Source organism: Geomonas ferrireducens, from assembly GCF_004917065.1.
Taxonomy (GTDB): Bacteria; Desulfobacterota; Desulfuromonadia; order Geobacterales; family Geobacteraceae; genus Geomonas; species Geomonas ferrireducens.
Window position 1 is genome coordinate 570,281 of sequence record NZ_SSYA01000002.1, and the last position, 57,671, is coordinate 627,951.

Annotated in this window: 35 protein-coding genes (2 of these 35 running past the window's edge); 21 read left to right on the top strand and 14 right to left on the bottom strand. The window is 62.2% G+C overall.

Annotation, left to right across the window (positions count from 1 at the left end; all coding sequences use genetic code 11):
• The 7 genes from E8L22_RS11360 to E8L22_RS11390 form a co-directional block, all read right to left on the bottom strand.
• On the bottom strand, positions 1–994 hold the 5' portion of the coding sequence (locus E8L22_RS11360) for a 3-oxoacyl-ACP synthase III (protein ID WP_136525290.1). Its footprint begins 50 nt before the window's first position; only the first 994 of its 1,044 coding nucleotides appear in the window; it begins with the start codon at positions 992–994; its stop codon lies beyond the left edge, outside the window.
• Positions 995–1,177: 183 nt separating this feature from the next.
• Positions 1,178–8,359: a beta-ketoacyl synthase N-terminal-like domain-containing protein gene (locus tag E8L22_RS11365; protein WP_136525291.1), complete on the bottom strand. Its 7,182-nt coding sequence runs from the start codon at positions 8,357–8,359 to the stop codon at positions 1,178–1,180.
• Between the two features lie 2 nt (positions 8,360–8,361).
• The gene (locus E8L22_RS11370) at positions 8,362–15,750 is read right to left on the bottom strand and encodes a type I polyketide synthase (protein ID WP_136525292.1); all 7,389 of its coding nucleotides are present in this window, start codon (positions 15,748–15,750) and stop codon (positions 8,362–8,364) included.
• Positions 15,747–17,360, bottom strand: a complete 1,614-nt coding sequence (locus tag E8L22_RS11375) for a PfaD family polyunsaturated fatty acid/polyketide biosynthesis protein (RefSeq protein ID WP_136525293.1) — start codon at positions 17,358–17,360, stop codon at positions 15,747–15,749. The genes E8L22_RS11370 and E8L22_RS11375 overlap by 4 nt, the downstream gene beginning before the upstream one ends.
• 211 nt (positions 17,361–17,571) lie before the next feature.
• Positions 17,572–18,243 carry an arylesterase gene (locus tag E8L22_RS11380; RefSeq protein WP_136525294.1) on the bottom strand — a complete coding sequence of 224 codons (672 nt, stop codon included), beginning with the start codon at positions 18,241–18,243 and terminating at the stop codon, positions 17,572–17,574.
• Positions 18,244–18,321: 78 nt separating this feature from the next.
• Positions 18,322–20,820 carry an ABC transporter permease gene (locus tag E8L22_RS11385; RefSeq protein WP_136525295.1) on the bottom strand — a complete coding sequence of 833 codons (2,499 nt, stop codon included), beginning with the start codon at positions 20,818–20,820 and terminating at the stop codon, positions 18,322–18,324.
• On the bottom strand, positions 20,813–21,493 hold the full coding sequence (locus E8L22_RS11390) for an ABC transporter ATP-binding protein (RefSeq protein WP_136525296.1): 681 nt from the start codon (positions 21,491–21,493) through the stop codon (positions 20,813–20,815). Before E8L22_RS11390 ends, E8L22_RS11385 begins: the two co-directional genes overlap by 8 nt.
• 111 nt (positions 21,494–21,604) lie before the next feature.
• Here E8L22_RS11390 and E8L22_RS11395 point away from each other — a divergent pair, with 111 nt between their 5' ends.
• Positions 21,605–21,865, top strand: coding sequence for a hypothetical protein (locus tag E8L22_RS11395; protein ID WP_136525297.1), 261 nt, complete (start codon positions 21,605–21,607; stop codon positions 21,863–21,865).
• A gap of 44 nt (positions 21,866–21,909) precedes the next feature.
• Here E8L22_RS11395 and E8L22_RS11400 read toward each other — a convergent pair whose 3' ends face one another.
• Both E8L22_RS11400 and E8L22_RS11405 read right to left on the bottom strand, forming a co-directional pair.
• Positions 21,910–22,083 (bottom strand): rubredoxin, encoded by a 174-nt coding sequence (locus E8L22_RS11400; protein WP_129125503.1) that lies wholly within the window; start codon positions 22,081–22,083, stop codon positions 21,910–21,912.
• 25 nt (positions 22,084–22,108) lie between these two features.
• The gene (locus E8L22_RS11405; protein ID WP_136525298.1) at positions 22,109–22,591 is read right to left on the bottom strand and encodes a universal stress protein; all 483 of its coding nucleotides are present in this window, start codon (positions 22,589–22,591) and stop codon (positions 22,109–22,111) included.
• 178 nt (positions 22,592–22,769) lie between these two features.
• Between E8L22_RS11405 and E8L22_RS11410 the strand changes: the two genes are divergently transcribed.
• From E8L22_RS11410 to E8L22_RS11455, 10 genes are all read left to right on the top strand, one after another.
• The gene (locus E8L22_RS11410; RefSeq protein WP_136525299.1) at positions 22,770–23,399 is read left to right on the top strand and encodes a DUF4136 domain-containing protein; all 630 of its coding nucleotides are present in this window, start codon (positions 22,770–22,772) and stop codon (positions 23,397–23,399) included.
• 21 nt (positions 23,400–23,420) lie between these two features.
• Positions 23,421–23,972 (top strand): DNA-3-methyladenine glycosylase, encoded by a 552-nt coding sequence (locus tag E8L22_RS11415; RefSeq protein ID WP_136525300.1) that lies wholly within the window; start codon positions 23,421–23,423, stop codon positions 23,970–23,972.
• A 197-nt stretch (positions 23,973–24,169) separates the two neighbouring features.
• A complete protein-coding gene (locus tag E8L22_RS11420) occupies positions 24,170–25,318 on the top strand; it encodes a sensor histidine kinase (protein ID WP_136525301.1) in 1,149 nt (382 codons plus the stop codon).
• A gap of 12 nt (positions 25,319–25,330) precedes the next feature.
• Positions 25,331–25,819 (top strand): response regulator, encoded by a 489-nt coding sequence (locus E8L22_RS11425; protein ID WP_136525302.1) that lies wholly within the window; start codon positions 25,331–25,333, stop codon positions 25,817–25,819.
• Between the two features lie 66 nt (positions 25,820–25,885).
• Positions 25,886–27,925, top strand: a complete 2,040-nt coding sequence (locus E8L22_RS11430; RefSeq protein ID WP_136525303.1) for a pilus assembly protein PilZ — start codon at positions 25,886–25,888, stop codon at positions 27,923–27,925.
• Positions 27,926–27,939: 14 nt separating this feature from the next.
• Positions 27,940–30,180, top strand: coding sequence for an ATP-binding protein (locus E8L22_RS11435; RefSeq protein ID WP_136525304.1), 2,241 nt, complete (start codon positions 27,940–27,942; stop codon positions 30,178–30,180).
• A 170-nt stretch (positions 30,181–30,350) separates the two neighbouring features.
• Complete coding sequence (locus tag E8L22_RS11440; protein ID WP_136525305.1) at positions 30,351–30,749, top strand: response regulator; 399 nt, start codon at positions 30,351–30,353, stop codon at positions 30,747–30,749.
• A complete protein-coding gene (locus E8L22_RS11445) occupies positions 30,746–32,329 on the top strand; it encodes a sensor histidine kinase (protein ID WP_136525306.1) in 1,584 nt (527 codons plus the stop codon). The genes E8L22_RS11440 and E8L22_RS11445 overlap by 4 nt, the downstream gene beginning before the upstream one ends.
• A 17-nt stretch (positions 32,330–32,346) precedes the next feature.
• Positions 32,347–35,859, top strand: coding sequence for a PAS domain S-box protein (locus E8L22_RS11450; protein ID WP_136525307.1), 3,513 nt, complete (start codon positions 32,347–32,349; stop codon positions 35,857–35,859).
• 3 nt (positions 35,860–35,862) lie between these two features.
• Positions 35,863–37,569, top strand: a complete 1,707-nt coding sequence (locus E8L22_RS11455) for a putative bifunctional diguanylate cyclase/phosphodiesterase (protein WP_136525308.1) — start codon at positions 35,863–35,865, stop codon at positions 37,567–37,569.
• Positions 37,570–37,589: 20 nt separating this feature from the next.
• Here E8L22_RS11455 and E8L22_RS11460 read toward each other — a convergent pair whose 3' ends face one another.
• Complete coding sequence (locus E8L22_RS11460) at positions 37,590–37,892, bottom strand: hypothetical protein (RefSeq protein ID WP_136525309.1); 303 nt, start codon at positions 37,890–37,892, stop codon at positions 37,590–37,592.
• Between the two features lie 315 nt (positions 37,893–38,207).
• Between E8L22_RS11460 and E8L22_RS11465 the strand changes: the two genes are divergently transcribed.
• The 5 genes from E8L22_RS11465 (at position 38,208) to E8L22_RS11485 (ending at position 46,570) form a co-directional block, all read left to right on the top strand.
• On the top strand, positions 38,208–40,016 hold the full coding sequence (locus E8L22_RS11465) for an AMP-dependent synthetase/ligase (RefSeq protein WP_136525310.1): 1,809 nt from the start codon (positions 38,208–38,210) through the stop codon (positions 40,014–40,016).
• 23 nt (positions 40,017–40,039) lie between these two features.
• Positions 40,040–42,388 (top strand): 3-hydroxyacyl-CoA dehydrogenase/enoyl-CoA hydratase family protein, encoded by a 2,349-nt coding sequence (locus tag E8L22_RS11470; protein ID WP_136525311.1) that lies wholly within the window; start codon positions 40,040–40,042, stop codon positions 42,386–42,388.
• A gap of 39 nt (positions 42,389–42,427) precedes the next feature.
• Complete coding sequence (locus E8L22_RS11475) at positions 42,428–43,600, top strand: thiolase family protein (protein WP_136525312.1); 1,173 nt, start codon at positions 42,428–42,430, stop codon at positions 43,598–43,600.
• 37 nt (positions 43,601–43,637) lie between these two features.
• The gene (locus E8L22_RS11480; RefSeq protein WP_136525313.1) at positions 43,638–45,416 is read left to right on the top strand and encodes an acyl-CoA dehydrogenase family protein; all 1,779 of its coding nucleotides are present in this window, start codon (positions 43,638–43,640) and stop codon (positions 45,414–45,416) included.
• 236 nt (positions 45,417–45,652) lie between these two features.
• Entirely contained in the window at positions 45,653–46,570 is a 918-nt protein-coding gene (locus E8L22_RS11485; RefSeq protein WP_136525314.1) for a sensor histidine kinase, read from the top strand.
• A gap of 13 nt (positions 46,571–46,583) precedes the next feature.
• Here the strand turns inward: E8L22_RS11485 and E8L22_RS11490 are convergent, their stop codons facing one another.
• Both E8L22_RS11490 and E8L22_RS11495 read right to left on the bottom strand, forming a co-directional pair.
• Positions 46,584–47,288, bottom strand: coding sequence for a GntR family transcriptional regulator (locus E8L22_RS11490; protein WP_136525315.1), 705 nt, complete (start codon positions 47,286–47,288; stop codon positions 46,584–46,586).
• A 312-nt stretch (positions 47,289–47,600) separates the two neighbouring features.
• Positions 47,601–49,940 carry a PAS domain-containing protein gene (locus E8L22_RS11495; protein ID WP_136525316.1) on the bottom strand — a complete coding sequence of 780 codons (2,340 nt, stop codon included), beginning with the start codon at positions 49,938–49,940 and terminating at the stop codon, positions 47,601–47,603.
• A gap of 349 nt (positions 49,941–50,289) precedes the next feature.
• Here E8L22_RS11495 and E8L22_RS11500 point away from each other — a divergent pair, with 349 nt between their 5' ends.
• The 3 genes from E8L22_RS11500 to E8L22_RS11510 all read left to right on the top strand — a co-directional run bounded on the left by E8L22_RS11500 (position 50,290) and on the right by E8L22_RS11510 (position 52,483).
• Positions 50,290–50,472 (top strand): hypothetical protein, encoded by a 183-nt coding sequence (locus E8L22_RS11500; RefSeq protein ID WP_136525317.1) that lies wholly within the window; start codon positions 50,290–50,292, stop codon positions 50,470–50,472.
• Positions 50,473–50,484: 12 nt separating this feature from the next.
• Positions 50,485–51,297 (top strand): bifunctional DNA-formamidopyrimidine glycosylase/DNA-(apurinic or apyrimidinic site) lyase, encoded by an 813-nt coding sequence (gene mutM / locus E8L22_RS11505; RefSeq protein WP_136525318.1) that lies wholly within the window; start codon positions 50,485–50,487, stop codon positions 51,295–51,297.
• Between the two features lie 121 nt (positions 51,298–51,418).
• Complete coding sequence (locus tag E8L22_RS11510; protein WP_136525319.1) at positions 51,419–52,483, top strand: NADH:flavin oxidoreductase/NADH oxidase; 1,065 nt, start codon at positions 51,419–51,421, stop codon at positions 52,481–52,483.
• 76 nt (positions 52,484–52,559) lie between these two features.
• Here E8L22_RS11510 and E8L22_RS11515 read toward each other — a convergent pair whose 3' ends face one another.
• A complete protein-coding gene (locus E8L22_RS11515; protein ID WP_136525320.1) occupies positions 52,560–52,883 on the bottom strand; it encodes a hypothetical protein in 324 nt (107 codons plus the stop codon).
• Positions 52,884–53,107: 224 nt separating this feature from the next.
• Here E8L22_RS11515 and E8L22_RS11520 point away from each other — a divergent pair, with 224 nt between their 5' ends.
• Positions 53,108–53,782, top strand: coding sequence for a Bax inhibitor-1/YccA family protein (locus tag E8L22_RS11520; protein WP_136525321.1), 675 nt, complete (start codon positions 53,108–53,110; stop codon positions 53,780–53,782).
• Positions 53,783–53,869: 87 nt separating this feature from the next.
• Here the strand turns inward: E8L22_RS11520 and E8L22_RS11525 are convergent, their stop codons facing one another.
• Positions 53,870–54,694: a CvfB family protein gene (locus E8L22_RS11525; RefSeq protein ID WP_136525322.1), complete on the bottom strand. Its 825-nt coding sequence runs from the start codon at positions 54,692–54,694 to the stop codon at positions 53,870–53,872.
• Between the two features lie 278 nt (positions 54,695–54,972).
• On the opposite strand from E8L22_RS11525, the gene E8L22_RS11530 reads away from it, so the two are divergent.
• A protein-coding gene (locus tag E8L22_RS11530) for a PAS domain S-box protein (RefSeq protein ID WP_246044680.1) crosses the window boundary here: on the top strand, positions 54,973–57,671 show its 5' portion. The gene runs 1,072 nt beyond the window's last position; 2,699 of the gene's 3,771 nt are visible here — the first part of the coding sequence; it begins with the start codon at positions 54,973–54,975; the stop codon falls past the right edge of the window.

A 57,671-nucleotide genomic window follows, 5' to 3' on the forward strand; every position in this document is an offset into this window, starting at 1 on the left:
GAAGGGCGACCCGGTCACCGGCGGAGAGGACGTCGCGCTCGTCGGCCAGTGCCGCGGTGAGCGGCAGGGAGACAGTCCCCATGTTGCCGAGGAATTCGTAAGTGGTGAAGTCCTTGTGCAGCGGGATGCCGAGCGTTTTGAGGATGGCGCTTTGGTGCGCGCTCCCGACCTGGTGGCAGACAACACGGTCGACGTCGCTCTCGCGCCAACCCACCTCGGGGAGGAATTCTTCCCAGGTGCGGCGCCCGAGGTCGACGCCGTAGTTCATCACGCTTACCGCGTCGGTGCTCATGGACTGCTCGTAGCCACCCTTGCCGTCCGGTGTGACGCCCCAGAGACAGAGCGCGTGGTGTTCCGGTGCGGCATGGGTGATGCCGCCGCGCAGCCTCCTGCGGCCGGATTTGGAGAAGGAGCCGTCGGTGAGAAGCACCGCCACCGCGCCGGAGCCGCCGGTGAGGGTCGCAAGAGAGCTCGCGAAGTTCTCCATGCTGCGATCCTCGAGCATCTTCTTGATCATAATGTCGTTGATGTCGCGCGCGCTCTCGCAGGAGACCACGAGGCCCGCCCTGATCTGGCCGAGTTCGATGCGGTTCGCCACCTCGAGGATGCCGTTCAAGACGCCAAGGCAGGCGTTGGAGAGGTCGAAGACCGCGGCGTTTCCGGACACGCCCAGCCCTGCCGCGACGCGGCATGCCGTGGCCGGTTCGAAGCGCTCGCGGCAGACCCCGGTGTAGAGAAGGGCGCCTAGGTCGCCGGCGGAGATGCCGGCAGCGGAGAGGGCCTTCTTGCCTGCAGCGATGGCCCCCTTGGAGAGCTGGAAGCCCGGCTCCCACCAGCGGCGTTCACGGATACCGGTCAGCGCCTGGAGTTGTCCGGGGGAGAAGTGCAGCGTCTTGTAGAGCGGCTCGAGGCGCGCTTCAAGTTCGTCGGAAGTGACTACAACCGGGGCGAGCTCATAGCCGAAAGATTCGATGTATACCTTGGAATACTTCATCTATCACCTTAAGTTGGGATGCTTGTAAATCTTTAAAAGCGGAACACGGAGGACACCGAGGTCCACAGAGGGCACGGAGGAAATCTGCACACTCATCATCTGGAAAACCTTCGCCCTGTACGTCCCCTCCCCTGGAGGGGGAGGAGCGATTCAAAACGTCTAACGTTGAACGTTGAACGGCAGTTAAGCCGTGACCTGGACGGTGAAATCTTCCATCTGGTAGATGGCGCGGCCGTCCACGTAGAGATAACCGGCGGCAGTCAGGATGCGCCTTTCTTCGTCGACTGCGGTGATCCAGGCCAGGACGGTGACTTCCTTGTCGGTCGGCACCACCTGACCGCGGTAGAGCCAGCGGTGTTTGTGCCCGAGTGCTACGGCGGCGAGGGTGTCCCCCTGGTGCCATCCCCAGCGCTGCACGGCGGCGAACTTAACCAGCTGCAGGAACGACTCGAGCCCGAGCGACCCAGGCGTGACCGGGTCCTCGTAGAAGTGCGCCTTGAAGTACCAGTCCTCGGCGACGACCCTCTTGGTCCCCTTCAGGTAGCCAAGCCCGGCAGGGCCGCCGTCGGTGACGTACAGTTCGATCCGGTCGATCATGCGGAGCGACTTCTCCGGGAAGGGGTGGGACTCGGGATAGGGGAGCGAACGCCCGCGCGACACCTCGGCCGCCGTGGGCTGGTACGGTGCGGCTTCGCGTATCCCGACCTGGTTCGCCAGCGCCTCCTTGGCGAAGAACCCGAACATGGTCTCCCCCTCGTAGATGACGCCCTGACGGTCCGATACCGAGAAGTCGAACTCCTGGATGATCATGCCGCCCGAGGTGGCCGCCTTGGTAAGCTTCGCGGTGGCGGTTAGCGTGCCGCTTTGCGGGGTGACCGGGCGGTGCTGCACCGCCGTACCGCCAAGGTTGCGAAAGGAGATGTCGGTCGGGCTCACGAGCGCGGAGCCAACGTAGGCGGCGAGCCAGCCGCAGGGCTGCAGAGCGGCTTCGAGCAGCACGCAGAAGGGCATGCGCGGCTGGCGGTCGGCCGCGAAGTACCACTCGTCCACAGGGATGTCGTACTGTGCCTCGGCCATGGCGCCCGGTGCCATCACCCACGGTTCTCCCGCAACGGCGGTGACCCGGTCCATGAACTGGAAGGGAGGACCTGGCAGACGGGCGATCTTTCTCTCGCTGTCGAACACCTTGTAGCGGTCGCCGAACCCTTCGGACGGCTTGCCGTTACTGTAGGCGAGGATCTGCTCTTTTGTGTAAATTGCGGGTCTGCGGTCGTAGTCCGCCGCCGGTGCTGCCGCGTGGAGCGCTGCGGCGGGAGTTCCCCCTTGCCAGAGACGCTGCAGCGTCTGCTGATCGGTGCCGGTGAGGCGGGCCGACATGTTGGTGATCTCCACAATCGGCTTGCCGTCGGCGTACATGAGCGCGTCGACGATAGCGTAGGGCTCGGGGCGGTACCCAAGTTCGCGCACCGTCACCTCGTAGGTGACCACCTTGGTCGTTTCGAGTACCTGACCGCGGCAGCAGAGCTGGCTTGCCACGCCGGGAACCGGCTGCCATGCCGCGCCATCGGCCTCGGCGACCCACCCCAGGCGGAGCAGGAAGATGCGCAGCGTATGCATGCAGCACTCGTACATGAGCGTGCCGGGCATGACGCGGTCGTCGACGAAGTGGCAGGTGATGAACCAGTCGTCCGGGTGGATGTCCGCCTCGGCCCTGATGAAGCCGAGCCCGCAGCGTCCGCCGTCCGGGGAAAGCTCGGTGACGCGGTGCACGAGTTCCATGCGTCCCCCGGGGATGGTGAGCGGGCGCTTGATCGGCAGACCGGCGAAGAGCGGCCCGAAGCAGCCGGCAAGGTCGCCGCGCCTGAGGGCGTCCAAGTGCGCCGCGCTGAAGGAAGAGGGCTGCATCGGCAAGAGGTAACGCCAATCAGCGGGGAGCTTCCCGGTGCGGGGGCGCAGGTCGACCGCACCGCGCACGATCCCTTTGCCGGCGTCGAGCTCCTCCTGGGTGAAGAACCCGGCGCAGCCGTTGCGCATGGAGAGAAGCGGCTCCCCGTTCACCGTTGCCTCGAAGTGGAAACGGAACAGGTAGGTTTCCCCCTGCCTGAAGAAACGCTCGATGTGGATGTCGTAGTTGATGGTCTCGCCTGGCACCGGAAGTTCGCGGTGGAAGGTCACCACGGCGTCGAGGAGCCGGTAGACGGCGAGCCCCTTGGTGATGAAGTCAATGCCGAGGTAGCCGGAAAGGAACAGGTCCGCCTGGCCCGCTTCGACGGCGATGCAGGTCGGGATGCGGCCGCCGTCCAGGTACCAGGCGCCGGGGTGCACGTCGTGCTGGGTGACCACCCGGCCGTGCGTCATCGATTTCGGCTCGCCCTCGAGGGCGACGATGCGGTGCACGAGCTGCAGCGGCACGTCCGGCAGTCTTACCCTGGTCGGATAGCTGTCGATCTCGGCGAACTCGGGGCCGAGCATCTTGGCGGCGGAACCTACCGCGAACTCCAGGCACGCCTCGTAGTCGTATAGGGCCGGGAGTGCACCAGGGTAGGGAGCCGGTGCGGTGAGAGGGGAGGTGGACGGCTGAGCCGCTAGGCCCGGCGTCAACGAACCCGGCGCGGCTGCGAATGTCGCAGCATCTACCGGAATCCCGGCAGCGAGCATTTGCTGCTGGAGCGAGAACTGCATCGCTAGGGTCTGCGCGATGGAGCGGTTGAGATCGTCGGCGATACGCAGGTAGGCCTCGTGGGCCTGGCGGCCCGCGTCCTGCGCCTGGGCGAACTGGCGCAGCAGCGGTTCGGTAACCTGCACGACTTCGGGTTGAAGGGCCGCCGCGGCGGGCCTTGGTTGAGCTTCCGGCTGCCTCATCTGCGACTCCGTTACCGGTGCCTGTGCCGCATATGAAGCGATCGGCGCAGCAGGTATAGGTTGTGTAAGCGCCTGTGGCTTAGAAGGAATTTGCCGGGTAAGTATCGGCGCATCTGTGTGTTGCTTTATCTGTGACGCCGTACCGTAAGCGTGAACCGCAGCCGGCTCTTTTGCGGCGGACGCGGCGCTTGAACCAAGCGGGGCGCTGGACGGCGCGGCGGCAGGCGCCGGCTCCGGCTGTGCCGGTTGCGGCTGCACGGGTCGAGCAGGTTGCGGAGCAGTCGGTGCGAACGGGGTTCCGCCGGTGGTGAAGCGGAGCCCTTTTTTCGCCGCGGACGGCAGGACGGTCGCAGTTGCGGTCGCGGCGAAGAGCGGTTCCAGGTCAACCGGGACCCTCTCGGCGGTTAGCTGCGCCAGTAGCCTCAAGAGTCCCGAGTTGGCGTCGGTGCCGGGCTGGCAGACGGAGCGGGCCACGTGGGGGCGGTTCCCGAGGATGCGCCCGATCATGCGGCTGCACGAAGCGCCCGGCCCCATCTCGATGAAATAACGCACCCCTTCGGCATAGGCCGCTTCGATCACCTTAGGGTAGTCGATCCCCTCGACCGCCTGGGCCAGGATGGACTCCGCGGCGCTGCGGCGGTTCACCTGGTAGGCGCTGCCGGCTGCGCCGCTGTAGAAGGTGACCCCGGCGGGCGGGTTGGTGTTGAATACGTGCAGGTCGCGGTAGGCGTTGCCGACCTCGCGCGCCACCTCGCAGTGCACCGTGGTAACCCCCTGCAGCGCGAAGAAACGGCAGCCCAGCATGGCGACCAGGTGCTTCACCCACTTGACGTCCCCGCCGATGACGCACTCGTCCGGCGTGTTCACGATGAGGAGGTAGACGCGGGAGGTTTTCTTCAGCGCGCGGCGCACCTCGCGCTCCGGCGCGTCGACGACGCCGATGCACCAGTTGATCTCCTTCCCCTCGGGCTCGCCCCACGCCATGCGCGCGGCGCGGCATTCTCCGGCGAGGTCGCGGGTGAAGAGGGTGGAGGCCTTCATGCGGGTGAGCATGAGGTCGCGCTCGGTCCAGGTCCGGGTGCCGAAGAGGCCGGCCGATTCGCCGAGGCTGTAGCTGATCACCGCGTTCGGCTTGATCCCGAAGCGCTGCACCACGTCGGTTACGGCGCATCCCGTCGCCACCTGGCCGAAGATGACCGCGAGGTGGTTTTCATTGACGCTCTCGAGCGAAGCGCCGTTCCAGAAATGCTCTGGCTGGAACTGGTCGCGCAGGTAGAGGTTCTCCGCGTCCTGGCGCCGGTAGACCTCAGGCCAGCGCGCCGAGAGCTCCATCCCCATGCCGACGAAATGGTTCCCGGAACCGGGATAGACGAAGCCGATTTTCGACGCGGCGCCCATCGGGTCCGCGCTGAAGAAGAGCCGGTCACGCAGCGACGGGTGCAGCACCGCGTCGGCGTAGGCGGCGTCTTCACCAAGCATCCGCTCCCCCTGCAGGCAAAGCGATGCCAGCTCGGAGGCGCTCCGAGCCACGAGCGCCACGGCAAGGCGCATCTCGGCGCGGTCCTTGGCGTCAGAGCAGGTCTTCCGGGAGAGGGCGGCGAGGTCAGGGGCGGGCTTTGCTTCCACCGCTTCCCGCAACTGCTGCAGCCTTTCGGAGAGTTCCTGACGATCGGAACCGGTGAGGCAGAAGAGGAACTCGTCCCAAGCGCCAAGCGGCGCAACGCGCTCCTGTGCGGCGCGTTCCGGTACCTTCTCGTAACCCTTCAGCACCACGTGACTTACGCTGCCGTCTACCCCGAAGACGCTGACGCCTGCGTGGCGTGGGCCTTCACTGCGGTTTCTGAGCCAGTAGCGCGACCCGGCGGGGAGGAAGAGGGCGCCGGAGCCGGAGAGGGCGCCCAGTGGGCGTTCGCCCGTGCGGGCACCGGGGATGATCTCCTGGTAGAGGGCGAGGCAGCCGCGCACGAGCGAGGCGAGGCCGGAGGCGGCGCCGGTGTGGCCGATGTCCCCCTTTACGCTCGCGACGGCGAGACGGCGCGGCTTGGCCAAGGCGCCGGGCTCGTCGAAGAACGCGCTCAGGGCGGCTGCTTCCATGCGGTCTTCACCGGCGTAGCCGCTGCCGTGGGCCTCGATGAAGTCGACGCTCTGCTGCGTCAAACCTGCTTCGCCGTAGGCACGCTCCAGGGCGTGGCGGTAGGCGTCGGCGCCGGGGAGGATCACTTCGCCGCTGGCGGCGCCGACCCCCTCGATTACGGCGTAGATGCGGTCGCCGTCGCGCTCCGCGTCCTCGAGTCGCTTGAGGACCACGGTGGCGGCCCCCTCGCCGATGACGGTGCCGTCGGCGGACTGGTCGAACGGGGTGGCGCTCCCGAAGGCGGAGTACGGGCGGTTCAGGTGTTGCGCGATGACGGCCCTCAGGTCGCCCGCGAGGTCTACGGCGCCCACGATGGCGCGGTCGATGTCCTCGGACTGCAGCTGGCGTACCGCGGTCTCCAGGGCGCGCAGGCCGGAGCTTTCCTCGCTCGACATGGTGAAGCTCGGGCCGCCGCAGCGGAACTCGCGCGCGACGCGGCTCGCCACCACGCTCCCGAGGGCGCCCATGGTGCGGTTCGCCGTCAAAGCAGGCCCGCTCTGGTCGCGCAGCTCGGCGATCCACGCCTCAATCTCGGCGTCGGAGAGTTCCAGGCCAAGCCCTTTCGCCCATTCCCGTGCCTTTTCGGCGATGGACCAGCGGAAGGCGAAGTTGGTGCTGTTCAGGTCGAGTGCTATGCCGACGAAGACGCCGGCGCGCAGGTTGTCGCTGTTGTCGAGCCCCGCGTCCTTCATCGCGGCCGCCGCCGATTGCAGCATGAGAAGCTGCTGCGGGAGCATCTCCTCCATCTCGCGCGGCGGGATGCGGAACTGGTCCGTCCCCTGGGCGAACTCGTCCAGGAAATAGCCGGTGAAAGGGGTCTCCTTGAACTTTTCGCGATCGAACCAGGCGCACTTTTCGGCACCCCACCAGTCGGTCGGACGGGAAGGCTTCGAAGCCTCGTCGCCGCCGAGCACGCGGGTCCGGAAGGAGGCAAGATCCTGCCACTTGCCGAAGCGGGCATCGAGGCCGACCACGGCCACCGCTCCAACCTGCTTCGGGGGTACTGCTGACGCGGCTTTGTTTTCCGGGAGCCACTCCTCGACGAGGAGGTGGGCGTTGATGCCGCCGAAGCCGAAGGCTGAGACCGCGGCGCGGCGCGGTACGCCGTCGGCGCGCCGCTTCCACGGCTGCGCCTTGGTCAGGACCCGGAACGGGCTTTCCTCGAGCCGGAACGTTTCTGGCGCCTGGCTGAAGTTGGCAGTGGGGGGGAGCGTCTCCTCGTTCATCGCGAGAAGCACCTTGGTGAGCGCTGCGGAACCGGCGGCGGTGAGGAGATGGCCTATGTTCGATTTAACGGACCCTATCACGCACGGCTTCCCCGAGATCTCGCCCCATAGCTCCCTGAGGCTCGCGACTTCGGTTGCGTCCCCCACCGGGGTACCGGTAGCGTGGCACTCGATAAGGTCGACGTCCTGCGGCGTCCAGCCGGCCTTCACGTAGGCCGCACGCATGGCGCGCAACTGGCCGTCGGCCATCGGGGCGAGCAGGCTTCCCCCGACGTCGTTGGAGAGGCCGATCCCCCTGATCACGCCGTAGATCCTGTCGCCTTGGGCGAGGGCGTCGTCGAGCCGCTTCAGGACGAAGATGCCGGCACCTTCGCCTACGACCAGGCCGTCGCCGGAGGCGTCGAACGGCGAGCAGATGCCGCGGCGCGAGAGGGCGCGTAACTGCGAGAAGCCCATCTGGGTGAAGAGGGGATCGGGGCGTGAGAGGCCGCCGGTGAGCATGGCGTCGGCGCGTCCGGCAAGCAGTTCGTCGCAGGCGAGCTTGATGGCGTAGAGCGACGAGGCGCAGGCGGCGTCCAGGGTGCAGCAGCCGCCGCCAAGGCCGAGGGCGGAGGCTAGAAGCCCGGCGGGAAGCCCGGCAACGTAGCGGTTCAGCGGGTTGGGGATCGGGTCGCTGCCCGCGTGCCCCAGGAGCTTTTCCTTGAAGGAGCGCCCGAGGAGGGCGCGGGAGAGTTGCGCCGACGATTCGGAGGGCAGTGCGAGGTTGCCGATGATGACGCCGATGCGGGAACGGTCGAGTTTTGCGGTGACCGCGCTGTCGAAGGCCCTTTTCCCGGCGTTCAGCAGGAGGTGAAACGCGGGATCAAGCCCGTCGGCGAGTTTCGGGTCCAGTTGCAGGCCCGAAAGCTCGGAAGCGTGGGGGATCGCCTCGATGAAGCAGCCGCGCCTGGAATAGACGTGGTCCGGCTTCCCCGCCTCCGGGTCGAAGGCGGTATCGGCGGAAACGGCCCAGCGCCCCTGCGGGACCTCGCGGGCGGCGCTTTTGCCGTTGCGGATATTATCCCAAAAGACTGTCAGTTCCGGCGCGTCGGGGAATATTCCGCCGATGCCGACGATTGCTACGGATGGGGACTGCTGCTTCATGCCTATGCCGCCCCCACGACCGTCACGGTGCGCAGCTTGTTGCGCTGGAAGGCCTGTTTGAGGGACGGGTCGATGACGCACTCATAACCTTCGAGGCGCGCCACGAGTTTGCCGCTGGCGCGGTCGAGGAACTCCATGTCGGCGCTGGCGCCGTGGGCGCTCTCCTGGGTGACGCGAATCACCGCCTGCACCCCTTCACGCGGGAAAGATTCCTGGAACTGGCGGTAGCGTGCCGCGAAGCATGGCAGCGAGCCTGAGCCGAAGCGCTCGAAGCTCCAAAGGATCATCAACTGGAAGGCGCTGTCGAGAACGAGCGGATCGGTGATCCAGGCGCTTCGCAGCGGTCGCCTGATCCATTTCCCGGGTGCCGGGGCTCCCTTCACCGTAGCGGCGATTCCCTTCGCGGAGCAGCCGACCACCTGCTCAATGCCGTGCAGGTCGGGGCCGTGGAAGAGGCGCTCGTTGTTGTAGATCACCCCTTCGAGCGGCTGATAGGTGGTGCTCGGGATCTCGGTGATGGAGCGGATACCCTCCGGGTGTTTCGTCGCGAGGACGATCTCGGCGCGGGCGTGGAGTACGGTCTTGCCGTTCACACCCGGGCTGCAGAGCTCGACGGGGACGAGCCAGAAGGACTCGCGTTTCTCGGCGCGCCCGGCCATCACGTTCACCGTGAAGGGGGTGTTGTCCTCGAAGACGACCCCTTTGCAGATGCGCAGGTCGTTGAAGCCGTGGAAGCGGAAGCCCGGGTTGCCGTGCAGCGCGCCATGGGCGAGCCACTCGACGATCACCGCCATGGGGAGGACCGCCTTGCCGTCGAGCACGTGGGAGCGCAGGAAAGGGTACTCGGGCACGGTGAGGGTGAGCGCGAAGGCCTCGGAGAGGTTCTGTGCCCTTGTCTGTGCGGGGGGCGTGACGCTTGCCTGCTCCGGAAGGTCGGCGATGGCGACGATTTCCACCGGCGCGTCGTTGGCTGCGATCTCGCGGGCCAGGAAGGAGCCCCCCTCGGTGAGACCGATCACGCCGATCCCTTCGGAAGCGAACACCTTCTTGAGGGCAGGGGTAACCATGCCGCCGTCCCAGGGACCCCAGTTGATGCTGACGCAGCGGCAGCCGGTGCGGCGACGCGCTTCGACCTGGGCGGTCTTGTTGAGCACCTCGTTGGCCACCGCGTAGTCCACCTGGCCGACGCGGCCGAAGCGACCGGTCGAGGAGGAGAAGAGGGCGATGGCCTTCAGCTCGTCGTTGCGGGTTGCATGCAGGAGGGAGCGGAGGCCGTGCACCTTGGTGCTGTAGACCTGCTCGAACTGCTCCGCAGTTTTGTCGACGATTAGGCGGTCGGCGAGGACCCCGGCGCCGTGGACGATGCCGCGGATCGGGCCGTGGGCGCGGCGCACCTCACCCAGAAGAAGTTCCATGGCGCTCTGGTCGCGGATATCGACCGAGCGGTAGATGGCCTGGGCGCCGGTGGCGGCGATGCTTTCCAGGGTGGCGCGCAGCTCGCGGCCGGCCACCACGGAGCGGTAGCGTTCCTCGATCTCGCGCGGGTGCAGCTTGCCGGTTGCGTTCTGCATGATGGCCCGCTTGATCTCCGCCTCTTCGGTGAGGCCTGCGAGATAGGCGGGCTCTTCCTGCGGTTCGGGCGAACGACCCAAAAGGACCAAGAAGGGGTGGTACTCGTTTGCCAGTGCCAGGGCGGATACCGCGGTGACGCCGCGTCCGCCGCCGGTGATCACGACCACGTCGCCCTTTTCGAGAGCCGCGCGCTCCGGTGCGGGAGCCGCCGGGAGTACGGTGGTCTGCAGTGCGAAGCGCCCTTCGGGGGTGAGGCCGATTTCGCTCGGGCCGCGGCGCAGCATCTCAATGGCGACGGCACCGGCCGCTGTGGCGGGGTGTGCGAACTCTCCGAGGTCGATCGCTTTGCAGGAGACTTCAGGCCACTCGTAACCGGCGGTCTTGGCGAGGCCTGCGAGGCCTCCGGAGAGCGGGTCCTTGAGGGGTTTGTCGGAGCCGAAACCGAATGCCCCGTCAAGGCGGGAGACGGTGACAAAAACGGCACCTTCGGCTTGGGCGGACTCGACGAGTGCCGCTGCCGCGTCTTTCGCGAGGAGGAAGGCGTTCTCCAGGAATTGGTCGTCGGTGCCGGTTACCGGAGCGCAGATGACCAGGCCGGAAAGCTTGCCTGCCGGCGCGATCTGGCCTGCCTGTGTGGCGTTTACCTTGCGGACCGAGCAACCATGCTCGAGCAGGATGCCGCAGAGTTCCGCCGCGAAGGCGGAGCCGTCGTCGGTAACCCAGATTTCGCCGTCGTTGGCGAGGGTGATGGTGTCGGCATCGTCGTTCTCGGTGAGGAGCATGGGGACGACGGTGCTGCGCTGGATGTTTTGCGGTGCGGCCTGTACCGGCTCGGCGACGGGTGCCGGGATTGTTTCTGCGGCGGGTGTCGCGGGCTGAGCGGCGGGGGCGGCAGCTTTAGTAGGAGCGGCGAGGTAATCGGCGATGTCGCCCAAGGTGCGCAGGGTGCCTAAGTGCTCGGGGCCGATGGTCGGGCACTCGGGGAGGCGCTCTTGCAGGGTGGAGAGGATCTCCACGCGCTTGATGCTGTCGATGCCGAGGTCAGAGTCCATGCCCATGGTGAGTTCGAGCATTTCTGCGGGGTAGCCGGTTTTATCGCTCACTACCGCAAGGAGGGTTTCGGTGACCTTGGCGGCGTCGATGGTAGACGCGGTGGATGTCGTGGACCCGGTGGACGCAGGGGGTGCGGCAACTGCTACTGGAGCCGCTGAGGCGGCGCCTGCGGCGAGGTGACCGGCGATGTCGCCCAAGGTGCGCAGGGTGCCCAGGTGTTCGGGACCGATGGTCGGGCACTCGGGGAGGCGCTCCTGCAGGGTTGAGAGGATCTCCACGCGCTTGATGCTGTCGATGCCGAGGTCGGAGTCCATACCCATGGTGAGTTCGAGCATTTCGGCGGGGTAGCCGGTTTTGTCGCTCACTACCGCGAGGAGGGTTTCGGTGATCTGGGCGGCGCTGATGGCGGACACCGCGGACGTTGTGGACGCGACGGCCCCGACGGGCGCGGCAACTGTTGCTGGGGCCGCCGAGGCGGCGCCTGCAGCGAGGTGACCGGCGATGTCGCCCAAGGTGCGCAGGGTGCCTAAGTGCTCTGGACCGATGGTCGGGCACTCGGGGAGGCGCTCCTGAAGCGTGGAGAGGATCTCTACGCGCTTGATGCTGTCGATGCCGAGGTCTGAGTCCATGCCCATGGTGAGTTCGAGCATTTCTGCCGGGTAGCCGGTTTTCTCGCTCACTACCGCGAGGAGGGTCTCGGTTACCTGGGCTGCACTGGTGGTCGACGCGCTGGGCGTTGTGGACGCGATGGACCCGGTCGACGCGGCAACCGCTACTGCGGGCGCTGAGGCGACGCCTTCGGCGAGGTGACCGGCGATGTCGCCCAGGGTGCGCAGGGTACCTAAGTGCTCGGGGCCGATCACCGGGGCGCCGGGGAGACGCTCCTGCAGGGTGGAAAGGATCTCTACACGCTTGATGCTGTCGATGCCGAGGTCGGAGTCCATCCCCATGTCGAGTTCGAGCATTTCCATCGGATAGCCGGTTTTTTCGCTCACCACGGAGAGAAGGGTCTCGGTGACTTTGGCGGCACCAGCGGTGGACGCTGCTGCGCTAGGCGCGGTGGCAGCGGGTGCTGCAACCGGGGCTGCGGCTGCGGAACCTGCAGTGAGGTGGCCGGCGATGTCGCCCAAGGTGCGCAGGGTGCCTAGATGCTCGGGGCCGATCACGGGGCTGCCGGGCAGACGCTCTTGCAGCGCGGACAGGATCTCAACGCGCTTGATGCTGTCGATGCCGAGATCGGAATCCATGCCCATGTCGAGTTCCAGCATCTCGACGGGATAGCCGGTTTTTTCGGCGATCACGGTAAGCAGGGCCTGGGTGATGTGCTCATTGTCGGCAGCGGGCTTGGCAGATGCTACGGGTGCTGCCTGTGCCGCGACGGACGCTGCCTGAATAGCTGCCGCGGGCCGCGAGACTGCTGCCGGTGCAGCGGCAGGTGCCGACGGCACGGGTTGGGCGACGGCTGCCGGGGTATAGGCGGGTGCGGGCGCGACAAATGCTGCGGCTTGTACCGGTGCTGCGGGCGTAACTTGAGGCGCGACGGTAGCTGAAGGGGCTCTCATGCCGCCCATGACGAGCTGTTGTTGCTGCTCGAGAAGTGACTGGAAGGTTTTGGCAGCGACTTCCTGCCCCTCGAGGAAACGTCGGTGCAACTGGGCGGTGTCTTCCTGCATCTTCTGCAGTACCGCCATCCCTTCACGTGCCAGACGCAACGACTCGCTGAGCGACTCCTGGCCTGCTGCCTGTACGGGCGCAAAGCTCTGCTGCGCCACGGGCGCTACCGGTGCCGCAACCTGCTGGGGCGCCTGGGGACGCTGCGCCGCATGCTGAACCGGAGCGGCGGCCTGGCTTGTATTTGCGGGAACCGCCTGGAACGGGGCAACGGACGCCGCGACAGGCTTGGGCGGAACCGGCGGTTTCTTCTGCTTCGGTTTCACGTAGTTCGCGCCGCTGATCGGGATGCTGAGGGCCGGTTTCTTGCCGGTGACGGGGGCAGGGCGGTGGCCTTCGTCCCAGAGGGCGAGGTTGACGCCGTAGCCGAGCACGCTCAACTGAGCCAGCACGCGGGCAAGATCGGCGATGCCGGAACGCTTGCCGGAAGAGGCGTCGAGGGCTACCGCGAGGTGCGGACGCTCGGAGAGGATCGCCTGGGTGAGACCGGTAAGCCTGTTGCCGGGGCCGACTTCGACGAAGGTGGTGACACCTGCCGCGTACATAGCCTCGATCTCCGCTACGAACTCGACCGGTTTGGCCAGTTGCGCGGCAAGCTGCGCCTTCGCCTGGGCCGTGTCGGCCGGGTAGAGGGCGGCGGTGGTGTTGGCGTAGACCGGGATCCGGCCCTGCGGCATGTCGATCTTTTCAAGAGCGGTTAGGAACGGCTTCGACGCGTCGGCGACGAGCGAGCTGTGGAACGCTGCCGCTACCGGCAGTTCCTTGCAGGTGAGCCCGCGCTCCTTGAAGATGGCGACGGCGCGCTTGATCTCGGCGGTGGCGCCGGAAAGGACGGCCTGGGTCGGGGCGTTCTTGTTGGCGATCACCAGGTCGAGCTTCTCGGCTGCTACCACCTCGGCAATCTTCGCGAGCGGTGCGGAGACGGCCAGCATGCTCCCCTTGTCCCCGTCGCCTGCGCCCATGAGCTTGCCGCGCAGGCGGGAGAGCTCGTGGAAGGCGCCTTCGTCGAGCCTTCCGGCGGCGCAGAGCGCGGTCAGTTCGCCGTAGCTGTGACCGGCGACCGCTTCCGGGGCGACGCTGAAGGCCTGGAGCAGACGCAGCGCACCGAGGCTCGTCGCACCAATGGCGGGCTGTGCGGCCTGGGTGGCGCGAAGCGCTTCTTCCTGGCCCACGCGTGTTGCCTCGTCATAGGCGGACGGCGGATAGATGAGGTCGGATAGCCGCGACCCGGTTTCGGAGAGGAAACCTGCATCGGCTGTGACGAGGGCGTCGAGCACCTGCGGGAAACTGCAGGCGAGATCGTTCAGCATCCCGTTGTACTGCGAACCCTGCCCCGGGAAGAGGACGCCGAGCTTGCCGGGTACGCCACCGCAGGCGAAATAGGCGCCGTCTGGGGTCTGCCAGGCCGACTTGTCGTTCTTTGCCAGCATGGCTCGGGCGTTCTTAACCAGAGCGGCCATGTTCGTCTTGTCGTGTTCCACAACGAGCGCGAGGCGGCAAGGTGCCTTGGCGTCGAACGAGGAACGGGAGGCGAGGGCGAAATCCCTCACCGCGGTCCATGCCGAAGGGGCTTCCGCGCTCCCTGCCGGGACGGTGTCGAGCTGTGCCGTGATGGCGGCCGCGTCAGCGCCGGCAAGGGTAATGATCTGGGTGTTGCCGTCCCAGTCGGCCGCCTCTTTCTCCGGACGGTACTCCTCGAGCACGACATGGAAGTTCGATCCGCCGAAGCCGAATGCAGAGACGCCGGCGCGGCGCGGCGCGTCGGGACGCGGGAACCAGGGACGCTTGGCCGCCGGGAGATAGAACGGAGAGTTGTCGGCCACCACCTCTTTCTGCGGAGTCTGCACCTTGATGGTGGGGGGGATCACCTTGTTGTGTAGGGCGAGGGCGGCCTTGATGAGGCCTGCGGAGCCCGCCGCAGCCTTGGCGTGGCCGATCTGCGACTTCACCGAACCCAGGGCGCACCACGGCGCATCAGACTTCCCGTACACCTCGCGCAGCGCGCTCACTTCTACCGCGTCGCCCACTTTGGTGCCGGTGCCGTGCGCTTCCAGGAGCCCGATGCTCTCCGGCGTGACGTCGGCGTTTTTGTAGGCGTCGAGAAGCGCTTTCTTCTGCCCTGCGGCGCTCGGCGCGTAGATCGCGTCTCCCTTGCCGTCGCTGGAGGAGCCTACGCCGCGGACGACTGCATAGATCCTGTCGCCGTCGCGCTCGGCGTCGGCAAGCCGCTTCAGCACCACGAGGCCGAGTCCCTCGCCTAGGATGGTCCCGTCCGCGGAGACGTCGAAGGGTTTCGCGTTACCGCTGGGGGAGAGTGCGGGGGTCTTGCTGAAGCACATGTACATGAAGATGTCGTTGAAGGTGTCGATACCACCGGTCACGACGATGTCGGATTTACCGGAGTTCAGCTCCATGGAAGCGAGATGCAGCGCGCTTAAGGAACTGGCGCAGGCGGCGTCGACGACGCAGTTCGTTCCACCCAGGTCGTACTGTTTGCTGATCCTGCCTGCGACGACGTTGCCGAGAAGCCCCGGGAAGGAGTTTTCCTGCCAGGAGACGTAGGAGTCGGAGATGCGCTCGACCACGTCCTTGGCGGTTTCTTCGTCCACACCCGCGTCCTTAAGGGCGGAGCGCCAGATCGGGTGCCCGAGCCGTGCTCCCAGCGGGATGACCAGCTCCAGCGTACCGGTGACCCCGAGGATGACGGAAACGTTACTCTTGTCCCAGGCGCGCTCCGGGCCGTAACCCGCGTCCTTTAGAGCCTGGCCGGCCGCGATGAGACCCAGAAGCTGCGAGGTGTCGATCGCCTCGAGCACGTTGGGAGGGATGTTGAACTCCATCGGGTTGAAATCGACCGGAGAAAGGAAGCCGCCGCGACGACCGTAGGTATGGTCCGGGCTCCTCTTGTCCTCGTCGAAATAGGCGTCCACCGGCCAGTGTGTGGGGGGGACTTCTGTGATCGCGTCGACCCCGTCGGTGATGTTCGCCCAGTAGGCGTCCTTGTCACCGGCCTTCGGGAAGAGGCAACCGATGCCTATGATGGCGAGCTGATTTCCGTTGCTGGAAGTGGCGGGCTTCAGATCATCAGTTTTCAACAAAGGTACTCCTTGATTTGTGCGATATCGAGAGGTTGCGGTGCGATCTCTTCCTGCCTGAGGTCGATCCCCTGGGCGCGCAGGAAGTTGGCGCGGGTGAGGTGCGCCGCACCGTGCAGGATGTTGAGCGCTACCGTGACGATCCTACGTTCGGCGGGCGTCTCCAGGAAGGTGCCCGCGGCCCATTCGTTGAAGGCCCCCATGGCGGGGCCGCACCAAACCTGGTAGTCCATCTTGCGGTTTTCCACGCCGTCTTTCGCCCAGTGGGCGCCCATGCCGAGGTACCAGCGGAAGACGAGCGCCATCTTGTGCTTGGGGTCGCGCTCGCTGCGCTCGACCTGGGACGGGTCGCGCTTCAGGAAGTAGTCGCGGGTGCCGCGCCAGATATCCTCAAGCGGCGCGAGGAACATGGTTTTTTCCAGTTTCTCGCGTTCCGCGGCCGGGATCTCATCGATGCTGCCGTAGGCGCGGTAGATCTCGTAGAGCTTCGCGGCACGCATCGGGAACATGGTCCCACGTTTGAGGACCTGCACGGTGACCCCCATCTCGAACATGTCGGCAGCGGGGGCCATGGTGACGTCGGCCTGGCGGGTGCCGGCCAGAAGCGCGCGCACCGTGTCGGAGGTGCCGGACTCGACGCAGGCCTGGTTGACGGAACCGGTCATGACGTAGGCGGCTCCCATGGCGAACGCTGCGGCGCAGGAGGCCGGGGTCGAGATGCCTCCGCCGAGGCCGACGCGCAGCCTGCAGTCGTAGCCGTACTGGCGCTCGAGGCGCGCGGCGAGCGAGAGGATGGTCGGGAAAAGCGCCATGGCGGGGCGGTTGTCGGTATGCCCGCCGGAATCCGCCTCGGCGGTTACGTCTTGGGCGAGGGGGACGTGGGCTGCGAGCTCGGCCTGCTCCGGCGTGATGGAGCCGTTCTCCACCAGTGCGCGCAGGAGCTTTTCCGGGGCGGGGGCGAAGAACTTGGCGGCGAGTTCTTCACGCGACACCTTGGCGACGATACGGTTCGGCGTGACGATGCTGCCGTCCGCGGCGCGGCTTATGCCGTGCAGGCGGTAGCGCACCAGGGGAAGGGTGAGGCCTAGGAATGCGGATGCCTCGATGATGCGCACCCCTTTACGGATGTAAAGCTCGGCCAGTTCCTTCTCGAGCTCGGGCTCGTGCGGAGAATGGATCAGGTTGAAGCCGTACGGGATGTCGCCCAGGGAGGCTTTCAGGCGGTCTGCCGTTTCGGCGACCTTCGCTATCGGGAGCCCGGCGGCGCCGAAGAAGCCGAGCATGCCGGCGCGCCCAAGTTCCTCGGCCATTGCGGCGGAACTGATCCCCTTGGCCATGGAGCCGCCAAGGTAGGGGTAGCGGATGCCGAGTTCGCGGCAAAAGGAGGGGTCGCCCAGGTTTTCCGGGAGGCACGCGGGGGCGTATCCGGCGAAGGAAGCCAGTCCCGCGGCATCCCCAAGGTGGGGAACGAGGGCACCGTCTTTCTTCTGCAGGTACAGGGGATGGCGTATCTCACGAAGCGCCTCTTGGAGGCTCATAGCGTCAGGCTCGAAACTGTCGGGTCTGGCAGAGCGAACGCTCGCATCGCCCTGAAGTGAAAATAGATCCAAACGGGATTCTCCTGTTGCCAGCGAATCAGCAGCGGAATTGCGATGGCGTTAAGGTGATGAATCGGCAGAAGGACAAGAGTCGGGAGTTGAAGAGACTGGTCCACCGACTGTAAGCAAAGATGCCCAGTTTAACAGAGCATCTGTACATTAAATCGAGCGAAAAAGCAAGAGAAGACGCGGGTTCAGACAACTTTTAGCCGCTTCCGAATGGTCAGCGCCGCGTCTTCTGACTTATCGCCTTGGTGACGTAGGGGTAGATGGTTTCGGTTACGATGGCGTACCCCTTGCCGGTCGGATGGACGCCGTCTGAGAGGTTGAGACCTTCCTTGCCGGCGACCTTGTCCAGGAAAAACGGGATCAGGATGGTCTTGTGCTCCTTGGCGACGCGGCGGTACACCTCGGCGAACTTGCTCGTGTAGGCAGGACCCAGGTTTTTCAGCATGCGCATTCCGGCGAGTACTACGACCACGTTTTTGGACTGGAGCTTTGTGATGATGCTGTCGAGGTTCTTCCGGGTGAGCTCCGGGTCCTGACCGCGCAAGCCGTCGTTGGCGCCGGTTTCCAGGATGACGATGTCGGGCTTGAGCTTCATGACCCAGTCGACGCGGGCAAGCGCTCCGGAGCTTGTTTCACCGCTGATCCCGGCGTTGATCACGGTCCATTGAAGCCCGGCCTGGTGCAGCTTGCGCTGCAATTGTGCTGGGTAAGAGTCGCTTTCGGCCACGCCGTAGCCGGCCGTGAGGCTGTCGCCGAAGGCTACTATGGTGCCCTGGGAGGAGCTTGTCGCGGGCTTCGCGGTACCGGCGGCGATGGCCGGACCGGCGGTGATGGCCGAGCAGAGGGTTAGGGCGAAGAGGGTGAGAAGCTTGCGGGAGGGGGGCATGGAGGCTCCTTTGAAAGATTGGATGGGAATTATGGGAATGATGGGAGGCCTGGGAATTATGGGAAAGCTTTTGAACGACTATTCATCGGTTTGCTCGCGGAGGAAGATTACCGGCTTTTGACGGACCAGGGGGATGGTCACTGATAAGGCGACCAGCTCTACCAGCGCGGTGGTCGCGACCACCAACAAGAGGCTGTCGACGGGGTAGGGGGCATAGGTCATGTCCAGCCCCTTCGTGCAGATCAGCCGGCTCGCAACCTGGGACATCAACAGGGCGATGAACCCGCTTACACTGCCGATCACGAGGTTCTCCACGGCAAATACGCCGAGCACGAACCGCCTCCTTGCTCCCAAAACGGTGAAATAAACGGCTTCCTGTATGCGCGCATATCGTGTGGCGAAAACCGATCCTACCACGATAAGCACCCCGGCGACGATGCTGAACGAGGTGAAAAAACGGACGATGGTGGAGAACTTCCCCATGATCCTGCCGAAGAGCTGGGCGGTTTCGGTGAGATCGATCACGTTGACGTTGGGAAAACGTGCCACCACCTGGTTCTGCAACGCTGAAATCTTCCGTTTGTCCACGCGCACCGCGGCGAAGATTGTGTGCGGCGCGTCGGAGAGCGCCTGCTCGGGAAAGACGAAATAAAAAAACGGGGTGAAGCCGCTGCTGGTGCGGGTCCTGATGCTGGCAACCCGTGCGGTCATCGGCACCCCCTGGATCCGGAAGGTGATGCTGTCGCCCACCTTCATCTCGTGCATCTTGAGCACCGTGTCCAGCACGGAGACCTGCAGGGCGTCGCCCCAGTCTTTCCTGAAGAGGGTCATACCGGAAACGATCATTTCATCGGTGATAAGCCCGTTCCGGTAGGTCAGGTTCATCTCGCGGCCGAGGTTGTCTCCCCGCGACTGCCGCTCCTTTTCCGGATCGATGACCGCTCCGTTGATGGCGCTTACCGTCCCCTTGACGATGGGGTAGTAAGTGGCGCCCGGGCCGAGGAGACCGGCGACCTCTTCCTTCTGTCCGGGCTGGATGTCGATCAGGAAGACGTTTGGCGCCCCTGGGGGAAACGATTCGATGAAGGAGGTGTCGAGGTTCTTCTCCACCAGGGTGATCGAGAAGATGACCCCAAGCGCCGCCGATAGCGTCACCATGATGGATAGGGTCGCGTTGTGCGGCCGGAAAAGCCCCTTCAACGCCTGCCGCAGCACGAGATTTCCGGGAGCGCTCCTTCTGAGAAGGTGCAGCGCCAGACGGGCAAGCAGGTAGGAAACGAGAATGAGGAGCACCAGCGCAGCCATGAAGTAGAGACCCGTCTTCAGGTCGCGCAGCCGCAACAGCACCATGCCGAGGAAGAAGATGGTTCCCGCACCGGCGATGAGCCAGGTGGAACGGCTCCAGAGGGCGGTCGTCTCCTCCTGGCCGAAGATGGCGCGTGGCTTCACTTCCTTCAGGCGGTACAGGGGGAGGGCGGTGAAGAGCAATACCGCCATGAGACCGATGGACATCCCCTGCCAGACGGCGTTGGACGAGATCTGCAGCGTCACCCGCGCCGGGATGAGGCCGCTGAACAGTGCGGGAAGGAGGTGCTGCAGGAATACGCTGCCCCCTAGCCCCAGCAGCGTCCCGATGAGGCCGAGCGCTAGGGTCAGGGCGAGGAAATGGCCGATGATGAAGCGGCTCCCGGCCCCCAGGGCCTTCATCACCGCGATGGTCTTCTCTTGTTCCTTCAGTAGCGCGAAAAGCGTGCTCTGGATCCCGAAGCCGGAGAGGAGCAGGGTGAAGATGCCGCTCAGGTTCAGGAAGAAAAGGAGGTTGTCGAAGAAGCGCTTCACCCGCGAACCGGCGTTCCGGTAGGTCTCCACGCGCACCCGCGACTGGTCGGCCAGTTTGCCCAGACGCTCTGCCGTCGCATCGAGCTTTCCCTGGTCCGGAAGCTGCAAAAGGGTCACGTGATCGACCCGGCTGCCAAGCCCGATCAATCCGAGCGCCTCACGATCGGCAGCGGCGACGAAAACACGCGGACCAAGCGAGAAGAAGTTCACCGGCCGGTCCGGTTCGGCGAGCACCACGTCGCGCACGACGAGCGTCGCGTTGCCCACCTTCACGGCATCCCCGACGCGCACCCGCAAACGGTCCAGGAACTGCTGCTCGACGACCACGCTCCCGGCTTTCAGCACCTCTTTGAGGGGGCGGCCGGAGCGAAGCGTCACCTGCCCGTAAAAGGGGTACGCGGGCTCCGCCACTTTCAGATCGCACAGCAGCGATCCTTCATCCTTTGCTTTCTGGACCACCGTGTAAAAGTCCCAGTAGCGGGCAGTTTTTACTTCGCCTGTCCGGACGAGCCGCGCGATTTCATTCTCGAGCGGAGCGGGTAGGGGGGCGTGGGATCTGACGATGATGTCGCCTGCGTGCAGCGACTGGGCGTCGCGTAAGAGCGAGCGGTCAACGCTTTCCCTGAAGCTGCCTAAGGAGACGAGGGTGACCATGGAGAGGGCGACGCAGAGGATGAAGACCGCGCACTGGCGTTTCGCGCCGGTCATCTGGCGCAGGATGAAGCGGGTGTTAACCATGGTCGGCGCCCGTGACGATCCGGCCGTCTTTAAGCGTGATGACCCGGTCGGCACTCCCGGCTATTTCCGGGCTGTGGGTGACGAGGATCATGGTGGTGCCGTGCTCGCGCTGAAGTTCCAGCAGCAGGGCGAGGATCGCCTCGCCGTTCACCGAATCGAGGTTGCCGGTCGGTTCGTCGGCGAAGATGATGCGCGGGTCGTTGATCAGCGCCCGGCAGATGGCGCAGCGCTGCTTCTCCCCTCCCGAGAGCTGGTGCGGGAAACTGGCGACCCGGTGAGAAAGGCCTACCCGGTCCAAAAGGGCAAGAGCCTTGGTGCGCGCCGCCTTGTCCCCCTTGAGCTCGGCCGGGAACATGACGTTTTCCAGCGCGCTAAGTGAGGGGACCAGGTGGAAGGACTGGAACACGAAGCCGAAGGTGCTGTTTCTTAGCGGAGCGAGGGCATCTTCCTCCAGGTCGGTGATGTCGCGCCCCTCGATGGAGATGCGCCCGCGGTCCGGGCGGTCCAGGCCGGAGAGGATGGTGAGGAGCGTCGACTTGCCGCTGCCGCTCTCACCCTTAACCACCAGGAATTCTCCTTGGGCTACCTCCAGGGTGACGCTGTCGAGGACGGTGATGTCCCGGTTGCCGATGCGGTACTGCTTTGTGATCTCGTTGGCCTGCAGGATGGTCATCTGGTGTGGTTCCGGTGCCGTGCACTCTTCCCGGGCTTTTTTACAGACCGGGTTTACAGTTAAAGATTTTTTATTATACTCTCCCGCACTATGCAACCAGGAGAGGGTGCCATGGCCATTGTCAAAAGTCGATGCCGAAAAAGAGGTGACTGCTACGGCGACTGCAGGACCAGCAGTGTCGGCGCCGTAATGCCCGGTCTCGGCAAGGAGCTTTATTATTGCTGCCTTGACGAGGCCGAGTGCGGCTACGCCCTGCCGGTCGGCTATGACGTAGTCTGCAAACATCCGGAGTCTGAGCGGTTCCAGGAGCAGCCCACTGTGAGACCGTCACGCCGCAGCGAAACAGGTCTCAAAAAGAAGAGCAGGTCATAAGACCTGCTCCGCAGGTTGTTCGTCCAGACGCTCCGTTTTCTTTGTCAGTGTGGTTCTTCCGCCAGGGGTTCGAAAAAGCTCTTGGCCGCCTCGCATACCGGGCAGTGCCAGTCAGGGAGCAGTTCCTCGAAGGATACGTCCGGCGGGACATCGTTGACAGGATCACCTTCGGCAGGATCGTAGACGTACTGACAGATGGTACAGATCCATCTCTGCATGGGCATTCTCCCGTTGCCTCCGCGACTACCACTCCACCGATTCGGGCTCGCGCTTTATGAGCAGGATGCTGCAAGGCATCCTGCGCAGGACGGCGTCGTTGTCCCTTCCGAAGAGCATGTGCTCTATGCGTCCCTCCTCGTGGGAAAGGAGTACCATCAGGTCGATCCGCTCGTCTTTCACCGTCTGCACGATCTCGTCTACCGGTTTGCCTTCCTTGATGATCACCTTGATCGGCAGCCCGGCCCGGATTTCCTGTCCGATCATCTGCTCAAGCTCTTCCTTTGCCCGCTCCTGAATGCTCGCGTAGTTCTTCACCTCGTCCGGAATGGCACTCGGGGCGTTCAGCGCACCCCCCGCCATGCTCATGGTCCCCTCCGGGTTGGTGGCGATATGCAGAACCATGAGCTCCGAGCCGTACTTCCTGGCGATCGAGATCCCTGCCTGGACCGCATCCCGACAGTACTCACTCATCCTGTTTACCACGAGAACGCGTTTGTAATTTTCCATCGCCTTGCCTCCTGATTTAGTGGATGTGGCCCCGGGTCCGGGCTTTCGGCCGAGAGACCCACCCAGTATATACGATTGCCAACCCGCGGCAACTTGGTATAAGTATTCGGGTCTTCTGCCCGGGCACCTGATGAGCCGCCGTAATCACGCAACTTCAGCCTGTTGTCGGAGGTGTCACATGCGTAACCTGTTCAGGATAGCCGTCCTTATTTGCCTTACCGCCATGCTTTGCTCCTGTGCTTCGGTCTCGATGGTCGATACCTGGCGCAACCCGTCGCTGCGCGGCGAAGGGATCCACAAGGTGCTGGTGGTCGGGTTCTCCCCGAAACAGTCGAGCCGCGTGGTGTACGAGGACACCCTGGTGAGCGAATTGAGCCGCCACGGAGTCGAGGGGGTCGCGAGCTACTCGGTCATCCAGGGGAGTGCGCTTCCCGACTGGTACGCGCTGGACCGCGCCGTCAGACGGGTCGGTGCGCAGGCCGTCCTTACCGTGCAGACCATCAAGGTCGAGCGCCAGACCACGGTGCAGCCGAGCGCCGTCGCCACGCCGTACCCCGGCTACTGGTACCCGCCCGCCTTCCCGGACTGGGATTTCCCCGGTTACTACCGCTCCATGGCCATGTACGGGCCGACCTACGTGACCACTTACGACATCGCCACCATGCAGGTGAACCTCTTCGACGCACGTTCGGACAAACTGCTATGGGCCGGGACCGTCGAGGCGACCGAACCGGAGAAGGTGACCCGCGTCGGCAAGGAACTGGCTAGTAAGGTGGTCAAGGCGCTCCGCAAGGAAGGTGTTCTTTAGGTGCGGCGATGCTCCCTGCCTTTGACACCGCTGCCGCGCTCCTTCTACGATCGGGACACGGTAACCGTCGCACACGAGCTTTTAGGAGCCTACCTCGTCCATGATGTTGCCGGAGAGACGCGGGTGGGGAAGATCGTCGAAGTCGAGGCCTACCTGGGGGAGGAGGATCTTGCCGCTCACTCCTCCAGGGGGCTCACCCCGCGCACCCGCATCCTCTTCGGTCCACCCGGCTTTGCCTACGTCTACCTCATCTATGGCATTCACTGCTGCTTGAACGTGGTCACCGAGCGTGAAGGAAACGCCTGTGCCGTGCTGCTGCGCGCCCTCGAACCGGTGCGAAACGTAAACGAGCGAACCTGCGGTCCGGGGCTTCTCTGTCGCGCCATGGGCATCGATTTGCGCTGTAACGGTCACGACCTTTTGAGCGGAGACCTCTTCATCGCGGCATGCAGAGACGAAGAGGAGAGGCGCATCGTTGCGCGTCCGCGCATCGGCGTTGCCTACGCCGGTGATTGGGCCGCCAAGCCGCTTCGCTTCTACCTTGCCGAAAATCCGCATGTATCAAAACGCTGACACCCGCTACACGCCTCCATCAAGACCACACCATCGCCAACTATGCCAGTACGATGTACGCTCCCGCACGCATCCGTTGCCACGGCTAGGGCAGCCGCCACTCAGGCTTGCTAAAGCGCAATACCCGTTGTGAAACATTGGTGCAAACTAATAACTCTCCGCTATACTCTTCTGCGTTTGCCTAGGGAGAGGCCATCATGGACATGGAACAGGCCGAACAACTCTACCGACTGATGTTCACCAACATGAGAGAAGGGCTGGCCATCCTGCGCCTGGACGTTAGAGACCCGGAGGCAATGCCCCTCATCATCGAGATGAACCCGGCAGCCGTAAAACTATGTCAATGCCGGTCCTTCAACTTCGGCAATTGCAGGGTCACCGATTGCTTCCCCGGCTGGCTCGAGGCGGAGGGGTTCCGTGAGACCTGTCACCGGATCGCGGCCTTCGGCGGTTCCCAGGAACTGGGCGAGGTAAGCTACGAAGGGCACTTCTACCGGATCAGGGTCTTCGCCCTCACCGAGGAGCATCTGGGCTTCGTGATCAGCGATTGCACGAAGTACCGGCAGGAGGAGGAGAAAATAGCGCAACTGAACGCGCGCCTGGAATACGAGGCCGCCACCTTGGAGCGCCGCGTCGCCGAGCGTACCTCGCAGCTCGAGGAGATCAACGAGGAGCTCGACACTTTCGCCTTCTCGGTCTCCCACGACCTGCGCGCTCCCATTCGTGCCATGCACGCCTTCGCGGAAATCCTGCTCGACGATGAATTCCAGTCCCCAGCCGAGCGAAACGCCTACCTGGTGCGCATCAAGACGGCAGCCCAGGGGATGGACCGGCTGATCCAGGATCTTCTTGCCTATAGCCGTGTGAGCCGCCAGGAGATCACCCTGGAGCCGGTGAGCCTGCAACAGGCGGTCCGGGATGCCTCTCAGCAGTTGGAGCTCGCCAGCGGCGGCAAGGGGTACCGCATTGAGGTCGCAGGAGATCTCCCCGATGTGATCGCGCACCACACGGTGCTTGTGCAGGTGCTGCTGAACCTGATGACCAACGGCATCAAGTTCGTGCCGAAAGGGGTGGTACCGCTGCTGCGCATCTGGGCTGAGGACTCCGGTGAATACTGCCGCCTCTACATCCAGGACAACGGCATCGGCATCGGCATCCCGCCTCAGCATCAGGAGAGGATCTTCAAGATCTTCGAGCGGCTGCACAGTATCGAGAGTTACCCGGGTACCGGGGTTGGGCTCGCCATCGTCCGGAAGGCCGTGCAGCGGCTGGGGGGGCACATCGGGCTTGAATCGCAGGAGGGGGAGGGGAGCAGGTTCTGGATCGAACTTAAGAAGGAGCAGTAGGGAGGCTTCGCCATGAGCTACGTGCACCACACCGTTCTTCTTGTCGACAGCGACTCCGACCAGGCGCATTTCACGCGACTGGCCCTGCAACGCGTCGGTGTGATCACGCCGGTGCAACTGGCGCGCGATGGCGAGGAGGCCATCGCCTACCTAAGCGGCGCCGGAGACTTCGGTGATCGTGAACTGCATCCCCTGCCTATGCTGATGCTGCTCGACCTCAAGTTGCCGCACATCTCGGGGGTGGGGCTTCTCTCCTGGCTGCGCGAACAGCAGGCGCTCAGGCGGCTTCCCGTCGTGGTGCTCACCGTCCCCGTCCCTGCCGCTGACTTGAACCGCGCCTACGAACTCGGCTGCAACTCCTTTCTTATCAAACCCAATTCTTTCAATGCCCTCCTTGTGCTGATGCAGGGGGTGGCGCAGTACTGGCTTGGCTTCAACGTTACTCCCGGGGTTGGCGCGGAAGCTGCGGAGGTCGGTGGGCAGTACGGCCCGGCCGCCTAGACGGCGCCTGGAACCCGCCCCGACGGCGCCTGTCCGCGCTCCCCGGGGTACCCCTGCGAGGTTGCCATGGGAGATGCGGTACCGAGACTTCATGTCGTTCCCTCCGATGCGGAGAGTCCTGCCACCGGCAAGAGTGTCAGCCGCAGCTATCTGGTGAACCGTCTGAACTACATCAACTTCCAGAACCAGTCCATCCTGGTGGCGCTCAGGCACGTAGCGTACGACGAGTCGATCTTCCTGAAAGCCATGCCTCTTCCCTGCGCGGGTGAGAGGCTTGACTGCCTATGGGAGGACGTGCCGAGCCTCAGGGAGCTCCTCAAGAGCTACCGCTTCGATTTCCTGCTCATCGCCGACGGAAGGAAATACCTGGTGGTAAATCCAGAGCCGCTCACCATTGACGACTGCGGCTTTGCCCTCATGCTCCCACCAGCATGTCGCGAATTCCAGGCACGCAGGATACGGCGGCACCTCTCCGACGGCGTGTCCGCCCAGATCATGCAGAACGGAGTCCTCTTCGACGGCAGCCTGGTCGACTACACCCCGGTATCGCTGCGCATCTCCGGTACCTGGGAAAAACCGGAAACGCTGCGCTGGATCAACACGGAAGAGCCGGTGCATTTGCGCCTGTTTCGCGGCGAAACCATGCTCTATTCGGGTGTCTTCGACGTCCATGCCATGGAGTCCGCCGGCGGCTCCTGCTCTTTTGTTCTTAGCCTGCGACACAGCTCGATACGACGCTTCAAGCCGAAGAAATATCGCAACTTCCGCCAGGAACTCGTCCCGACGCCGAACGTCGTCTTCAATCACCCCCTGATCGGCAAGCGCGTCAACCTGATGGTCACCGACATGTCCGGCACCGGCTTCTCGATTCAGGAGAGCGAGGGGGATTCTTTGCTCATGCCCGGCCTGATGATCCCGGGTCTCAAGATCACCTTCGGTCACGGCATGAGCCTTTGTTGTCTTGCCCAGGTGCTTTCCCGCAACCCGTCAGGCGAAAAGGGGGACGAGAAGCTCGTGCGCTGCGGCCTCGCCATTTTGGACATGGCAATCGGCGACCACGTGAAACTCCTCTCGCTGCTGCACCAGGTGACGAACCGCAAGTCCTACGTCGACACCGAGGTCGATCTCGACGACCTCTGGGATTTCTTCTTCCAGACCGGGTTCATCTACCCGGAGAAGTACGCCCATTTTCAGGAGAACAAGGAGAAGATCAAGGAGACCTACGCGCGGCTTTACAGTGGCAATCCCCAGATCGCACGGCACTTCATCTACCTGGACCACGGCGTCATTTTGGGGCACCTGGCCATGGTCCGCTTCTACAGCAATTCATGGCTCATACATCACCACGCGGCGCGCAAGTCGGCGGCCAAGGCGGGGATCGCCGTACTGGACCAGGTGAGCCACTACCTGAGCGAACTGGAAAGTTTCGCCTTCGCGCGACTGCGCTACGCCTTTTGTTACTACCGTCCCGACAACCGTTTTCCGGCGCGTGTCTTCGGCGGCTTCGCGGCAAAGCATGCGGATCAGCGCAGTTGCTCGCTAGACCTGTTCGCCTATTTTCACTACCAAAACGAGGGGGGCGGCGAAGACCTTCCGCCGCAATGGGAGCTCTCCAAAAGTAGCGCCTTTGATCTCTCCGAGATGGGGAGCTTCTACCGGCATGTCTCCGGCGGCGCTCTCATCGAGGCCTTCGACCTATGCCCGGGGGGCAACGGCGACAAGGGGCTTGCGCGCGAATACAACGAGCTCGGCTTTCGTAAGGAGGTCCACCTTTACTCCCTGCGCCGCAAGGGGAGCCTTAAGGCCTTCTTTCTCGTCAACTGCACCGACGCCGGTTTCAACATGGCGGAACTCACCAACTGCGTGACCATCTTCGTGATCGATTACAGCGTGCCGCGCGCGTTGGTCGAGATGTCGCTGCGCCATGTGAGCCGGCACTACGAGGGTGGGGCGATGCCGGCCCTGGTGTTCCCGCACTCGTATGCCGTCGAAAAGGCCTTTCCGGTCGAAAAGACCTACCTGCTCTGGATCCTCGACATGCGTTACACGGACCATTTTCTGCACTACTGCGACGGGCTCCTCAAGGGGCCGCGCAAGGCGCAGTGATCGCCGGAGCCGACATGGAAGCTTCCCAGCGCGACAAGCCGCTATATAACAGCAGGATCATCAATTCCTTCATCCTGCTCATAAAGCACAAGTACAGCCACGTCGACATCGCCGAGCTCCTGGAGTACGCGGGGATGAAGGAGTACGAGGTGGCCGACCAGGCGCACTGGTTCACCCAGAGCCAGGTGGATCGCTTCTATGAAAAGCTCCTGCAGATGACGGGCAACCCGCGCATCGCAAGGGAGGCCGGACGCTACGCCGCCTCTCCCGACGTGCTGGGCGCCATGCGCCAGTACATCCTCGGGCTCGTGGACGCCTCGAGCACCTTCGAGATCATCAGCAAGGCGACCGCTAACTTCACCAGAAGTACGAGCTACCGGTCGCGCCGCCTCGCCTCCAACTCGGTCGAGATCACGGTCACTCCGGTGGACGGGGGGATGGAACAGCAGTACCAGTGCGAAAACCGCATCGGCTTTTTCGAGGCGATCGTCCTCATGTTCAACCACAAGCTTACCGACCTGCAGTACTTCCCTGAGATCAGGCACCTCCCCACCATCCAGCAGCCCGAGTGCATCTTCCGCGGCGACCCGGTTTGCCGCTACGTGGTGACCTGGGAGAAGAGCGCCTACACCTACCTGAAGAAGCTGCGCAACACCCTGGTGCCGACCCTGGCGCTGGCGAACATCGTCCTTGCCGCCGTCGGCATGGCATCGGGATACGCCCTGCTCGGGTCGCTGGTCCTGCTGCTCCTGGTGGCGCTGGCCGCCGAGTCGAGCGAGAAGCGGGCCGTAAAGGACAGCCTGAGCAGCACCAAGGACTCCATCGACAACCTTCTGGAACTGATCGATTTGAACTACAACACCGCGATGCTTACCAACGAGATAGGGCAGCGGCTCGGCAATTTTACGCGCATCGAGGAGATGCTCATCGATGTCGCCGACATCATGCAGCGCCGGCTCGAATACGACCGTGGCGCCATCTTCCTCGCCGACGGCAACAGCGGGAGACTCGAACTGCGGGCCTCGTACGGCTACGGCGCGCGGGAGCTGGAATGTCTGAACGGGCTGTCGCTTCCCCTTGACCAAAACGGTTCCGGTCGCGACGTCTACGTCGCCTGCTTCAACGAAAAACGCCCCTTTCTCGTCAACGACCTCGAACGTGAGCAGGAGACCCTCGGCAGACGCACCCTGGCCTGCGCCGTCAAAAACGGCACGAGGTCGTTCATCTGCTGTCCCATCACCTCTGAGGGGATGTCCATCGGGGTTCTGACCGCGGAGAACGTGAGGAGCAAGCGCCCTCTTGTGGAGCGTGACGTGAGCCTCATGATGGGCACCGCGTCGGTCATCGGCATCAGCTACCGCAACTGCGAGCTCATCGGTGCCCTGGAGCAGGCAAAGGAGGATCTGGAGGCCCGGGTAGCCGAGCGGACCGCCGATCTTGAGTTGAGCCGGAAGAAGGTGGAAATGCAGCACGAGGAGCTTTCTCGGACCCTTTTCGAACTTGAGGAGGAGACCGCGCAGAGGATGCAGGCACTTGAGGAGTTGGGCGAAAAGGAGCGCATGCTGCTGCAGCAAAGCCGTCTGGCTGCGCTTGGGGAGATGATCAGCAACATCGCGCACCAGTGGCGCCAGCCGTTGAACGAGCTTGGTCTCATCGTGCAGGAACTGCCGGTCATGTACGACCACGGCAGTTTTACCCGTGACTACCTAAACGACAGCGTCGCGAGGTTCATGAAGGTGCTGAACCATACCTCGCGCACCATCGACGATTTCCGCAATTTCTTCAGGCCGGACAAGGCCGCCGCACCCTTCAAGGTTGCCGAGGTTGTGGGGCGCACGCTGTCGCTGGTCCAGGACAGCTTCCGACACCTGCACATCGACGTAGTGTTCAACGCCGTGGACGACCCGGTAGTGACAGGGCACCAGAACGAGTTTTCCCAGGCGATCCTCAACATCCTCTTCAACGCCCGCGACGCCTTTCTGGACCGCAAGGTCGAACGACGCACCATCACCATATCGGTCAAAGAAGAGGGAGGATACGCCGCGGTGAGGATACTGGATAACGCGGGGGGGGTCCCGGAAGAGATAATGGACCGCATCTTCGATCCCTATTTCACTACCAGAGGCCCTGAGCAGGGGACCGGGATCGGCTTGTACATGTCCAAGGTGATCATTGAAAAGAACATCCCCGGGCGGCTCACTGTTCGCAACGTGGACAGGGGGGCAGAGTTCACCATCGAGGTTCCCGTAGGGTGAAGTACGGAAGGCGCCGTTTGACAAGGTGGTGCATGCGGATAGAATAAGCGGGTGCTAATGTTCGACGGTAAATGTAGTGCGTCGCAGCACAATCAGCCGAGCCGAAACCTTACTCCAAGCGCTCGGCTGTTTTGCGGTCTGCAGTTACCCTCCGGGGCGCGGAGAAGCCGATGGCTCAGTCATTCATCCTGCTCGTTGAAGATAACCCCGACGACGTGTTCCTTGCCAGTCGCATCATACGTAAGGTCTGCACTGACGAGATACTGGTCGCAAGGGACGGCGAAGAGGCGAGTGAGCTTTTGCGGCGCATGGAACAGGAAAGTGGCCATGACCGGATCAGGCTGGTGCTTTTGGATCTCAAGCTCCCAAAGATAAGCGGCCTCGACATCCTGCAGTACATACGTCAAAACGAGCGGCTGCGCCGGCTTCCCGTTGCCATACTCACCTCCTCGGACAACGAGACCGATCAGGAAACATGCTGGGACCTCGGTGTCGTTGACTACATCTACAAGCCGATGACCGCCGACCGGCTCAAAAGTGTACTGTTGCGGGGCGGGGGGGGCGAATGAGCGAAGGGGCCGGGGAATTGGGTGCTGCCAGCATGCTCTACGTCGAGGACGAGGCGGATGCCCGTCAGATGGTGACGAGGATGCTCGCCATGAACTACCCGATGCTCGAGGTCTACGTGGCGGAGAACGGGCTCGCCGCACTGGAACTGTACCGCGAGCATAAAGCCGACATCGTCATGACCGACATCAACATGCCGCTGATGGACGGGATCAGGATGTCGCGAGAGATCAAGGAGATAAACCCCGCGGTGACGATCATAGCCGTCACGGCCCACAGCGACACCTCCTACCTTTTGAGCGCCATAGAAATCGGTGTTCACAACTACGTACTGAAACCCCTCAACTACCAGGAACTCTTCGCGGTTCTCGACAAGGTGCTGGAACAGATCGCGTTGAAACGGCTCGTGGAGCAGCAGCACCGGCGTCTTGAAGAAAACGAGCGGCAGCTTGCAGTGGCGCAGCGCATCGCACGACTGGGGAGCTGGCAGCAGGACCTGGACTCCGGCACCATGAGCTGGTCCGACGAGCTGTACCGGATCTGCGGCGTCGAGCCCGGCACTGTCACCCCCTCGCCGGCTTCCTTTCTGGAGCGCTTCCTCCCTGAAGACCGCGATTCTGTACTGAGGACCATCTGGGGGACAGGGGAGGCGGGCCTTACCGAGCCCCTTTTTTGCCGCGTGCTGCGCCCGGACGGATCGACGAGGATTGTCCGGCTTGAAGCTGAGGCCGTCGTGGAGGCGTGCGGCAGCCGGACCGTGATCGGGACTTGCCATGACGTAACCGAGTTGAAGCGGGCCGAGGAGCAGGTGCGTACCCTCACCGGTGAGTTGGAGCGGCGTGTCGAGCAGCGGACTTCGCTGCTGCAGGCTACGGTGAGCGAACTGGAGACCTTCAGCTACTTCGTCTCTCATGATCTCAGGGCGCCGGTGGCACGCCTGGAGGGATACTGCACGGCGCTCCTCGAGGACTGCGGGACCTGCGGCCACGCCGATTGCCGCCAGTACGCCGAGCGTGCCGGGCTCGTGGTACAGCAGATCAAGCTGATCATGGACGCCTTCAACAGCCTCACGCACCTTGCGCGCTGCACCCTCACCATCGGCGACGCAGACTTGACCGACATCGCGAGGACCGTCGCACGTGATCTCTCCGCCGACCAGCCCGATCGCAAGGTGGAATTGGTCATAGCCGAAGGCATGAAGGTGAACGGTGACCCGGCCCTGCTAAAAAAGGCGCTCGAGCATCTGCTGCACAACGCCTGGAAGTTCACCTCCAAAACCGAGCACCCCCGCATCGAGATCGGCGTCATGTACCGCGAGGGGGCTCCGGTCTATTTCGTCAGGGACAACGGCGTCGGCTTCAACATGAAATACGCCGACAAGCTCTTCAAGCCTTTTCAGACCATCCATACGCCCGGCGAGTTCGCCTGGAACGGTACCGGTATCGGGCTCGCCATCGTGCACAGCATCGTGCTAAGGCACGGCGGGCGCATCTGGGCGGAAGGGGAGGTTGGTGAGGGTGCGACTTTTTATTTCACCCTGGCTGAGAACCCGGAATCGGGCAGCTACCTCAGGCAGGGATGAGCACCTTGCGAGGCGTCATGACAGGAAAAACGGGCGCAATCCAGGCGGCAGGTAACGAAGAGGCCATGGCTCATCTTGCCGCCATAGTCGACTCTTCCGATGACGCAATTCTGAGCAAGAGCCGTGAAGGGATCATCACCAGTTGGAACCATGCCGCTGAAACGCTCTACGGCTACAGCGCCGAAGAGGCGGTCGGACGTAACATATCCTTCCTCGTCCCGGAAAGCCGGCGTGACGAGCTGCGCGAGATCACCGAGAAGATCCTGCGCGGCGAACGCATTCGCAACCTGCAGACGGTGCGCCTGGCCAAAGGGGGGCGCGAAGTCCCCGTGTCCCTCACCCTCTCCCCGATCCTCGATAGCGGCGGAAATCTGACCGGCATCTCCATCATCGCCCGCGAAGACGCCGAGCGCGCCCAGATGGAGCGTCTCTTGCGGGAAAGCGAGCGGTACTACCGTACCCTGGTGGAAATGGCCCCGGACCCGGTGCTGGTGCACCGCGGCGGCGACTTTCTCTACGCGAACTGCGCCGCGCTCGGCGTCTTCGGGGCGCAGGATCTCCATACGCTGCGCAGTCACACGCTGTACGAACTGATTCATCCTGACGACAGGGAGGCGATGGAGCATAAGATCGTGGCGATGAAGGACGGGGAGGAAATCCCGCTGCTTGAGTTCCGCATCAGACGCCTGGACGGCGAGGAGCGGTTCATGGAAGGGTCTTCCACGGTCATCGTGTACCGGGGTAGCCCGGCGGTCCAGACCATCGCGCGCGACGTCTCCGAGCGTAAGGCGGCCCAGGCCGAGCATGAGGCCATGCTTCGCGAGCTCGCTTTTCAGCAAAGCCGCTTTGAGCTGGTAGTCGAGCAACTTCCCGTCGGCGTGGTGGTAGCAGAAGCGTCCTCCGGGAAGGTCGTCTACCAAAACGACGTCGTCCGTGACATTTTCCGCGTTCAACCGGAAGAGACGACCTCCGTTTCCGATTTCGACAGCTGGAAGCTGTACCGGTTGGATGGAAGCCATGTCTCGGCCCCGGAAATCCCCTTGAGCCGCGCCATAACCAGGGGGGAGACCGTGTTCGGCGAAGAGTACCAGGTACTAAGGGGAGACGGCTCACGCGGTTTTGTGAGCATCAACGCGACCCCGCTGCGCGACATGTCCGGCAGCATCATATCCGGACTTGCCACTTTTACCGACGTAACGGAAAGCAGGGTGGCGGCCAAGGCGCTTGCCGAGAGCGAGGAACGCCTGAAGCTTGCCCTCGATGCCGCCGAGATGGGGGCCTGTGACATCGACGTAGCTACCGGAGAGGGTAACTGGTCACGCAGACACTTCCTCCTCATGGGATATCCTGCGCCGGACAGGGATCCCGCCCCCGCCTCACTTTCCATGTGGCAGGACCTGATTCACGCCGAGGACAGGGAACGGGTCCTGTCGGCTCTTGATGAGGCCTGTCACCAGAACCAACTCTTCAGTTCGGAGCACAGGATCATTCGCGCAGATAAAGGTGATGCCGTATGGGTCAACGTGATTGGGCGCTTCGTCTGCGAGCCCGCGGGAAGCTCCTGCCGTTTCATCGGTGTCATTTTCGACGTGACCCGCCGCAAGGCGACCGAGGAGGAACTCCTGCGTTCCACGAGGAGGCTGCGCAACCTCGCCGATTCCATGCCCCAAATCGTCTGGACCGCGGGTCCCGACGGCACCATAGATTACCTGAACGCACACTTTCACAGCTATACCGGCATCGGCCCGGATTTCCTGAACGAATGCGGCGGGTCACCTTCGGGACTGATCGCGTGTTGCATCCACCCGGACGACCGGCAGCGCACTGCCGAGCTCTGGGGGGAGGCGATTGCCACCGGGACGACATACCAGAACGAACAGCGCATCCTTGGCGCCGACGGTAGTTATCGCTGGCACCTAAGCCGTGCTACCGCCGAACGCGACGAACATGGCAAAGTAGCCAAGTGGTACGGGACCTCCACCGACATTCACGAACTGAGGGGGGTGCAGGAGCGGCTGCGCTCCAGCGAGACGAAGTTTCGCTGGCTTTACGAGTCCAACCTGATCGCCATATTCTTCTGGAACCGCGATGGCAGGATCACCGACGCAAACGATGCCTACTGTGACCTGATCGGCCACACCGGGATAGAGTGCAGAAGCGGTGACCTGAACCTCGCCGATGTAACCGCCCCTGAGGATCGCGCAAAGGACCGGAGCGCGATGGACGAGATCATCTCCCGCGGTATCAGCAAGACCTACGAGAAGGTCTTTGTCCGTTCCAGAAACGGTCAGCGTGTTGCCGCGCTGACCGCCCTCGCTCGCATGGCCGACACCGACGAGGAAGGGATCGGTTTCGCCGTCGATCTTACGGAACTAAAACGCGCCGAGCAGGCGCTCAAGGACAATGAGGCCACCCTGAAGCTCGCGGTTGAGACGACCGGGCTCGGCATTTTTTCCATGGATCTGGCCACCGGATCGGGGGAGTGGTCGGCAATCGCGCGGCAGCATTACGGCCTTCCCAAAGATGCCGAGACCGATCTGGCGACTGTCCTGCGGTGTGTTCACCCGGAAGACAGGGGAAGGCTGGAGCAGATCGTTAAAGACGCACGCACCCCCGCCGGCGCCGGGCTTTACAGCGCAGAGTACCGAACCGTCGGATCTGTTGACGGTAAGGTGCGCTGGATCAGCATGCGGGCGCGGGTCTCTTATGCCGAAGACGGTACACCGCTCAGGCTTGTGGGCGCCTGTATGAACATATCGGACATCGTCATGTCCCAGGAGGCGCTCAGGGAGGAGATGACCGAGCGTCTCAGGGCGGTGGAGGAGTTGCGCCGCCAGGAACAGCTTCTCATCAGGCAGGGGCGGCTTGCCGCCATGGGGGAGATGATCGCCAACATCGCGCACCAGTGGCGTCAGCCCCTTAACACCCTTGGTCTCATCGTGCAGGAATTGCCCACCTACTACAACCAGGGGCTCTTCAACGAGGATTACCTCGACACGAGCGTGGCCCGCGCCATGAAGGTGATCAACTACATGTCCCAAACCATCGACGGTTTCAGAAACTTCTTCGGCCCCGACAAGGAAAAGCAGAGGTTCAGGGCCCTCGACGTCCTGGAACAGACCTTGACCATACTTCAGGGGGCCTTCGCTGCGGCAAAGGTGGATATCGACCTGCAGGCCGACCCGGACGCGTGGGTGGTCGGCATCCCGAACGAGTTCGCGCAGGTGCTCTTAAATATCCTTATGAACGCGAAGGACGCCTTGGTGGAGCGAAAAGTCGAGCGCCCGCGGGTGGAAGTGAGGCTGAGCGTGGCGGAAGGTAAGACGGTGATCACCATCGAGGACAACGCGGGAGGGATCCCCCAGGAGATCATCGATAAGGTTTTCGACCCGTACTTCACCACCAAAGGGCCGGACAAGGGGACCGGCATAGGGCTTTTCATGTCGAAGACCATAGTGGAAAAGAACATGAAGGGGGCACTCACCGTGACCAACACCGGGGAAGGCGCCCGGTTCCGTATCGAGGTGTAGCCGATGGACCGGGGCGGAAAGCTCTTCAGCGGAGCGGCGCTTTTGCTCGTCGAGGATGAGGTCGAAGCGCGGGAGATGCTCGGCAGGATGCTCTCCCTAAACTATCCCGAGGCGAAGATCTACCAGGCCGACGACGGAACCGCCGGCCTCGAGATGTACCGTGAGTTCAGGCCCGAGGTCGTGATCACCGACCTCAACATGCCCCACATGAACGGCATCGCGATGGCCCGTGAGATCAAGGAGATCGACCGGGATGCAACCATCGTTGCAGTCACCGCACACAGCGAAACATCCTACCTCTTGAACGCCATCGAGATCGGCATCGACCACTACCTGCTCAAACCGGTGAACTACCCGGAACTGTTCCGCATCATGGAAAGGGTAGGGGAGAAGATCAAACTAAGGCGTATGGAACAGCTCATGATGCACCAGGCGCAGCACGATACGCTCACCGACCTGCCGAACCGGAAGCTGTTCCTGGACTTTCTTACCCTGGAGCTTGCCCAGGCGCGCCGCAACAGAAAGAGCCTGGCGGTACTTTTTCTGGACCTGGACCACTTCAAACAGATCAACGACACCCTCGGTCATGCCGCTGGAGATGAACTCCTGCAGGCGGTCGCTCGCAGGTTGAAAGGTTGTGTGCGCGAGTCCGACACGGTCGCGCGCATCGGAGGGGACGAGTTCAACGTCCTGATGCCGGACCTGTCCCAGACCGACGACGTGGGGGTAGTGGTGCACAAGATCATGGGGGTGTTCGAAGCTCCTTTCCGGCTGGAGGGGGTAGAGGTGAAGGCGACCACCAGCGTCGGCGTCAGTATGTACCCCGAAGACGGAGACAGCACCGAGGAGTTGCTGAAAAAAGCGGATGCGGCGATGTACGCGGCGAAGCAGCGTGACGGTAGCAGCTACCTTTTTTACAACGACGAGATCAACGAGCGGACTGCGAACCGTCAAAGCATTCTGCTGAGCCTGCGCGTCGCGGCTCATAACGGGGAACTCGAGCTTCTGTATCAGCCGCTTTACAGCCTGGGAAGCCGATGCATATGCGGCGCCGAGGCGCTTTTGCGCTGGCGCCACCCCCAACAAGGCGTTCTCCTGCCCGCGCAGTTTTTAACCGTGGCCGAAGAGACCGGCGCCATCATACCGATCGGTGCCTGGGTGATAAGTCGTGCCTGTGCACAGGCAAGGAAATGGCGGGATCTGGGGCTCGACCTGAAGCTTACCGTGAACCTTACCAGCCGTGAGCTGCAGCAGCCCGACCTGCCGGAGATGGTGCTGAGGGAACTTTCGGATAACGGGTTGAGCCCCCGGGCCCTCGAACTGGACGTGCCGGAGCGCGCCATCATGGACGGCGGATCGCTCGGCCAAAAGAACATGCATCGGCTCACCGAGCGTGGCGTCGCGTTTGCCGTCGACGACTTCGGCACCGGGGCCTCGTCGCTGCAAAGGATCAGGCGGCTTCCTGTCGCGAAATTGAAGATCGACCGGAGTTTCATCAGCAACACCGTGATCGAACCGGAGGCGCTTGATGTGGTGACGGCGGTGGTCTGCATGTCGCACAGCATGAGGCTGCGGGTAAGTGCGGTCGGCGTCGAGAGCCCCGAGCAACTAACGCTCATGGAGAACCGGGGCTGCGATGAGGTACAGGGTGATCTGATAAGCAAGCCGCTTACGGCCGCCGAATTCGAGAGGCTGGTCGTATCGGCATAGCCGTGGCGGCCAAACAGCAGCTACCGGCCGAAAGCGCGCAGGAACTGAGGTAGCAGCAACGGGTTGTCGCAAACGATCGCACCGGACAGAAAATCCATGATCCCGGGGCGGTACCCTTCGTACCAGATCTTGCGGAAGAGCTCGGCACTGGTTGCACAGTCGCAGTCCGCAACTGCCGTGCCGCCTCTTTCTACCTGATAGCCATCCCCATCCACGGTTATCACGATGGTGGTATCTTCAAGTCGGAACCTGAAGGTCGTTTTCTTGCTGAAGACACCTTTGCAGAATGCGGACTCCATCTCCGAAATCATGGTTTCAATCATAGTTAACTCCTTGCGCTTTGCAGCTTTTTTAAAAGTGCCGAATGCCTTACCGCACGCTGACTGACTGTATCTGCGGCGCAGTTCCCTTCTCAAGAAAACCGAAGTCAGGGGCAATACGTATTCCGGGATAGTATTGATCTACCGCAGACTTGTCAAATCCTTCATCTCCAAAATGCTGCGACTGTCATGTAAGTCACTGGCAGCAACAGATACTGTCTTTTTTTGCGACTGGCTCTCTTTCTGCTTGTAATGCGCTTTGCATCCATTATCTTTTAACTGTGGGAGAGAGCTTTTTCCTGCTCCGAGGAGTCTGCCGTGGAAAAGGTGCCGTTTCGATCCATACCCGACCTGCTGCGGCATCAGGCGACCAAACAGGACGCCCGACTTGCCGTGAAGTTTAGAAAGCAGGGGAACTGGGTCACCCTGAGTTACGCCCAGTTCTACAACCGCGCCCTCATGGTGGCGCGTGGCCTGCGCAAACTCGGCATAAAGCCGGGCGACAAGGTTGCCATACTCTCGGAAAACCGCGCCGGGTGGATCATCGCGGACATGGGGATCCTGTGTGCCGGTGCCGTCACCGTTCCAGTTTATCCGAGCAACACGCCGGACCAGATCGCATACACCCTGAATCACGGCGATGCGCGCATCGTCTTCATCTCCGGGAAGTGGCAGTACCGGAAGCTTTTAAAGGTGAAAGACGCCATCCCCATGGTGCAGCTCGTGGTCTCCTTCGAGCGCTTCCTCGGTGAGCCCGGCCTGCCGCTCACCACGCTTTACCAGCTCTCCGAGATCGACGACCCGATCACCGAGCAGGAGCGGGCCGAGCTGGAGGCGGTCGTGGATTCCATCGAATCGGAAAGCCTCGCGTCCATCATATACACCTCGGGAACGACCGGCATTCCGAGGGGCGCCATGCTGTCGCACCGAAACATCCTCTTCGACGTCTTTGCCACCATGGAGAAGGTCGCCGTTTTAGGGGATGGCGAGGTGTTCCTGAGCTTTCTCCCCTTGAGCCACGTACTCGAGAGGACCACCGGCTACTATCTCCCCATCGCGAAGGGGGCGATGATCGCCTTTGCCGACAGCATCGAGAAGATCGCGGAGAACATGCTCGAGATTCAGCCGAGTATCATGGTCTGCGTGCCGAGGCTTTTCGAGAAGATCCATTCGCGCATCTACGAGCACGTGCACCAGCTCTCGCTCTACAAGAGAAAGCTCTTCAGGACGGTCCTTGCCATCGGTCGCGCTTGGGTCCAGGCGCAATACGTGGATAAAAAAGTGCCGCTCATGCTCGCCCTCAAGCACGCCATCGCGGACCGGATCGTTTTCAGCAAGCTGCGCCTGCGTTTCGGCGAGAACCTGAAGTTCTGCTCCAGCGGCGGGGCCCCCCTCGATCCCGCGATCAACGAATTTTTCTGGAGCATCGGCGTGCCGATCCTCGAGGGGTACGGGCTCACCGAGACGAGTCCCGTCGTCTGCGCCAACACCTTTTCCGAACTGCGCTTTGGCAGCGTCGGCACCCCGCTCGAGGGAACCGAGATCGCCGTAGCGGATGACGGCGAAATACTGGTGCGCGGTCCGCAGGTGATGATGGGCTACTACAAGGAAGAGGCGGAGACTAAGGATGCGCTGCGTGATGGGTGGCTCAGAACCGGCGACATCGGCCGCATCGAGGGGCGCTTCGTGTTCGTTACGGACCGGAAAAAGGAGCTCATCGTCACGGCAGGGGGTAAGAACGTCGCTCCCCAGCCGATCGAGAACCTCCTGAAACGGGACAAATACATCTCCCAGGCATACGTCTACGGCGACCGCAGGCCCTACCTGACTGCGCTTCTCGTCCCTACGCTGGAGAAGCTCCTCGAGTTCGCGCGCGAGCAGAATATCACCTACAACGACCTGGAAGAACTCGTGGTGCACGAGCCGGTACAGGAGCTGTACCGGCAGCGAGTAGAGGCCGTGAACGCGGACCTCGCCCACCACGAGACGATCAAACACTTCGTGCTGCTGCCGCGCGATTTCACCCTGGAGGCGGGCGAGCTCACCCCGACCCTCAAGTTGAAGCGGCGCGTGATTTCCGAGCGTTACAAGGACGCCATTGACAGGATGTACGCCACCGAGAACTGAGTCGGCGTTTAGCGGGAGGATTTATGAGACAGATCAACAAGGTTGCCGTGCTGGGCGCGGGTGTTATGGGTGCCGCCATCGCAGCGCATCTCGCCAATGCGGGGCTTGAGGTGCTGCTGCTCGACCTGGTCCCGGAATCGGCCGGAAACAACCGCAGCGTTGTCGCGCAGCGCGCGGTGGCCGCTCTTTTGGAGTCCAAGCCTGCGGCGCTCTACCTCCCTGATTACGCCCGCTACATCGAGATCGGCAATTTCGAGGATGACGCGCAGCGGCTCAAGGAGTGCGATTGGGTGATCGAGGTGGTCGTGGAGAACCTCGAAGTGAAGAAACGGCTTTTGCAGGACGTGGTGGTGCCCAATCTCTCCGAAAGCGCCGTGCTGTCCACCAACACGAGCGGGCTGTCGGTAAACGAGCTGGCCCAGGTACTCCCGGCCTCGTTGCGCCCCCGTTTCATGGTGACCCACTTTTTCAACCCGCCCCGCTACATGCGCCTCATGGAGATGGTTCCCTGCGCCGAGACCGACCTCGGCACGTTCAAGGCCATGGCCGGTTTCCTGCGCAGGCGCCTCGGCAAGGGGGTGGTCTTCGCCAAGGACACCCCGAACTTCATCGCAAACCGGATTGGCACCTACGCCGGAGCCGCCACCTGGCGCCACATGGAGGAGATGGGGCTCACCGTCGAGGAGGTGGACGCCGTGACCGGCCAGGCGATGGCGCGCCCGAAAACGGCGACTTTCGCCCTGTGGGACCTGGTCGGCATCGATACCGTGGTCCGCGTGATGGACAACAGCTATCAGCTTCTTGGCGGTGACGACGAACGCGAGCTGTTCCGGGTGCCGGAGAGCGTGCGGCGCATGGTGGCCGACGGGCTCACCGGGCGTAAAGGGAAGGGGGGCTTCTTCAAACGCGAGACCGTCGACGGCGTCAGCACCAAGTTCTTCTACGACCCGACGACCGGCGCCTACCGCCCGGCCGCCTCCCCGAAGTTCGCCTCGGTGGGTGCGGCAAAGCAGGTCGACGACCCTGCGGCACGGGTGAGGACCCTGATCCAGGGGGACGACAAGGGCGCCCGCCTCGCCTGGTGCACGCTAAGGGACACGCTCATCTACACGGTGAAGCGCATCCCGGAAATCGCCGACGACGTGGTGAACGTCGATAACGCCATGCGGTGGGGGTACAACTGGGAGCTCGGTCCGTTCGAGCTTCTCGACGCCATTGGGGTCGCCGCCTTCGTGGCGCGCGCCGGGAACGACGGCGTCGCAGTGCCGCAGCTTCTCAACGAGGTGGAAAGTTTCTACCGCACCGAGGATGGCAAGCGCCTTTTCTACAGCATTACGGAGAGGGAGTGGCGCGAGGTGCCGAGAAGCGACGGGGAGATCTCCCTCACCCTGCTGAAGAGCGCGGGGAACGTCGTGGAGAGGAACAGCGCCGCCTCCCTCGTCGATCTGGGGGACGGGGTCTTCTGCCTCGAGTTTCATTCCAAGATGAACACCATCGGCAACGACACCCTCTCCATGATCCAGAAAGGGGTGCGCCGGACCGAACAGGAAGGCATCGGCATGGTCATCGCCAATGAGGGGAGCCTCTTCTCCGCCGGGGCGAACCTCATGCTGATCGCCATGGCCGTGGCGGAAGGGGCGTGGGACGACCTGAACCTCACGGTACGCGCCTTCCAGCGCGCCATGATGGCCATCAAGTACGCCAAGGTTCCGGTTGTGGCGGCTCCGCACGCCCTGGTGATGGGGGGCGGGTGCGAGACCTGCCTGCACGCGGACGCCATCAACGCCCATGCCGAGACCTACATGGGACTCGTGGAGATCGGCGTGGGACTCATCCCGGCAGGCGGCGGAACGAAGGAAATGGCCCTGCGCGCCATCAGGCTTGCCGAGGAGCAGGACGCCGACGTGATGCCGTTCATCCTCAAGAACTACCGCAACATCGCCATGGCCAAGGTGAGCACGTCCGCCGCCGACCTGATGCGGATGGGGCTCATGCGGCCGGGCGACGGCATCTCCCTTGCGCTCGACCGGCGCATCCATGATGCGAAGCTGAAGTCGATCGCGCTTTCGGCGAACTACCGCCCCGGCCGACCGGCGACTGATCTCAAGGCCCCGGGGCGCTCCATCGCGGCGAGTATCAAGACGCAGCTCTGGAACCTGGAAGAGGGGGGCTTCATCTCGGCCTACGACCGCTACCTGGCCTCGGGAATCGCCGATGTCATCACCGGCGGCGACGTGCCGGCCGGGACCATGATTACCGAGGAGCATCTTCTGGACCTGGAGCGCGAGATGTTTCTCAAGTTCTGCGGTCAGAAAAAGACCCTCGAGCGCATCCAGCACATGCTGAAGAAAGGAAGGCCGCTCAGGAACTAGTGGCCTTCCCGTTTGTCGGAAATAAAAAAGGAGCGAGCCATGCGCGCAGCATACATAGTTGAGGCAGTACGCACCCCGGCCACCAGGGCCTACAAAGGAAAACTGAAGGACGTCCGACCGGACGACCTGGCGGCGGCCGCAATCCGGGGGCTTGTGGAGCGCACTGGGGTCGACCCTATGCAGGTCGAAGACGTCATCATGGGGTGCGCCTTTCCGGAAGGGGAACAGGGGATGAATGTCGCGCGCATCGCCGCGCTGAGGGCGGGGATCCCCTACCAGGTCCCCTGCCAGACCGTGAACCGGTTCTGCTCCTCCGGGCTGCAGACCATCGCCGCGGCGGCGGACCGGATCATCGCGGGGTTTGCCGACTGCATCATCGCCGGTGGGACCGAGAGCATGTCCATGATCCCGATGGGTGGCAACAAGTACAGCGCCAACCCGGGGCTTGTCGCCACCTGGCCCGAGAGCTACGCCTCGATGGGGATCACGGCGGAGTTCCTGGTTGCGAAATACGGCATCTCCCGCGGTGATCAGGACGCCTTCGCCCTGGGAAGCCACCAGAAAGCGGCGCGCGCCATCGCCGAGGGGAGGTTTGCCGAGGAGATCATCCCGGTGACCGCCTCTCGTTGCGCCCTCGAAAAGGGGAAGATGAAGTGCCATGACGAGGTGGTAGACGCGGACGACGGGGTGAGAAGCGACACCACCCTGGAGGCGTTGGCAAAACTGAAACCGGCCTTCAAGGTGAACGGCACGGTCACCGCCGGGAACTCTTCCCAGATGACGGACGGCGCCGCGGCCACCCTCGTAGTCTCCGAGGAGTTCCTCAAAAGAAGCGGCATGAAACCGCTGGCCCGCTTCATCTGCTTCGCCGTCAGGGGGGTCCCCCCCGAGATCATGGGGATCGGTCCGGTCGAGGCGGTGCCGGCGGCGCTCAAAATGGCGTGGCTTACCGCCGATCAGATCGATCTTTTCGAATTCAACGAGGCCTTCGCGGTGCAGACGCTTGCCTGCATCGGTGAGCTGGGACTCGACCCCGCGCGGGTGAACGTGAACGGCGGTGCCATCGCCCTGGGCCACCCGCTTGGGTGCACCGGTGCCAAACTTACCGCCACCTTGCTGCACGAGATGCGGCGCCGGCAGGCGCACCACGGCATGGTCACCATGTGCATCGGCGGCGGCATGGGAGCGGCGGGGATCTTCGAACTGCTCTGAGCCTTAGAGCAGCAACCACCATTTCGTGAGGTGTGTCATGGCAGCGAGAATATTCAAGGGAGCGGAATTCCTGATCACCGAAGCGGGCAAGGACGACGTCTTCGTCCCTGAGGATTTCAGCGACGAGCAGCGCCAGATCGGCGCCACCACCGAGCAATTCGTCACCAATGAGGTGATCCCGGTCCGGGACGACATAGAGCACCAGGACTTTGAGAAGGTCGTGCACCTGCTGCGCCGCTGCGGCGAGTTGGGCCTCCTCATGATCGACGTCCCCGAGGAATACGGAGGCCTCGAGCTCGACAAGGCGACCAGCATGCTGGCGGCCGAGAAGATCTCCGGCTCGGGCTCCTTCTCGGTAGTCTATGCGGCCCACAGCGGCATCGGGACGCTACCTCTCGTCTATTACGGCACCGAGGAGCAGAAGGCGCGTTACCTGGAGAAACTGACCACCGGGGAGTGGGTGGCGGCTTACTGCCTCACCGAGCCCGAGTCCGGCAGTGACGCCCTCGGGGCCCGGGCGAGCGCAACCCTCTCCGCCGACGGCAGCCACTACATCCTGAACGGCACCAAGCAGTTCACCACCAACGGCGCCATCGCCAACCTCTACACCGTGTTCGCCAAGATCGACAAGGAGCACTTCACCGCGTTCCTTGTCGAGCGGAGCATGGAAGGGGTGAGCGTCGGCCCGGAAGAGAAGAAGATGGGGATCAAGGGATCATCGACCACCCAGGTGATCCTCGACAACGTGAAGGTGCCCGTGGAGAACCTCTTGGGTGAGATCGGCAAGGGGCACAAGATAGCCTTCAACGTGCTGAACGTAGGACGCTTCAAGCTCGGCGCGGCGGTCACCGGCTCGGCCAAGGGCGCCCTGGCCGACGGCGCGAAGTATGCGGTGCTGAGAAAGCAGTTCGGCCGTCCCATCGCCTCGTTCGGGGCCATCCGGGAGAAACTCGCCGACATGGCCGCCGGGATCTTCGCTTCCGAATCGCTCGTTTACCGCCTTGCCGGACTGATCGACGACCGGCTCGCCACCATCCCGAAGGAAACCCCGAACTACTACGACGTCTACCAGCGTGGCATCGAGGAGTACGCCATGGAGTGCGCCATCGCCAAGGTGTTCTGCTCCGAGGTGCTCGCCTTCGTGGCCGACGAGGTGGTGCAGATACACGGCGGTTACGGTTTCATTCAGGAGTATCCGGCTGAGCGCTACTACCGGGACGAGCGCATCAACCGGATCTTCGAGGGGACCAACGAGATCAACCGCCTGCTCATCCCGGGTACCCTTTTGACCCGGGCGATGAAAGGCGAGCTTCCGCTCGAGCGCGAGGCGATGAAGGCGCTCGATGCCCTCACCACACCGTCCTTCGAAGAGTTCGACGAAACGGTTACCTTCGCGCGTGAAAAGGCGCTCCTCGCAGGCCTCAAGCAGCTCTTCCTCGTTCTGGCGGGATCCGCGGCACGGAAATACCAGGCCCGGATCAAGGAGGAACAGGAGCTTCTCCTGGCTCTTGCCGACGTGGTGATCGGAATCTTCGCGCTCGAAAGCGTAGTGCTGCGCGCGGAGAAGATCCTGCCCGCTCTCAGTGAAGCACGCCGAAAAACCGTTGCCGCAGCGGTCCTTACCTTCACCTTCAGCGCCAACGAGCAGGCGGCCTCCGCGGCACGCAAGGCCGCTTTCTACGTGGAAGAGGGGGATGCCCTCGCCGTCTTGCTGGGAGCAGTCAGACGCTTCACCAAGTTCGACGCGTCCGGTCTTCTGGATGCGAAGCGGCTTTTAGCCGATGCGGTCATAGAGTCCGAAAGATATCCCTTCTAGCACAGCAGGTAGTGCACAATGAGCCGGCGCACACAGCCGTGTCGCCGGCTCATGTAGTTTTCAGAAAAAACTTATGCCGGTCGTACAGACTCTCTGACTAACACCCTTTTCTGACATTGTCTTTCTTTAGAACAAAAATAATGCTTTCGGGGATAGTCTGAAGGCAATTCTTGTGGCACAATGTCCCTTTAAGAGAGTTTTAAGATTCTCTGTGCCAGTAGCGTAGGGAGGGAAAGATGGCGGGGCCGAAGAGCGTCGTTGATGAGCACGGAAAGCATGGGACCACGGCTGCGGCCGCGGCTGAGCCCGTCGCAAAGCGCGACACCGGGCACGAGACGCAGGGGAACTCTGAGGAGTTGGAACTCCGTCTGGGGCAAGTGGAGGCGAAGCTCAAGCAGGAGCAGGCCGCACGTGCCGAAGCCGAGCGGGAGCTTGGCCGCCTGCACGACGAGACGGTACGCCTGAAGGCTTCTCTGGACAACGTGAGCCGCGAGCTTGAGTCCCTCAGTTACTCCATCTCCCACGACCTGCGCGCCCCTGTCAGGCATATGATCGGCTTCAGCAACGCTTTGCAGGAAGATTTCGGCGACAAACTGGAACCCACAGCGCTTAGCTACCTCGATTGCATCGTCAGGGCGGGCCGGAAAATGGAGAACCTGGTCGAAGCTCTCCTTGGGCTTTCCAGGATCGGGCGGCAGGAGATGACCCTGCTCAACCTCGATTTGAGCCAGATGGCAACGAGTCACGCTGCGACTTTGAAGGAGGCGGATCCGGCAAGGAAGGCGGAGTTCAAGATCCAGGAGCATCTGCACGCGCACGGTGACGCGGTCCTTATGAGAGCCGTCCTTGAACAACTGATCGGCAACGCCTGGAAGTTCACCGTGAGGAGCGACCCCGCCATCATCGAGGTGGGGAGCAAAGAGGAGGGGGGAGAGCGCGTCTTCTTCGTGCGCGACAACGGTGTCGGGTTCGATATGCGCTTCGCCGACCGGCTCTTCAGCCCGTTTCAGCGCATGCACCGCGAGGAGGATTTCCCGGGGCTCGGGGTCGGACTTGCGACGGTGCAGCGCATCGTGCACCGCCATGGCGGCAGGGTCTGGGCAGAGGCGCAGCCAGACGCCGGCGCTTCTTTTTACTTCACCATCGCCACGTGAAAACGGCCAAGGTTCAGGCTGGGGCCGGCAGTTCCCCCTGCAGAGGGGCGAAACAGTTCTTGAAATCGTTCAACCTGAAGAGCATCGCCGTGCGGGTGATGTTCTCGGCCAGCAGCGCGTTGCCGGCACTTGCCGCGGCGAGCATCTCGCGGTAGTAGCTGCGCAATTGCAGCCGGTGTTTCTCTTTGGTGAAAAGCGAAGACCTGAGCTTTGAGTAGACGCCGGAAAAGCTGTTCAGTACGAGCGGGTACACACGGTTTCCTGACATGACGGCCATCGCCAGGTGCAACTCCCAGTCGAACTTCACCAGTGCTGAGGCACAGTTTCGCAACTTCTCCGCCTTGCTAAGGATCGCAGCGACCCCGGCCGCGTTGTTTTCGATCGCCCTGCGCGCATAGTCCGGGGCGAACTGGAGCCTCAACTCCAGCAGGTGCGCGCCCAGATCGGGCGGGAACTCCTCGCTGTTTCTCGTTATCGAGGAGAGGATTTCCAGGTCGCCGTGAGACCAAAAATCGTTGACTACGGTGGTGTGGCGCTGCTGCACCGAGATCCACCCGGCGCTCTGCAGTTTTTGAAGCGCCTCCCGCACCGTCGCCCTGCTAACCCCGAACCTCGCCGCAAGTTCCCGTTCACTCGACAGCGGACACCCCGGTTTGAACTCCCCTTTAAGCAGTTCTTCCACCAAGGCCCTCTCCACCATCTGGCAGCTTTTTTTCATAAAGCCCTCGCATGTGATACCGCAGGCAACTCTTGTCGCGCTAGTTGCGGTGTCGCTATTCATGGCATCCGGAGTTTTGTTAATTGTAAAACATAGTTTTGTTGAAATAACAACTCTTTTTCTTGCGGGTAAGAAGAAAAAGTGTCGTATAAGGGTGAATTGTAAAGGGGGGGTGGGGGGTGCATTGGCTGTGAGGGACGCAGCGTTGACAACTGGAGTGACGGTGGGATACCGTTGCGGTGAGTTTGTTGGACGCTGTTTTATAAATGCGAAGAGCTGTGCTGCGAGTCCGAGAGGGGGGTGCCCCCCCTCTCAGGCCTTGCGTGGGTGAGACAGGGTGAAGTAGAAGGTCGCGCCTTCGCCTTCCTTCCCCTCGGCCCAAATGCTCCCGCCATGGCGCTCGATGATGCGCCGCACCGTCGCGAGCCCGATGCCGGTCCCCTCGAATTCCGAGCCATGCAGGCGCTGGAAGGGTTGGAACAGCTTTTCCACGTAGGCCATGTCGAAGCCGACACCGTTGTCCCTGACGAAGAATACGGAAGCGCCGTTGACCGTGGTCTGACCGAATTCGATGCGCGGGTTTGGATTCCTAGACGAGTATTTCACCGAGTTGCCTAGCAGGTTCTGCAGCACGAGGCGCACCAGTGCGGCGTCGCCGTAGGCATTGATCGCTGGGTGCACGACGAATTCGGCCGCGTTGGACGCATCATCGTCCTGGATCATGTCCACGACTTCCGCGGCTAGCTGGCTGATGTTGAAATTGGTGCGTTTCATGATGGCGCGACCTACCCGGGTGAGGGCGAGCAGGTCATCGATCTGTTTCCCCATTCTGTTGCTTGCCGTGCAGATCCGCTCCAGGTAGTAGCGTGCCTCATCCGGCAGGGCGGCGCCGTGTTCCTCAACCAGAATCGAGCTGTAACTGTTGATGTGCCTGAGCGGCGCACGTAGGTCGTGAGATACGGAATAGCTGAACGATTCGATCTCTTTCTTCGCCGCAACGAGCTGCGAAGTGCGCTCGATGACCCTGCGGTCCAATTCGTTATTGAGGTTGCGGATCGCCTCTTCGGCCGCCTTGCGTTCCGTGATGTCCTTTATCGTCCCGATCATGCGCCGTTTCTTGCCCGCTGTGTCCCGTGTCACCTCGCAACACTCGGTCACCCAACGCTCTTCGCCGTCGCTGTGCCTCTTGATCTTGTACTCCATCTCGAACGGGCGTGAGTGGGCGATTGCCGAACGGTAGCTTTCAACGAAACGGGCACGGAACTCCTCGCGGACGAGGTCAAAATGCCCCTGCAGGGTCATCGGATAATGCTCGTTGATGCCGAGGATCTCACGCAGCTTGCTGGAACATCCCCAATGCTGCTGTTCCAGGTCCAGGACGTAGCTTCCGAGTTGCGCTATCCTCTGGGTTTCCTGCAACAGGTGATCGTTGTCCGAGATGACCTGTTCGCGCCGTTTTTGTTCAGTTACATCCTCGAGGGTCACTACGGTGCCGCTCACCTTGCTCGCCTTGTCAAGAAAAGGTGCTGTGCTTATCGAGAGAAAAACGCTGGAACCGTCGGGACGCGTGAAGAGAAAACAGGTATTTTGCAGGCATACTCCCTGTCGCAGCACATCTTCCAGCGATTCCTCCTCGCCGCCGTCTTTCTCCGGCGAACGGATCGTCCTTAAAAGGGACCAATCCCCGCTTATCAGCATCTCTTTCTTGGCAAGCCCCAGGATTCTTTCCGCTCTTGGGTTGGCGAAAGCAGTGTTGCCGTCGGGCTCGATGAACATGATACCCACGGGGCTTGTTGCCGTGATCAGGTTCAGCAGGTCATGCTCCATGCGCAGCAGGTGTTCCATCAGTTTGGCCTGATTGACGTCCAAAAGGGTGCCCGCCAGCCGGAAACCACGGCCCGAAGCATCCCTCGTCGCCGCCTTGCCGGTGCAACGGAACCAGCGCCACTTCCCCTCGTTGGTCTTCAAACGGAATTCGAGCTCGAACTTGTCGATGCGACCTTCAATGCACTCCTCCAGCGACCTGCGCGCGTTTTCCAGGTACTCCGGATGAATGATGTTGATCCAGTCGGCCAGGCTCCCTTGCATCTGGCCTGGGGCGTAGCCGAGCATTTGGTAACAGTAGGGGCTGAAGAAACAGCTGCCGGCCAAGACGTCCAGGTCCCAGATCCCCAGTTCGGCCGCCTCGATCGCAAGCCGCTGGCGCTCCTCGTTGACCGCCACCTCGTGTTTTTCATGAACCTCGTGCGTCACGTCAGTGGTGAACCCCTGGTAGCCGATCTGGGTACCGTTTTCATCTTTTAGTTTCGCAATGACGGTCTCCAGCCAACGGACGCGATCATCGGCGGTGCGCCGGCAAAACCGCTGCGACCACTGGGCCTCATTTTCCATGGCGCAGCGAAAGCTTTCAGTGAGCGCCTTGCGCTCCCCCGCAGTCAACCGGAGCCTGTTTTCCCTGGTCGTCGCGCCGGACGGAAACGGCACCTCTCCGGTGAGGTCGGTCCAGTAAAGCCCCAACGGCGTGTGCTCCAAAATGTTGCACAAAACCTGTTCCCAGGAAAGGGTAGGGGGCGTGGGGTTCCCTGCCCGGCTGGCGGAGGTGTTCCGGAGCTGGTTCTTTAGGTGGTTTTGCAGATGCGTCACTCGATTCATGTCTTTACCCCTTTGGGCAATCATGATCATCCTCATAACGTCGAGCCGTTTTCCCGGAAGGTAGCAGGGAGCATGCACAGCCATCATCTTGTTACTGTTAGTGCCGGCAGTGTCTGGCATTGTGAAGGCAGCAGGTCGTCTGTTAAGATTGATATTAACAATGCTTTCTAATATAACCACATTTTTTTCCTGTGGCAACTGTAAATTATGAAAAAATTTTCTAGATACTGTGCATGAGGACACGGCTGCTCGGACCTTGTGCCAGAAACCACGGAACCTATTGACTGCAAATGCCCTTTTGCAGTACCTTCTGAGAGCCGGATCGGCCATTTTGAGACGAGGAGACGTCATGGAAACTAAAATCTGCCAATGTGGAGCTGAGCACAAAGGACATATATGCATGCTTAAGAGCATGGGGCGCTTTGAAGAAATCGAACACATAACGAAAAACCCCACCGTGGTCTGCTTTACCTGCGGAGTTGAGGCAAACTCCCCGGAGAACGTCTGCAACCCGATGCCGCTCGAAAAGTAAAAAGGAACCTCGATGCCTGAATTGCCGGAAGTCGAAGTCACCCGTCTCGGTATCACCCGTGCCCTTACCGGTGCCCGCATCAGTGCGGTTTCCGTGCACAGCTCAAAGCTGCGCGCCATGGTCCCGGCGGGACTACCGCAACTGCTGTGCGGCCAGACCATAGCGTCGGTGCTGCGTCGTGGCAAATACCTGATCATCGAGTGTCCCAACGGGTCTTTGCTGCTTCACCTCGGCATGACCGGGCATCTGAGGCTTGTGTCTGCCACGGCGGCACCCGGGCCACATGACCACTTCGATCTTGCACTCGACTCGGGGCTCGTCTTGCGGCTTAACGACTACCGTCGCTTCGGCTCGATCCATTGGACCATCGAGAACCCCATGCAGCATCAGCTCTTGCGAAAGATCGGCCCGGAGCCACTGACAGGTGCCTTCAACACCGAGTATCTGTACCGTTTGAGCCGCAACAGGAAGGTTGCCATCCAACGCTTTATCATGGACAGCGCCGTTGTAGCCGGGATCGGGAACATCTACGCGGCGGAAAGTCTTTTCCGCTGCCGCATGCTCCCCGACACCCTCGCAGGTGGCCTCACTGAGGCCCAATGCGCGGCCCTCGTCGACGCCGTCAAGGAGACGCTATCCGTATCCATCGCCACCGGTAGCTCCAGCATGGACTTCACCCGCGCCGAAGAGAAACTCGCCTACTTTCCGCAAGAGCTCTACGTTTATGGCCGGGAGGGGAAACCGTGCCGGAAATGCGGGGCACCCGTTCAACGGGGCAGGCTCGGCAACCGCTCCACTTTTTTCTGCGCTCACTGTCAGAGTTGAACGCAGAGCCCTCGACGGCATGTCGAGTCCTTAGAGCATGCTTTCTTCCTCTCTCATTGAAATTGATACGCTGCCTGGTAAACTGCCGCAGATGTCAAACCAACCTGGAGGTCATCTCAACATGAGCCGTCTCTTCACCCCGCTTACCCTGCGCGAACTGGTCATCAGAAATCGCATCTTCGTCTCTCCGATGTGCATGTACTCGAGCAGGGACGGGCTCCCTACCGACTGGCACATGGTGCATCTCGGAAGCCGTGCTGTCGGGGGAGCAGGACTGGTCATGGTGGAGGCCACCGCGGTGACGCCGCAGGGAAGGATCTCGCCTGACGACAGCGGCATCTGGAGCGCCGAGCACGCCGCAGCCTTCGCACCGATAACCCGTTTCATCAAGGAGCACGGCTCCGTGCCGGGGATCCAGTTGGCCCATGCTGGGCGCAAAGCCTCCACCGATCTCCCGTGGAAAGGGGGACGCCCCGTCGACGCCCGAAACCGCGGCTGGCAGACCATCGCCCCGAGTGCGGTCCCCTTCTCAAAAGAGGAACCGGTACTTCCCAGGGAAGCCACCGTTCAGGATCTGGAGACTCTCCTTGGCCAGTTTGCCGCAGCGGCCCGCCGCAGTATCGATGCCGGTTTCGAGGTCGTGGAAATCCACATGGCGCACGGATATCTCCTGCATGAGTTCCTGTCGCCTCTTTCGAACCGGCGCAGCGACGATTTCGGCGGGTCGCTTGAGAACCGTTGCCGTTTCCCTCTAAGGGTTGCGAAGGCTGTGCGCGACATCTGGCCCGAACATCTCCCCGTGTTCGTCCGGGTGTCCGCTTCGGATTGGATGGAGGGTGGCTGGGACTTGGAGCAGACGCTATACCTCGTCCGTGCGCTCAAGGAAATGGGGATCGATTTTATCGACTGTTCCTCAGGAGGACTCGTCCCGGAGGCCATGCCCCCGTTTGGTCCAGGCTTCCAGGTGCCGTTTGCTGCCGAGATAAAGAAGGAGGTGGGGATCGCCACCGGGGCCGTGGGGGTCATCACCGACCCGGCTCAAGCCGAACAGATCGTTGCCACCGGGCTTGCCGACGCCGTGCTGCTTGCCCGCGCCATGCTGCGGGACCCATACTGGCCGCTGCATGCCGCCAAGGAACTCGGGGTGGATCTGCCGTGGCCCTTGCAGTATGAAAGGGCGAAATAGGATTTACAGGTGGTAAAGGGTAGGGGAGCTTAGGGGAAGGGGGGCAGGAAGTTTTTCCTGCCCCCCTTTTTTGACGCTAGTCTGCGGCCACCACATGTATGGCCACGATCGCCGCGACGGCGCCGACCCAGTACACCCAACGGTACTCGCCGAAGTGGACGTCGCAGAATTCCTTGAAAGTAAGACCGGTGTGCGTCTTTTTCGGGCGCTCCTCCCGGGTCCCCTGCATATCGTTCGCAGCCAGGGTCACGCCGGTACGGTTTTCCTGGGGCATGAGGTTCACCGTGGCAGGTGCCTCCTGCGCAGGCTGCGCCTGGGCAAGAAGGGCTACATCCTGGGCGCCGGCCGCAGCCGGAACCATCGACATAAGACAGACAAGGATGGCTAACTTTTTCAACATGGTACGTCCTCCTTTATATGTGCGGCAAAAAGCCGTAGTAGCGGCGTCTTCTTTGGACGCTCGCGAAAACGAAAGCCTAGATTGTATCACGCCCTCTTGAAAAATCAGGCGGTGGTGTTTATTTTGATGTCCTGGTGCAAGCTGTAATGGTATAAATAACGACTGGGCCGAAACTACGAACATGACCTCCGGTTCTAAAAGAGTCGGACACACAAGGAGCATCAATGGAAAGATACCAGACGCAGTACAGAACCATAACCATCGCAAACAGCACAGTGATGCGTGGCGTCTACGGCTGGATGGGGGGAGGGTTGTTCCTTACCGCCTTCGTCGCCATGATTACCGCATCTTCGCCGGTTCTTTTACAGGCCATTTTAGGTAACCGGATTCTCTTCTACGCCCTTGTCTTCGGCGAACTCGGCCTCGTTGTTGCCATTAGCGGTGCCATCAACAGGATCAGCAGCGCCACTGCGAGCGCCCTTTTCCTGCTCTATGCAGCCTTGAACGGCGTCACCATGTCCACGATCTTCGTCGCCTATACCCAATCCTCCATCGCGTCGACCTTTCTGGTGACAGCCGGCATGTTCGGTGCCATGAGCCTCTACGGCTACCTCACCAAAAGCGATCTCTCTTCATGGGGAAGCTTTCTGTTCATGGGGCTTGTCGGTGTGGTGATCGCATCTTTAGTGAACATCTTCCTGCAAAGCCCGATGGTCAGCTGGGTCATGAGCCTGTGCGGCGTCATCGTCTTCACGGGTCTCACCGCCTACGACACGCAGAGGATCAAGCAGATGGGCGGCTCGGGAGGGAAGGGGGCCATTCTCGGCGCACTCACCCTTTACCTCGACTTCATCAACATGTTCCTCCTCCTGCTCAGGTTCTTCGGTAACCGCAGGTAACACCGGCGGGGTGCCCCCCCTGGCGAAGAAACAAAAAGAGCCCCGGCGTGAAGACCACCCGGGGCTCTTTTCATCGTTGCGACACGACTAGCGTAACCTGATCCCGTCCTTGGTTATCTCGATGACTCCCTCCTTGTAGAGGTTTCCGATCAAGGTCTTGAAGCTCTTCTTGCTCATCCTGAACATCTCTGCGATAAGTTCCGGAGGGGACTTGTCCCCGATCGGCAGAAAACCGCCGCGCTCACTCAGAATCCGCAGCAGCGTTTCCCGGCCACCGGAGGTGTCCTGTTTTCCTGACTTGCGTAAAGTCACGTCGATCTTGCCGTCGTTTCTGATCTTGCCGATATAGCCGGAAAGGGTGTCGCCCACCTGGTAACTGCCGAAAAGCTCGCTTCTGAATAAGAGGCCGTCGTAGCGCCCGTCAATAATCGCCTTGGCGCCTAGGTCACCGAATTCGTACAAGGTGAGTTGCACCTCTTGCCCTTCTTTCAACCCAGACGGGGACTTCTCAAGGAACTTGGCGAGCCGCGCCGAAGCCGCGATGCGGCCGGACGGGTCGAGGTAGACCCGCACCATGTACCTCTCCCCTTTTTGCATCGGGCGGGGCTGTTCCCTAAACGGTACCAGCAGGTCCTTTTCCAGCCCCCACTCGAGAAAGGCGCCGACGCGGCTTACGTCCTTCACCTCGAGGAGGGCGAACTCGCCGACCTGTGCCTTGGGCTCCAGGGTGGTGGCGATAAGGCGGTCCTCCGAGTCGAGATAGACGAATACCTTCAGGTGCTCGCCGTGGTGCAACCCGGGAGGCATGTACTTGGTCGGCAGCAGGATCTCCCCAAGCTCCGAGTCCAGATAGGCGCCGATAGCGCTAAGTTTCTTAACTTCAAGACGGTTGTACTTGCCGATCTCAAGCATTTGTTTCGCTCCTTTTCCTAATGCATTGCCGGCGAGGCACCGATACTATAACAAATCGCTCCCTCTGCCTAACGATCTTTTTCACCTCTTCTAGGCACGTCGGCGCCCCTTGGGCGGAGAGGACGAGAAAAGCATTGTCAAACCGGCTTTTCCGCTCTCACCGCCGTCCATGTTTTATATGGACATCGCTTCTTCTTTCATACTATGTTTGCAAGTTGCACGAGCAGCCACCGTGCGAGCACGTCACCGCGTAAGGAGGCCCCTTGCGGTCCTTGAGCATGAAGACCAAGATGACGGTTACCATCTCCCTGCTTTTCGCCGGGTTGCTCACCGTTCTTGCGCTCACTGCCCAGTTGTACTTCGTCGACCAGCTCAAGGCCCTGCTGTTCACCCAGCAGTTCAACATGGTTTCCGCCATCGCCGACCAGATCGACGACAGGTTCCGCATCATGCAGACGGAGCTCGTCGCCACGGCGAGCACGCTTAAAAAGGAAGACCTGCATAACCCTTCCGCTCTGAGCCGTTTTTTCGGTGCGCGCCCCGATACTCTGGCCATGTTCGACAACGGGCTGTTCCTATTTTCGCCCCAGGGGACCCTCATCTCAGGGAACCCCTACGAACCGGGCATCTTCGGGAAGAATTTCCTCTACCGTGACTACCTGAAGGAAACCTTGGCCACGCGCCAGCCCCGTATCTCCCAACCGTTCATCTCTGCTCAGCCGCACCATCATCCCATCGTCATGCTCACCGCGCCGTTACTGGATGAACATGGAGAGGTGGCGGGTGTTCTCGCCGGAAGCCTTGACCTCACGAGGCCCAACGTCATCACCAAGCTGGGCACCATAGTCCTTGGGGAGAAAGGTTATATCTACCTCTACAACAGGGACCGGGTAATGATTGCCCACCCCGATCGCAGCCGGATCCTGAAGCAGGACGTCCCTGCGGGGGTGAACCAGCTCTATGACAAGGCGATAGCCGGGTTTGAAGGCACCGGTGAGACGATAAACTCACGCGGCGTGCGTGTCATCAGCTCCTTCAGACGGCTCAAAACGACCGGCTGGATCCTTGCCAGCAACTTCCCGCAGCAGGAGGCGTACGCCCCGATCCGCAAGGTCCGCAGTTACATCGCAGGCGCCCTCGTCGTGGTGCTGCTCGCCTCCACGGTCGTCGTTTGGCTCTGCATGAAATTCCTCGCCGCACCGCTCGTCTCGTTCACCGAGCAAATCAGGAAGCTCGCTCAGAGCAAGGGAGAGAACGCCGCCCCCATCGTCGTCGAAACTGGTGACGAAATCGGGGTCCTGGGTGACGCCTTCAACCAGCTTCTTCACGAGCTTAATCAGCAAAAGACCGAGCTGCAGCGGCAGTTGGAGTTCTCGCAGAAGCTCATCGAGGTGACCCCGATCCCGGTCTTCTACAAGGGGCCGGATGGCAGATACCTCGGCTGCAACCAGGCCTTCCTCGATTTCACCGGTATGGGCAGGGAGGCTGTGCTTGGCAAGACAGTGCTGGATTTGACCACTTCCGCGCTCGCCGACATCCATCAGCGTGCCGACCTCGAACTTTTGTCCAAAGGCGGGGTGCAGGTATACGAATGCCGGGCTTACGACGGCAACCATGCCCCCAGGGAAGTAATGTTCTTCAAGACCAGCTTCGCCGCACCCAACGGCTCCTGCGGCGGTCTGGTCGGAGTCATGCTCGACATAACCGAGCGAAAACATGCGGAAGCTGCGCTCCAGGCGCAGAAGGAGTTTGCGGAAAGCTTGGTGCTTAATTCCGCGATGCCGACCTTCGTACTCGATAGCGAGCACCGAGTGAGCATTTGGAATTTCGCACTCGAGGCACTCAGCGGCGTGAAGGCGGCTGATGTTCTCGGTCGGCGACAGGTCTCAAGCTTCTTCTATGACAGCGACAGGCCTCTGCTAGCCGACCTCGTCCTTGACGGCGATATCGCCGGAATCGAGAGGTACTTCAGTAACACCATGAGCTCCGGACTGATCTCGGGGGCGATTCAGGCGGAGACGTCCTATCATGATCCGAAGGGTGAGCTGCATCACCTGACCATAACGGCCGCTCCGATTCGCGACAGAAACGGCACCGTGCTCGCTGCCATCCAGACCGTCGAGGACATAACCGCGCGCAAGAAGGCCGAGGAGGCGCACGAAAAGACCAGGCGCCAATTTCAGCTCATCCTCGATGCAGCTGGCGAGGGAATCAACGGCGTCGACAGGGACGGCAAAATCACCTTTGTTAATCCCGCAGCAGCCCAGATGGTCGGTTGGTCTCAGGAAGAGCTCTTGGGCCGGTCCCAGCATGCCCTCATGCATCACACCCGTGAGGATGGCTCACACTACCCTGAAGAGGAATGCGCCATGGCAGCCGCCTGCTGCGAGGGGCGCTCCTACCATGGCAGTGACGAGCTGTTCTGGCGCAAGGACGGCTCCAGTTTCTATGCGGAATACACCTGCAGTCCCATCCGTGAGGGGGGTGAACTGGTCGGTTCCGTGGTGACCTACAAGGATGTGACGGAGCGGAGGCAATCGGAGGAACAGTTGCTCAAGCTCTCCCAGGCCGTCATGCAGAGCCCGGTCTCCATACTGATCACCGATCCTTCCGGCAACATCGAGTATGTGAACCCTAAATTCACTCAGGTGAGCGGCTATAGCGCAGACGAAGTGGCCGGTCAGAATCCACGCATCTTCAAGAGTGGGACAACCGCTCCGGAACTGTATCAGGGGATGTGGGAGACGATCTCGGCTGGACGAGTCTGGACCGGAGAGTTGTATAACCGTCGCAAGGACGGCAGCATGATCTGGGAGCATGCCACCATCTCGCCCATCCGTAACGCTTCCGGTGCGATCAGCCATTACATGGCCTTTATGGAGAACATAGGCGAGCGAAAAAAGCTCGAAGAGCAGTTGCGTCAGGCGCAGAAGATGGAGGCGGTCGGTCAGTTGGCAGGCGGCGTTGCGCACGACTT

What these genes read in the sequence shown, in the direction of transcription:
- E8L22_RS11365 (WP_136525291.1), bottom strand. Translation starts at nt 8,359, where the DNA reads ATGAAGCAGCAGTCCCCATCCGTAGCAATCGTCGGCATCGGCGGAATA.
- E8L22_RS11380 (WP_136525294.1), bottom strand. Translation starts at nt 18,243, where the DNA reads ATGCCCCCCTCCCGCAAGCTTCTCACCCTCTTCGCCCTAACCCTCTGC.
- E8L22_RS11385 (WP_136525295.1), bottom strand. Translation starts at nt 20,820, where the DNA reads ATGGTTAACACCCGCTTCATCCTGCGCCAGATGACCGGCGCGAAACGC.
- E8L22_RS11390 (WP_136525296.1), bottom strand. Translation starts at nt 21,493, where the DNA reads ATGACCATCCTGCAGGCCAACGAGATCACAAAGCAGTACCGCATCGGC.
- E8L22_RS11395 (WP_136525297.1), top strand. Translation starts at nt 21,605, where the DNA reads ATGGCCATTGTCAAAAGTCGATGCCGAAAAAGAGGTGACTGCTACGGC.
- E8L22_RS11400 (WP_129125503.1), bottom strand. Translation starts at nt 22,083, where the DNA reads ATGCAGAGATGGATCTGTACCATCTGTCAGTACGTCTACGATCCTGCC.
- E8L22_RS11405 (WP_136525298.1), bottom strand. Translation starts at nt 22,591, where the DNA reads ATGGAAAATTACAAACGCGTTCTCGTGGTAAACAGGATGAGTGAGTAC.
- E8L22_RS11410 (WP_136525299.1), top strand. Translation starts at nt 22,770, where the DNA reads ATGCGTAACCTGTTCAGGATAGCCGTCCTTATTTGCCTTACCGCCATG.
- E8L22_RS11420 (WP_136525301.1), top strand. Translation starts at nt 24,170, where the DNA reads ATGGACATGGAACAGGCCGAACAACTCTACCGACTGATGTTCACCAAC.
- E8L22_RS11425 (WP_136525302.1), top strand. Translation starts at nt 25,331, where the DNA reads ATGAGCTACGTGCACCACACCGTTCTTCTTGTCGACAGCGACTCCGAC.
- E8L22_RS11430 (WP_136525303.1), top strand. Translation starts at nt 25,886, where the DNA reads ATGGGAGATGCGGTACCGAGACTTCATGTCGTTCCCTCCGATGCGGAG.
- E8L22_RS11435 (WP_136525304.1), top strand. Translation starts at nt 27,940, where the DNA reads ATGGAAGCTTCCCAGCGCGACAAGCCGCTATATAACAGCAGGATCATC.
- E8L22_RS11440 (WP_136525305.1), top strand. Translation starts at nt 30,351, where the DNA reads ATGGCTCAGTCATTCATCCTGCTCGTTGAAGATAACCCCGACGACGTG.
- E8L22_RS11445 (WP_136525306.1), top strand. Translation starts at nt 30,746, where the DNA reads ATGAGCGAAGGGGCCGGGGAATTGGGTGCTGCCAGCATGCTCTACGTC.
- E8L22_RS11450 (WP_136525307.1), top strand. Translation starts at nt 32,347, where the DNA reads ATGACAGGAAAAACGGGCGCAATCCAGGCGGCAGGTAACGAAGAGGCC.
- E8L22_RS11455 (WP_136525308.1), top strand. Translation starts at nt 35,863, where the DNA reads ATGGACCGGGGCGGAAAGCTCTTCAGCGGAGCGGCGCTTTTGCTCGTC.
- E8L22_RS11460 (WP_136525309.1), bottom strand. Translation starts at nt 37,892, where the DNA reads ATGATTGAAACCATGATTTCGGAGATGGAGTCCGCATTCTGCAAAGGT.
- E8L22_RS11470 (WP_136525311.1), top strand. Translation starts at nt 40,040, where the DNA reads ATGAGACAGATCAACAAGGTTGCCGTGCTGGGCGCGGGTGTTATGGGT.
- E8L22_RS11475 (WP_136525312.1), top strand. Translation starts at nt 42,428, where the DNA reads ATGCGCGCAGCATACATAGTTGAGGCAGTACGCACCCCGGCCACCAGG.
- E8L22_RS11480 (WP_136525313.1), top strand. Translation starts at nt 43,638, where the DNA reads ATGGCAGCGAGAATATTCAAGGGAGCGGAATTCCTGATCACCGAAGCG.
- E8L22_RS11485 (WP_136525314.1), top strand. Translation starts at nt 45,653, where the DNA reads ATGGCGGGGCCGAAGAGCGTCGTTGATGAGCACGGAAAGCATGGGACC.
- E8L22_RS11490 (WP_136525315.1), bottom strand. Translation starts at nt 47,288, where the DNA reads ATGAAAAAAAGCTGCCAGATGGTGGAGAGGGCCTTGGTGGAAGAACTG.
- E8L22_RS11495 (WP_136525316.1), bottom strand. Translation starts at nt 49,940, where the DNA reads ATGAATCGAGTGACGCATCTGCAAAACCACCTAAAGAACCAGCTCCGG.
- E8L22_RS11500 (WP_136525317.1), top strand. Translation starts at nt 50,290, where the DNA reads ATGGAAACTAAAATCTGCCAATGTGGAGCTGAGCACAAAGGACATATA.
- mutM (WP_136525318.1), top strand. Translation starts at nt 50,485, where the DNA reads ATGCCTGAATTGCCGGAAGTCGAAGTCACCCGTCTCGGTATCACCCGT.
- E8L22_RS11510 (WP_136525319.1), top strand. Translation starts at nt 51,419, where the DNA reads ATGAGCCGTCTCTTCACCCCGCTTACCCTGCGCGAACTGGTCATCAGA.
- E8L22_RS11515 (WP_136525320.1), bottom strand. Translation starts at nt 52,883, where the DNA reads ATGTTGAAAAAGTTAGCCATCCTTGTCTGTCTTATGTCGATGGTTCCG.
- E8L22_RS11520 (WP_136525321.1), top strand. Translation starts at nt 53,108, where the DNA reads ATGGAAAGATACCAGACGCAGTACAGAACCATAACCATCGCAAACAGC.
- E8L22_RS11525 (WP_136525322.1), bottom strand. Translation starts at nt 54,694, where the DNA reads ATGCTTGAGATCGGCAAGTACAACCGTCTTGAAGTTAAGAAACTTAGC.